Raw genomic sequence first — 49,810 nt, 5'->3', positions numbered from 1 at the left:
CGGGAGGTGAAGTGCCGGCCGCCGCCGGACCGATCCCGGGTCTTCGGCACCTGCACCGGCACATCGCCGATGCCGGTCTGGATCCGGCGCTCCGGCTGGTAGCCATTGCGCACGACCGCCCGGCGCCCGTCCGGCAAGCGGTCCTCCGCGTAGCGCTCCATGAACGTCTGCAACTCTGCCTCCACCGCTTGCTGAATCAGGTCCCGCGCCCCGCGGCGCAGCAGATCGGTCAACGGGTCCTCTGGTCCGTTCGGGATGTCTGTCGTATCGTGAGCCATGGTGGCGTATCTCCTCTGGCTGGCTGGTTGGTCGCACTTCCATTCCAGCCGGATACGCCGCCTTCCTCAATCCCCCGTACACCACTTTCGACAGTAACTCGTGATTGATCGCAGACCGGCACAAGCCGATACTGGAACCCATGGATACCGCAAGCTCAGGCACTCTGGAATCGAGCCTGCGCGATCAGTTCCTGATCGCCATGCCATCACTCAACGACGGGCTGTTCAGCCACGCCGTGGCCTACATGTGCGAACACGACGCGGAGGGCGCGCTGGGGCTGGTGATCAACCAGCCAACGGAACTCACGCTGCGCGACCTGCTGCAGCATGTGGAGCTGGAGCCCGCTGACGATCTGCCGGAGCTGCCGGTGTTCCGCGGCGGGCCGGTACAGCCGGAGCACGGGTTCGTGCTGCATTCCTCGGAACAGCAGTGGCGCGCGACCCAGCCGCTGACCGACCAGGTCAGCCTGACCACGTCGCGTGACATCCTCGAGGCGATCAATGCCGGCAACGGGCCGGCGCGGGTGCTCATCACCCTCGGACATGCCGGCTGGGGGCCGGGGCAGCTGGAGAGCGAGCTGGGCGAAAACGCCTGGCTGACCGCACCTTCCGATACTGGCATCCTGTTCGAGACGCCGCCGGCGGAGCGCTGGTCGCGCGCGGCCGAACTCATCGGCATCGACGTCAACCTGATCAGCTCAGCCTCCGGGCACGCCTGAACCCGTGGCCTTTCTGGCGTTCGACTACGGGCGCCGCCGCATCGGCGTGGCGGTGGGCGAGCCGCTGACCGGTTCGGCGCGCGGTCTGGTCACGCTGGCCGGCGGGTCGCCGCCGCCGTGGCCACGCATCGACGCACTGGTCACGGAATGGCGCCCGGAGGGGTTCGTGGTCGGCTGGCCCACCCAGGCGGATGGCCAGGCGACTCCGCTGGGCCCGGCCATCCGCGAATTCGGCGCGGCGCTCGAAGCGCGCTTCGGCAAGCCGGTATACTGGTCGGACGAGCGCCTGAGCTCGCACCTGGCCCGCGACCGCAGCCGGTCGGGCCGCAACGACCCGGGGCTGGATGCCCATGCCGCGGCCGTCATCCTCGAAGGCTGGTTTCTGGAGAATGCCCATGACGCCTGAAGTCCCCACCCTGCTCGACGACATGGCCGCGCGGACCCGCGAGCTCCTCGAAGCCCGAGGGATCGAGGCCCCGATCGTGGTCGGCATCCATTCCGGCGGTGTGTGGATCGCCGAACATCTGCGCGAGCGCCTGGGCATCCAGCGTCCGCTGGGCAAGCTGGACATCAGCTTCTACCGCGACGATTTCTCGCGCATCGGCATGCATCCGCAGGTGCGCCCCTCGGAACTCCCGGAGGACCTGGACGGCGAACACGTGCTGCTGGTGGATGATGTCCTTTACACCGGCCGCACCATCCGCGCCGCCCTGAACGAGTTGTTCGACTGGGGCCGCCCGGCCTCGGTCTCGCTGGTCGTCCTGGTCGAGCGTGACGGCCGTGAACTGCCGGTGTGTGCCGCGGTGGCCGGGGCCCACATGGAGCTGGGCCTGGCCGAGCAGATCAAGCTGCGCGGTCCCGAGCCGCTGAGCCTCGAACGCGTGGCGGTGGAGCCCCCGGAGGGCACTGACGGATGACGGAGCTGCCTGCCGCGCACACCAGCCGCCTGCCCCAGCCCGGTCCGCTCCCCAACCGCCTGCAGCTGACCGATGAGGGCCAGTTGCGGCACATGCTCACGATCGAGGGGCTGAACCGCACGCTGCTGACGGAGATCCTGGATACCGCCGAATCGTTCGCCAACATGAACGAGAAGGCGGTCAAGAAGGTCCCGCTGCTGCGCGGCAAGACCATCGTGAACCTGTTCTTCGAGGCCAGCACCCGCACCCGCACCACCTTCGAGCTGGCCGCCAAGCGGCTGTCGGCCGATGTGCTCAACATCAATGTCAGCACCTCGTCGGCGGTCAAGGGCGAGAGCCTGCTGGACACCCTGCGCAACCTCGAGGCGATGAACGTGGACATGTTCGTGGTGCGCCACGAGGAGAGCGGGACCGCGCATTTCATCGCCCGACACGCAGCACCGGGGATCAGCGTGCTCAACGCCGGCGACGGCCGTCACGCCCATCCCACCCAGGCCCTGCTGGACATGTTCACCATCCGGCGGCACAAGGGCGATTTCACCAAACTGAAGGTCGCGATCGTCGGCGACATCCTGCATTCGCGGGTGGCGCGCTCACAGATCCACGCCCTCAACATCCTGCAGACCGGCGAGGTGCGGGTGGTTGCCCCGCGCTCCCTGCTGCCGGCGGATGTCGAGCAGCTGGGCGTGCATGTGCACCATGATCTGGACAGCGGGCTGCAGGATGTGGACGTGGTCATCATGCTGCGCCTGCAGCGCGAACGCATGGAGCACGCCCATCTGCCCTCCGAGCACGAGTATTTCCAGCGCTTCGGCCTCACCGCCCGGCGTCTGCAACTGGCCTCGCCCACCTGTCTGGTGATGCACCCCGGCCCCGCCAACCGCGGCGTGGAGATCGAATCCGCGGTCGCCGACGGCCCCCACTCGGTGATCCTGGAACAGGTGACCTACGGGATCTCGGTGCGCATGGCCGTCATGTCCATGGTGATGGGAGCCCACCAGTCATGAGCGTGGTCATCGAAAACGTCCGCATCCTCGACCCCGCCGACGGTTTTGATGCGGTGGGCGACCTGTGCGTGCAGGGCGAGGAGATCCTCGCACGTGGCAGCATCCCGGAGGGCTTCGAGCCACGCCGGCGCATCGACGGCAAGGGCCTGTGGGTGTTTCCCGGACTGGTCGATCTGGCCGCGCGCACCCGCGAACCGGGCGAGGAACACAAGGCCACCATCGCCTCGGAGGCCCGGGCCGCGGCGCGCGGCGGGATCACCACCCTGGTGGTGCCGCCCGACACCCACCCGCCGGTCGCCTCCCCCGCCGTGATCGAGCTGATCACCCGCCGCGCGCGCGAGGCCTGTGGCGTGCGGGTGTACGCCCTGGGCGCGCTGACCCACGGACTGGAAGGCCAGCAGCTGGCGGAGATGGCCGCGCTGATGCGCGCCGGTGCTCCGGGGGTCAGCAACGGGCAGCGCCCGCTCGCCAGCCTCCTGATCCTGCGCCGCGCGCTGGAATACGCCAGCACCTTCGATCTGACCACCGTGCTGTCGGCCCAGGATCCGGCCCTGACCGGCTCCGGCTGCGTGCACGAGGGCCCGGTGTCCACCCGCCTCGGGCTCTCGGGCATCCCCGAGGCCGCGGAGACCGCCGCACTGGGCGCGATCCTGGCGCTGGTGGAACAGACCGGGGCGCGGGTGCATGTCGCGCGGCTGTCCACCCGGCGGGGCACGGAGATGATTGCCAAGGCGCGCAGTGACGGCCTCCCGGTCACCGCGGACGTGGCCGCTCACCAGCTGTTCCTCACCGAGGTTGACGTGGCCGAGTTCAATCCCGACTGCCACGTCATTCCGCCGCTGAGAAGCCAGCGCGATCGGGACGGTCTGCGTGCGGCCGTGGCCGACGGCAGCATTGCAGCCATCTGTTCCGACCACCAGCCGCACGAGGCCGACAGCAAGCTGGGGCCCTTCGCCGACACCCTTCCCGGCATCGCCGCGCTGGAAACCCTGCTGCCCCTGACCCTGCGCCTGGTCGAAGACGGACTGCTGAGTCTCGAACAGGCCCTGTCGCGGATCACGAACGGCCCCGCGGAGGTCCTGGGACTGGAACATGGCCGCCTGGCGCCCGGCTCGCGGGCGGATTTCGTGCTGTTCGACCCGGGTGCCCTCCATGACATCCGGCGGGAGCACTGGCTCAGCGCCGGACACAACACCCCGTTTTTCAACTGGACGTTCGGGGGCGAGGTCCGCGAGACCTGGGTCGCCGGACGCCCGACCTGGACCCGCCCCGGCGAGGACGACGCATGAACCCGCAGCACCCGCCGCATCGCGGCACCCTGTTCGAAGAGTCCGCCCGTATCCTGGCGCATGAAGATGCGGGCAGCGGTCAGTGGATCCTGCGGGTCGAGGCCCCGGAATGCGCGCGGCGCGCGCAGCCCGGGCAGTTCGCCCATATCCAGTGCTCGCCGCGCCTGCCCATGCGGCGGCCGCTGTCGATCCAGCGGGTCGACCCCGATGCCGGCTGGGTGGAATTCCTGTACAAGACGGTGGGCGACGGCACCCGGGCGCTGGCGGAACAGCCGGTGGGCCGCAGCCTGCAGGTGCTGGGACCGATCGGCCGGCCGTTCACGCTGCACCCGGAGCGGCCGCGGCGCCTGCTGCTGGGTGGCGGCGTCGGCATCCCGCCGATGATCTTCCTCGCCGACCGCCTGCGCCAGCAGGGCGAGGCGGGCACAACCCGTGCGATCCTGGGGTCCGAGGTCCCGTTCCCGTTCCGCCCGCGGCCATCGCAAGTGCTGTGGCCGGGGCTGCCGGACGGCGCCATCGGCACGCTGCCGCTGCTGGAAGACTGGGGGATCTCGTGTCGCCTCACCTCGAAGGCCGGGATTCCGGGGGCGTTCGACGGCTTCGTCACCGACCTCGCGCGCGCCTGGCTGGACGGACTGGACCCCGCCGAACGCAGGGAGGTGGAGATCTTTGCCTGCGGGCCGCACCCGATGCTGGAGGCCTGCGCGGAGCTGGCCGCGGAATTCGACCTGCCCTGCCAGGTATCGCTGGAGGAATTCATGGCCTGCGCGGTGGGCGGCTGTGCCGGCTGTACCGTGCCGGTGCGCACCGGGGAAAGCGTGGCGATGAAACGCGTCTGCGTCGACGGCCCGGTGTTCGCGGCCGCCGACGTCTTCCCCGAACCGGCCCCGTAAGCTTCCTCCCCGGCTCGGATCGGGGCCGGAGAGGACACGGGGCCCGCGACAGACTATTCGGGCGGCTTGAGCTCTTCCTCGCCACCTTCCTCGGCGGCCCCCACGCCCCCGCCGAAGTTGAGCTTCCACTCGAGGTTGGCGCGCGAATCGGCCTTGCTCAGGGCCTCGTTCAGCATCACGTTGCCCGACTTGAAGAGCTTGACGATCGCCTGGTCGAAGGTCTGCATGCCGACCGAGGCCGACTTCGCCATGATCTCCTTGATTTCGCCGATCTCCTCCTTGTGAATCAGCTCGGAGATGTACGGCGTATTCACCAGCACCTCCAGTGCCGCCACCCGCGAGCCATCCTTCTTCTGTAGCAGGCGCTGGCCGATAATCGCGCGCAGGTTCAGGGACAGGTCCGACAGGATCTGCGAACGGTGATCCTCGGGGAACAGATTGATGATGCGGTCCAGTGCCTGCGAGGCATTGGTCGCATGCAGGGTGGACAGCACCAGGTGCCCGGTATCGGCGTAGTTCAGGGCCGCCCGCATGGTCTCGCGATTGCGGATCTCCCCGACCATGATCACGTCCGGAGCCTCGCGCATGCCCTCCTGCAGGGCGTGTTCGTAACTGGGCGTGTCGATTCCGACCTCGCGCTGGCCGACGATCGCCCGCTTGTGCTGGAACAGGAATTCGATCGGATCCTCGACGGTCAGGATATGCCCGGTATCGATGGTCAGGCGATGGTCGATCATCGCCGCCAGCGTGGTCGACTTCCCGGTACCCGTCGAGCCGACCACCAGCACCAGGCCGTCGCGGTAGGTCATGAACTCCTTCAGCACCTCCGGCAGCCCCAGCTGGTCGATGGTGGGCACGGAGCTGCTGATAAAGCGGATGACCATCGCCACTTCGCCGCGCTGGCGATAGACGTTCACGCGGAAGCGGCCCAGCCCCTCGCGGGTGAGGCCGAAATTGACCGCGGTCTCTTCGTCGAAGATCCGCTCCTGATGGTCGTTCATCATCTCGCGGGCAATGCCCTCGGTCTGCCCCTGGGCCAGTGCCCGCCGCGCGATGGGCTGCAGCACGCCATCTACCTTGATGGACGCCGGCGCCCCGGTGAGAAAAAACAGGTCCGAGGCCGATTTCTGCGCCATCAGCTTGAGATAGGGCTCGATCTGGAGCTGGCGCTTCGCGGGTTCACCGGCGGCCGTACCGTCGGAACCGGTGTTCTGTGCTTCAGCGGACACGGAATTCCTCCGGATCGTCTTCCACCGCAATGCCCTCGCCGGTGTCGGCCACCGCCGGGGCACCATCGCGCCGTGCGCGCTCGCTGTCGAGCTTGATGCGCAGGCGCAGGTCGTTCACCGAATCGGCGTTGCGCAGGGCCTCATCGTAGCTGATCTCGTGGTTCTCGTAGAGATCGAACAGCGCCTGGTCGAAGGTCTGCATACCCTGCTCGCGCGAGCGCGAGATCAGTTCCTTCATGTCGTGCACGGCACCCTTGAGCATCAGATCCGCCATCAGCGGGGTATTGATCAGGATCTCGACGGCCGGGACGCGCCCCTGGTCGTCCTCGCGGCGCACCAGCCGCTGCGAGACGACGGCCTTGAGGTTCAGGGAAAGATCCATCAGCAGCTGTTCGCGCCGATCCTCGGGAAAGAAGTTGATGATGCGGTCCAGCGCCTGGTTGGTGCTGTTCGCATGCAGCGTGGACAGGCACAGGTGCCCGGTCTCGGCAAAGGCGACCGCGTAATCCATGGTCTCGCGGTCGCGGATCTCGCCGATCAGGATCACGTCCGGCGCCTGGCGCAGCGTGTTCTTGAGCGCGATCTGGTAGTCGTGGGTGTCCACACCGACCTCGCGCTGGGTCACGATGCTCTTGCCGTGCTGATGCACGAATTCGATCGGATCCTCGATGGTCACGATGTGGTCCGAGGCAGACCGGTTGCGGTGACCGATCATCGCGGCCAGCGAGGTGGATTTGCCCGAGCCGGTCCCCCCGACAAAGATCACCAGGCCACGCTTTTCCATGGTGATCTCTTCCAGCTGCGGCGGCATGCGGATGTCCTCGAAACGCGGGATCTCCGAATTGATCACGCGCATCACCATGCCGCTGCTCCCGCGCTGGGTAAAGACGTTCACGCGGAAGCGCGCAATGCTCGCCAGGCCGACCGCGAAGTTGCACTCCTGATTGCGCTCGAATTCAGCCGACTGCTTGTCGTTCATCATCGCCCGCACCAGCGCCTGGGTGTGCGAGGGCGTGAGTTTCTGCTCGGTCAGCGGGACCACCTTCCCGTCAATCTTGGCGGCCGGCGGCATCCCCACGGTAATGAACAGGTCCGACCCGCCCCGGTCCACCAGGGCCTTCATCAGGTCGTGCATGTACTTGATCGCCTTGTCACGATCCATGGGCATCCTCCGATTGGCGTGGCCGCCCCGCCGGGCGACCACGGCGTTGGCTCGGTTTTACAGGGCGTCGGGGTTCACGGCCTTGCGGCGGGCATCCTCACGGCTGACCAGCCCCTGGGCCAGCATGTCCTTCAGGCACTGGTCGAGGGTCTGCATGCCGGTTCCGGCGCTGGTCTGGATGGTGGAATACATCTGCGCGATCTTGTTCTCGCGGATCAGGTTCCGGATGGCCGGCGTCCCCAGCATAATCTCGTGCCCCGCAACGCGCCCGCCCCCGATCTTCTTCATCAGCGTCTGCGAGATCACCGCACGCATGGATTCCGACAGCATCGCGCGCACCATGTCCTTTTCCGCAGCCGGGAAGACGTCGATGATGCGGTCGATGGTCTTGGGCGCCGAACTGGTGTGCAGCGTGCCGAACACCAGGTGCCCGGTCTCGGCCGCGGTCAGCGCCAGACGGATGGTCTCCAGGTCGCGCAGCTCGCCGACCAGGATGGTGTCGGGGTCCTCGCGCAGGGCCGAGCGCAGGGCCTCGGAGAAGCCATGGGTATCGCGGTGCACCTCGCGCTGGTTCATCAGCGACTTCTTCGACTCGTGCACGAATTCGATCGGGTCCTCGATGGTGAGGATGTGCCCGTAGTCGTTCTCGTTGCGGTGGTTGACCATCGCCGCCAGCGTGGTGGACTTACCCGAACCGGTGGGGCCGGTCACCAGCACCAGCCCGCGCGGGTAGTTGGCGATGTCCTCGAAGATCTTCGGCGTGGCCAGGTCTTCCAGGGTCAGGACCTTGGAGGGGATGGTACGGAACACCGCCGCCGCGCCGCGGTCCTGATTGAAGGCGTTGACACGGAAGCGCGCCAGCCCCGAAACCTCGAACGAGAAGTCCGTCTCCAGGAACTCTTCGTAGTCCTTGCGCTGACGGTCGTTCATGATGTCGTAGATCAGGCCCTGCACTTCCTTGTGCTCCATCACCGGGACATTCACCCGGCGCATGTCGCCATCGATGCGCACCATCGGCGGCATGCCCGCGGAGATGTGCAGGTCCGAGGCCCCGTTCTTGACCGAAAACGCCAGCAGCTGCGTGATATCCATTCAATCCCCCGTTGTTCCGGGCCGCCGCGCGCTCCGTCCGTGGCGACCGTGGATGGCGCCGATAAAGACACCACTTCTGATCATGTCTTCAGGACTATATCATAGGCCAATGAGCACGCCAGAAGCCGCCCTCGAACGAGTTCACGCCCGCATCACGCAGGCCTGCCACCGTGCCGGCCGACCGCGGGATTCCGTCCGCCTGCTGGCGGTCTCCAAGACCCGCGATGTCGCGGAAATCCGGGCCCTGCACCGCCTCGGCCAGACCGCTTTCGGGGAGAACTACGTGCAGGAGCTCATCGACAAGCACGACGCCCTGGAGGCACCCCCGGAACCGGCCGGGATCGAATGGCACTTCATCGGCCCGCTGCAGAGCAACAAGACCCGCGCGGTGGCCGAACGCGCGGCCTGGGTCCACACCCTGGAACGCGAGAAGATCGCGCGACGCCTGAGCGAGCAGCGCCCCGAACACCTCGGTCCACTGCAGGTCTGCATCCAGGTCAATGTCTCCGGCGAACCGCAGAAGGCCGGCGTGGAACCGGACGCCCTGCCGGCGCTGGCGGACGCGATCGCCGCCCTGCCGCACCTGCATCTGCGCGGCCTGATGACCCTGCCGGCGGCCGAAACCGACCCGGAACGCCAGCGCATCCCGTTCGCCCGCCTGCGCGAATTGCGCGACGACCTCTGCCGTCGCGGCCACGAACTCGATACCCTGTCCATGGGGATGTCGGGCGACCTCGAAGCCGCCATCCTTGAAGGTGCGTCGCTGGTGCGCATCGGTACCGACCTGTTCGGCCCGCGTCCCGCCTGAATCCACCCCTTCTGCACCGGAGTCCGCATGCCCCAGCATTCCCGCGAAGTCGCCTTCATCGGCGCCGGCAACATGGGCGAGGCCCTGATCCAGGGGCTGGTCGACAGCGGACGCGCCGCCGACCGCCTGGCCATCGCCGACACCCGCCCGGAACGCGTCGAAGCCCTGCAAGGCCGCTTCCCCGGCCTGGGCGCCGGCAGCCCGGAAGAACTCGCCGGCGACACCGGCATCCTGGTCCTGGCGGTCAAGCCGCAGACCCTGCCCGAGGTCGCGCCGACGCTGCGCGACGCAGTGGCCAGCGGCGACCCGCTGGTGGTCTCCGTGGCCGCCGGGGTCACCACCGCCCGGCTGGGCGAATGGCTGGGACCGCAGGCGCGCATCGTACGGGCCATGCCCAACACGCCCGCGCTGGTGGGCGCCGGTGTCACCGGCCTGTTCGCCGGGCCCGGCGTGGGCGAGGAAGACCGCCGGGCCGCAACGGCCCTGATGGAGGCCGTCGGCCGCGCCCTGTGGGTGGAAGACGAAGAACTGATGCACGCCGTGACCGCGACTTCCGGCAGCGGTCCGGCCTATGTCTTCCTGATCATCGAGGCCATGCAGGCCGCCGCCGAGGAGCTGGGGCTGCCGCCGGAGACGGCGCGCGAACTGACCCTGGGCACCCTGGCCGGCGCCACCCGGCTGGCGGCCAACAGCCCCGAGGATGCCGCGGAGCTGCGCCGGCGCGTCACCTCGCCCGGCGGCACCACCGAACAGGCCGTCAACACGCTCGAGCAGGGCGACCTGCGCGGCCTGCTGCGGCGTGCCATGCAGGCGGCGGCGGCGCGCAGCGAGGAACTCGGCCGCGGCTAGGGAAACACTGATCATGTCCCTTGGCTTCCCGACAACCCTGGAGGAAAATACGCGTCTTCATTCGCGCCGCGCAGACCGCCAGGAGCCAGCATGAACCCCGGAGCCATGACCACCGGCCAGGAGATCCTTAACTTCCTTATCGGCGTTGCCTTCGGCATTGCCATCATCCTGCTGATGCTGCGGGTCATCTTCGGGCTGGTGCGGGCCGACTACCGCAACCCGATCTCGCAGACCATCCTGATGCTGACCACGCCGCCGCTGAACCTGCTGCGGCCGATCATCCCCTCCATCGGGCGCGTCGACACGGCAGCCATCGTGCTGATGGTCGTCCTCAAATTCCTGGAACTGTGGCTGCGCGTTGCCGTACTGGGCATGGAAGCCGACCCGGTGATTCTGCTGCTGGTGGCCATACGTGAACTCCTGATCACCGCGATCTGGGTGTTCATCATCGCCCTGATCGTCGAAGTCGTGATGAGCTGGGTGCAGGCCGGCGGCGGGGGCGGATACAACCCTATCGCGCGACTCGCGGCCGACGTGAACCGCCCCATTCTCGGCCCGCTGCGGCGCATGCTCCCGTCCACCGGGGCCATCGACTTCTCGCCGATGATTGCCCTGGTCGGGCTGTATATCCTGACCATCATCGTGCGCGGGATCTTCTGAGACCCGGCTGCGCAAATAGTGCCAGAAGGACTAGACTCGAAATCAGGGGCGGAACCCGCCGCCCGGCTCCGGTATGGATCCCGGGGCATGGTTCAAGCGAATGAGGAGTCCGATATGACAAGAGTGCAGCGTGTTCTCGGTGGCGTCGTCTCGATCGTGGCCGCCCTCGCCCTCGGCAGTTCGGTGGCGAACGCGAACGAGACCGGGTTCGACGATCACGTGGTCTATTACAACGTCATCAACACCACCTTCCTGTCGCCCGAAGTTGCGCGTGCCTATGACGTCCGTCGCAGCAGCAACCGTGCAATGATCAACGTCACCGTCATGGAACGCACCGATGACGGTCTGCAGGCCGTCTCCGCCGATGTCAGCGGCAACGCGGTCAACATGAACCAGCAGTCGCGCAGCCTGCGCTTTCGCGAGATCGAGGACGGCGACGCGATCTACCACCTCTCGGAAATGACGGTGCGCGCGGGCGAAGAAATGACCTTCAACCTGGAGATCACGCCGGCGGGATCGGAAGTCGTCCTGCCGATCGAGTTCGAGCAGAAATTCTACGTCGACTGACGCCCCCGATCCCGGTCATCCCGCCTGCCGCCGGGGCGGTCTCCGCCCCGGCATCGACCCGCGCCCGCCGCTACAGCAGCAGCGCCACCAGCATCCCCGCGCCATAGAGGACGATCGCCGCCCCCGCGAACTGGCGCACCCGGGGCTTGCGCACGAAACCCGCCAGCTTCGCCGCGAACACCCCCATCAGCAGCAGGTTGGGCAGCGTCCCCAGCGCGAACGCCGCCATCAGCGCCGCACCCTCCAGCGCGCCGCCGGCGCTCAGCGACCAGGCCAGCACGCTGTAGACCAGACCGCAGGGCAGCCAGCCCCACAGCCCGCCAACCACCAGCGCCTGCCCCGGATTGCGCACCGGCAGAAAGCGCCGGCCCAGCGGCTCGATGCGCCGCCACAGCACGCCGCCCACCTGCTCCAGCCGCGCCAGCACCGGCCACCACCCGGCGATGTAGAGTCCCAGCAGGATCAGGAAGATCGCGGCCACCACCTGCAGGATGGTCTGCCCCGCGGGCAGCCCCCCGAGCAACGTGGCACCCAGCCACCCCGCCAGCGCCCCGGCGATGACATAACTGGTCATGCGGCCGATGTTGTAACCCAGCAGCAGCGGCCACACCGGGCCACGGCGCCCGGCATGCCCCATGGAAATGGCCCCCACGATGCCGCCGCACATCCCGAGGCAGTGCACACCGCCGAGGATGCCCACCGCGGCGGCCGCCAGCAGCGTACCCGGATCAGCCATGATGTCGTGCGACCGTCATTCCCGGCCGCCCTGTTCTTCCGGTGCCTCGCCGCGCTCCTCCAGCACCGCCAGCTTGGTGCGGATGAACGTGGCATGCGGCACGTACAGCAGGTCCGCCAGCCGCCGGATCACCGCCTCCTGGCGCTTGTGCAGTTCGTCGTTGGCCAGCGCCGAGCGCCACAGGCCTTTCATGATCGCCGCCTTCTGATCGGCATCGAAGGCAGCGTTCACCTCGCGCACCACCGGATGCAGGGAGACCAGCGCATCGCTCTTTTCCCGTGCGATGTCCAGCAGGGCATCGGCCGCCTCGTCGTCCAGTCCGAACATCTCGATCAGGTTGGCGCGCACGGTCTCCAGCTCCGCATCCACCAGCTGGAAGTCGGCACGGCACACCTCCATCATCAGCGCGGCCGCGGCCCGCTGCAGGCGCTCCTGTTCGTCGCCGGTCTCGCTGTCACTGCGTTCGGCGCGCATCAGCTGCTGCCAGCGCGCCCGCAACTGCTCAATCATCGTCTGTCTGCTCCCGGTGAAGTCCCATCAATGAGGCCACGACCATGCCCCCGGGTTCCGCGGCTCCCACCCCGTCCCCGTCCCGGTCTCTGGCGACGTTCCCGCGCGGCGCATAATTTGTAGCCATGAACCCGGAACCCGACCTGCTCCTGCTCTCCGGCGGCGTCGAAAGCGCCGCCCTGCTGCGCCGGTGGTGCGCCGAAAACCGCCCCCTCATCGCCACCTGGGCCGACTATGGCCAGCGCAATGCCGCGCGTGAGCGGGCCGCGGTCCTCGCCCTGGCCGAAGCCGAGGGCGTGCGCCTGGAAACCGTGGAAACCGGGGCCCTGCGCGAGGCGTTCACCCGGCGTTCCGACTGGGTCGGGCATGTCCCGCTGCCGCAGCGCAATCTGCTGATCCTGGCGCTCGCGGTCAATCTGGCCCAGCACCACGGTGCCGGACGGATCCTGCTCGCGCTCAACCGCGAGGACGCCGGGCACGGTCCGGGCAGCCGCGCGGCCTTCCTGCAGGACTTCGGCTCGCTGGCCGCCCGGCTGGTTCCCGGCCTGTCGGTGGCCGCCCCGCTGCAGGAACTCGGCAAGGCCGATATCATCCGCCGGGGCGCACAGGACGGAGTGCCATGGCGCCTGACCTGGAGCTGCCTGCTGGGTCAGGAACGCCATTGCGGCCGCTGCCCCCAGTGCCACGCCCGCCAGGCCGCCTTCGCCGCGGCCGACGTCCCCGACCCGACCGACTACCGCCAGCCACCCGGACCGCAGACACCATGACCGAAGAAACCCCGCGCCACATCCTCGAACGCCTGGAAATCGCCATCCTGACCGGCGAAACCCTGCAGCTGCACTGGGCCGGGCCCGATGCCGGGCCCGATGCCGGCCGCGCCTGGATGGGTCGGGTTACCCCGCACGAGGTCACCGCGGACGACCACGGGCATCACTGGCTGGAAGGCACCTGCGAGGGCGAGGCCGTGCACATCCGTCTGGACCGGATCCGCAACATGCCCACGCCGGTCAAGTGAGCCCGTCCAGCAGATCCGAAAGGTCCTCCAGCAGCGCCCACTCGTCGCTGTTCATCGGGGCACCGCGCTCGTCCGGATAGCGCATCCCGCGCAGCTGGCCAATACCCGCCTCGCGCGCGCTGGCCAGGGCATGCAGGTTGTCATCCACCAACAGGGTCCGGGCCGGATCGTGCGGAGCGACAGCCTGCAGCCGCTCCCAGAAGACCGTCTCCTCCTTGGCACAGAACAGGTCATGGGCGGAGACAATGCGGTCGAGATGGTCCCCGATCCCGGTCAGACGGTGCTTGAAGGCATACACCTCCGGATGGGCGTTGGTCACCAGCACCCGTTCCCGCCCGCTGGCGGCGATCCGGTCCAGGACCTCGACGGCGTGCGGCTTGATGGCCACGTGATGGGCAAGCTCGCGCTTGAGCGCGAGCACGTCGAGACCGGTGAAATGCGTCCAGTGGTCGACGCAGTACCACTCCAGCCGCCCGCGCACCCGCTGCATCTCGTCTTCCAGCCGCCGGCGCGCGCATTCCGGGTCATCGGGCTGGCAGCGCATGTATTCCTGCGGGATCAGCTCCCCCCAGAACCGGTTGTCGAAGTGCAGGTCCAGCAGCGTGCCGTCCATGTCGAACAGCACGGTATCCACCCGCGACCAGTCCACCGGCGCGGCGGGCGTCTCGGGATTTTTCGCGCGGGTCTGCGAGTCCATGAGATGTGGGGAAGCAACGACGGGATTGACGATGCACAGAATAACCGAAACACGAACGGCACGCGGACCCGGCGCGGTTGCGGCGGGACTGATCCTGGCCCTGGGCGGCGCCCTGGCGACGGCACCCGCCATGGCGATGGACCCGGATGACCCGGACTACGACCCGCTGGAGGACGACAGCCTGTGGGAGGACGCCCCCCCGGGCCCCGGTCAGGTGGATCCCGAGGACGCCCAGACCACCAGCCCCGAACTGCGGATCTACGCCGAGCCGCCGGCAGAGCGCGACACACCGCTGCATCACCACGACAACCACCTGACCCTCGACGAAGACAGCCTGAACGACGGATGGGTGCGGCTGCGCCAGTGCCACAGTGGCCTGGCCGAGATCAGCCGCATGTCCATCGTGTACAATGAGCCGAACATCCGGGGCCTGCGAGTGGCCAGCGCCGACGAGGTCGAAGATGCCTGGGCCGAGGACGACCGGGTCGTCGTCATCGGCGTCACCGAGGCCTCGGAGCTGTGTGTCGAAGCCGAGATGCGGGTGGTCGAGAGCCGGGGCAACGGCGAGTACGTACTGGAGAACGGGCCGTTCATGCGCCGCTTCCTGGACGGCTACTTCCCCATGCGCGTGACGCTCACGCTGTCCTGGGGCGATCTGGACCTGACGCTGGAAGACACGGCCCCCGAACGACAGCCCGGCGTGGACGTCCGGGGTTTCGAGCACGGCATGATCCTGGACACCACCTTCGAAGGCGAGCTGGAGACCCGGATCCGGCTGAGCCGCGACGAGTGACCCGCGTCCGGGGAGCAGCCTGTCTGCCCCCGGACGCCCCGACCGATGGACCCGCAATGAGCCGCGACAAGCCCGCCGTCCACGAACGCCGCACGGTGGCCCGAAGCCGCCTGTTCGAAGTGGAGGAGCTGGACCTGGAATTCAGCAACGGGGCCCATGCCTGTTTCGAGCGCCTGGTCAGCCGCGGCAACGGGGCCGTGATCATCGCCCCGGTACGCGACGATGGCCATGTCCTCCTGATCCGCGAATACGCCGCCGGCACCCACCGCTACGAACTCGGCCTGCCCAAGGGGCGCATGGAGTACGGGGAGGAGATCATCGCCGCGGCCAACCGCGAGATCATGGAGGAGGTCGGTTATGCCGGCCGTCGCCTGACGGCGATGGGCAGCCTGACCGTGGCCCCCGGCTACATGAGCCATCAGACCCATCTGGTCCTGGCCGAGGACCTCTACGAGCAGCGCGCCGAGGGTGACGAACCCGAGGCCATCGAGGTGGTGCCCTGGCCCCTGGATGCCCTGGAGGAACTGGTGCAGCGCGAAGACTGCACCGAGGCCCGTTCCATCGCCGCGCTGTACATGATCCGGGAACACCTGAGGAGCCGCCCGTGACCGAAACCGCATCCGTTGCCGTGCCCGAAGGCGCGGCCCTGTCCGCCCTGCTCAACGAGGTCGGCACCGTGGCCGAGGACGCCGGCCGCGCGATCCTCGAGATCTACGAGACCCGCTTTGCCGTCACCGAGAAGGACGACCGCTCGCCGCTCACCGAGGCCGATCTGGCCGCCCATCGCGTGATCAGCGACGGCCTGCGCGAGATCGCCCCGCAGTGGCCGGTGCTGTCGGAGGAAGGCCAGGACATCCCGTTCGCCACCCGCCAGGACTGGGACACCTACTGGCTGATCGACCCGCTGGACGGCACCCGCGAATTCGTGAAGCGCAGCGGCGAGTTCACCGTCAACATCGCGCTGATCCACAACCACGAACCGGTGCTGGGCGTGGTCTGGTGCCCGGTGCTGCAGCGCCTGTATGCCGGGCAGATCGACGGCGAAGCCTTCCGTCGCGACGGCGACGGGCCGCGCACACCCATCCGCGTGACCGCGCCGCGCACCCGGGAGGAGACGGTTCGCGTGGCCGGCAGCCGGTCGCACGGCGCCGAGCGACTGAACGCGGTGCTGGAACGCATCGGACCGCACGAGCTGGTGAGCCTCGGCAGCTCCATGAAGCTGTGCCTGGTGGCGGAAGGCAGCGCCGACATCTACCCGCGTCTGGGACCGACCTCGGAATGGGATACCGCCGCCGCCCACGCGGTGGTGCGCTCGGCCGGCGGCCGCGTCACCGATCTGGAAGGCAACGAGTTGCGCTACAACACCCGCGAGAGCCTGCTCAACCCGGAATTCCTGGTCTGCAATGGCGACCCGGCCGACTGGCTCGCCCGCCTCGGACTGCCGGACGCCGCCTGACTCAGCGCGGCAGCTCCAGCAGGTCGCGCACCCGGGTGGCGATCTCCTCGACCGAGCGTTCGGTAACGTCCAGCTGCGGGAGCTCCCAGACTTCGAGAAAGGTTGCGATCGCCCGGGTCTCGGCCCGGCACTGCTCCAGGCTGGCGTAGCGGCTGCCCGGGCGCCGCGCCTCGCGGATCTGTGCCAGACGGCGCGGATGAATGGTCAGCCCGACCATGCGCCCTTCCAGCCCGCGCAGGGGCTGCGGCATGTGCGGCGTCCCGCCGTGGTCCAGATCCTCCGGCACCAGGGGGTAATTGGCCGAAAACAGTCCGTAGTTCATCGCCAGATACAGACTGGTGGGGGTCTTGCCGGAGCGCGAGGCTCCCAGCAGCACCACGTCGGCCACCGCGAGATCGGTACTGGCCAGGCCGTCGTCATGCGCCAGGGTGTAGTTCAGGGCGTCGATCCGGCGGTCGTAGCGTTCGGCATCGCCGCGCCCGTGGGCACGCCCCGCCACCGCCTCGGCCTGGGCCCCAAGGATCGCCTCCAGGCGTCCCAGGTGTTCCCCGAGCACGTCGATCACCGGCACCGGGCAATGCTCCAGCTGCGCCCGCAGCTGGCCATCGGCCAGGGTCGCCACCACCAGCGCCGGCTGCGGCCCCTCCCCGATGCGCGCGAACGCCGACGACAGCCGCCCCGGCGACTGCACGAAAGGCAGCCGGTGCCAGTCCGGCGCGAGCGCCGGGAACTGGGTGAACAGTGACCGCGCCAGGGTTTCCGCGGTGATCCCCGTGCCGTCGGACACGAGGTACACCTGCGGGCAGCGCGGCTCCTCCGGTTCGCCGCCCGCCATGGACGTCACCCCCGGCCGCCCGCCTGGCGCAGCTGCGCCAGACTCTTCCAGGTGGAGATCAGGGCATCCGGGTTCAGCGACAGCGAATCGATACCCTGTTCCATCAGCCAGCCGGCCAGCTCGGGATAGTCCGAGGGCGCCTGCCCGCAGATCCCCACGTACTTGTTTTGCCGGCGCGCCGCCTGAATGGCCATCGCCAGCAACTGTTTCACGGCCTCGTCACGCTCGTCAAAGGACTCCGCCACCAGCCCCGAGTCGCGATCGACCCCCAGAGTCAGCTGAGTCAGATCGTTGGAACCGATGGAAAACCCGTCGAAGCGCTCGAGGAAGTCATCCGCAAGCAGGGCGTTGGACGGGATCTCGCACATCATCACGACCCTGAGCCCGTTCTCGCCGCGCTTCAGGCCTTCCTCCTCCAGCACCTGCAGAACATCGTCGGCCTCCTTCAGGGTGCGCACGAAGGGAACCATGATCTGCACGTTGTCCAGGCCCATCTCGTCGCGCACGCGGCGCAGGGCCTCGCACTCCATGGCAAACGCCGGACGGAAACTGGAGGCGCGATAGCGCGAAGCGCCACGGAACCCCAGCATCGGGTTTTCTTCCTCCGGCTCGTAACCGCCCCCGCCGATCAGGTGGGCATATTCATTGGACTTGAAGTCCGACAGCCGCACGATCACCGGTTCCGGCGCGAAGGCCGCCGCCAGCGTCGCAATCCCCTCGGACAGCTTGCGCACGAAGAACTCGCGGGGGCCATCGTCAAAGCCGTGCAGACGTTCGGCGATCCGCTCGCGCACCGCCGGCTCCAGGCGCTGCGGATCCTCGGCGTAGTCCAGCAGCGCCAGCGGATGCACGCCGATGGTGCCGTTGATGATGAACTCCAGCCGCGCCAGACCGATGCCCGCGTGCGGCAGCTGCGAGAAGGCGTAGGCGCGCCCGGGGTTGGCGACGTTGAGCATCAGCTTGAGCGGGAGCTCCGGCAACTGTTCCGGAGAGGCCTTCTCCACCTCGAAGGAGATATGCCCCGGATACACGTGGCCGTCGTCCCCCTCGGCGCAGGACACCGTGGCCTCGAAGCCGTCGCTCAGCTTTTCGGTGGCATCGCCGCAGCCGACCACCGCCGGCACGCCCATCTCGCGCGCGATGATCGCCGCGTGACAGGTGCGCCCGCCGCGGTTGGTCACGATGGCCGCGGACCGCTTCATGATCGGCTCCCAGTCGGGATCGGTCATGTCCGCGACCAGGATGTCGCCCTCCTCCATGCGGTGCATCTCGTCGGGCGACTCCAGCACCCGCACCACGCCGCTGCCGATGCGCGAACCGATTGCACGTCCGGTCACCAGTGGCTCGACATCGTGCGCACCCAGCTTGTAGGTCTCGCCGCCGCCTATCTCCACGCGGCTCTCCACCGTCTCCGGACGCGCCTGCACGATGAACAGCTCGCCGGTATCGCCGTCCTGCGCCCACTCGATGTCCATCGGCCGGCCGTAGTGCTGCTCGATCGCCACCGCGAAACGGCCCAGCTGCTCCGCGTCGCCATCCGACAGGCAGAAACGCCGGCGCAGTTCTTCCGGGGTATCCTCGGTCTGCGTGCCGTCCTCGGTCAGCACCATGCGGATCGCCTTGGTGCCCAGCGTGCGCCCGATCACCGCGCGCTTGCCGGCCGCCAGCGCCGGCTTGTACACCTGATATTCGTCGGGGTTCACCGAACCCTGCACCACGGTCTCGCCCAGGCCCCAGGCGCCGGTAATGAACACCGCGTCGCGGAAACCGGTTTCGGTATCCAGGGTAAAGATGACCCCGGAGGCGCCGATGTCCGAGCGCACCATGCGCTGCACCCCGGCGGACAGCGCCACCTCGTCGTGGGCAAAGCCATTATGTACGCGGTAGGCGATGGCACGGTCGTTGTACAGGCTGGCGAAGCACTCGCGCACCCGCTGCAGCAGGGCATCGATGCCGCGCACGTTGAGGAAGGTCTCCTGCTGGCCGGCAAACGAGGCCTCGGGCAGGTCCTCGGCGGTGGCCGACGAGCGCACCGCCACCGGCACGTCCTCGCCCAGCTTCGCGTAATGCTCGCGGATCGCGTCTTCCAGCTCCGCGGGCAGCGGGGCGGCCTCGATCCAGCCGCGCACCTCGCGCCCGGCGGCGCGCAGGGCCTCGATGTCGTTGATGTCCAGCCCGGACAGGCGTTCCTTGATGCGGGTATCCAGTCCGTCACGCGCCAGGAATGTGCGAAACGCCGACGCGGTAGTGGCAAAACCGCCCGGCACCCGCACCCCGGCGGCCCCCAGCTGCCCCAGCAGCTCGCCCAGCGAGGCGTTCTTGCCACCGGTCTCGGCAACGTCATTCATGGTCAGGTCGGCGAGGTCGATCACCCAGCTCATGGCCGGCTCCTTGTTATGTGAATCGTGTTAGGGCGCATCGTCCGGGCATGCAATATCATCCATGGCTTCATCCCGAACCATCGTCGACTGTATGCGCCCGACCGTCAGTGTACCCAAATCGGCCGCGGTTTTTGTGGCCCTGCTCACGGCCGTGGCGCACCCCCCCTCGATCGCGGGAACGCCTTCCTCCCTGACCATTCTCGGCACCGTGGAAGACGCCACTATCCTCGAAGAGGACATCACCCTGGAGGGACGCCTGGATACCGGCGCCACTTCCTCCTCTCTCAACGCGCTACAGCAGGAAACCTTCGAGCGCGATGACGAGAAGTGGATCCGTTTCGAGATCATCGATCCGCACAACGAAGACGCCCGCATCACCCTGGAGCGCCCCATCGAACGCAGCGCCCGCATCCGCCAGCATAGTGGCGAACTCGATGAACGGCACGTCGTGCGCCTCGAACTGTGCCTCGGCGACCGGAAGATCGAAGCCGACACCACCCTGGTGGACCGCACGGAACTCACCTACCAGCTGCTGGTGGGCCGCAGCCACATGGCCGGGCACATCCTGGTGGACTCCGGCAACGAACACCTGCTGCCACCGGACTGCCCGGCGGACGAAGACAGCAGTGACGCCGACGAATGAAACGGTTCCATCTGCCCCTGCTGATCCTGCTCCTGCTGGGGGCGGGGTTCGGCATCTTTCTCTACAAGGCCACCCTGCTCGACATGCCCCTGCAGCCGGGTGCGACGGCCGACACCTGGGTGGTGGAATCGCGCATCCGCTTCCAGCCAACCGGCGGGGCGGCCGAGGTCCGGCTGCGCATCCCCGAACGGCTCCCGAACTTCGCCCGGCTGGACGAGAACTTCATCTCCCGAGGGTACGGCCTGACCACGTCGCACGGCACGGATGACCGCGTCACGCAGTGGACCTCGCGCGACCCGCGCGGAGAGCAGACGCTCTATTACCGCACCACGCTCTATCGCGACGCCAGCGCCGGCCCGCATGCGGAGTACCCCGGACCGGTGGCGCCCCGCGAATGGGACGAACCCTTCGATTCAGCCGCCGAGGCCCTGATCCAGAGCGTGCGCGAACGCTCCTCCGGCATCCAGAGCTTTGCCACGGTGCTGGTCCGGGACCTGGGAGGCGCGGGAGCGGACGGCAACGCGTCGCTGTTCGTGATGGATGACGGCGACCGCGAACTGCGCACGCAGACCCTGATCGACCTGCTCTCCGTCGCCCGCATCCCCGCCCGCGCGGTCACGGTCATCCCGCTGCGCGACGGGCATCGCAATATCGAGCCGGAGACCTGGCTGGAGGTGCACAACACCGAGCGCTGGGTTCCGGTGCATCCGCTGAACGGCAACATCGACTACCCCGACGACGTCGTGGTCTGGAGCCATGGCGACGCGCCGATCCTCGAGGTCCGTAACGGCACCGGAGAAGAACTGCGCTTCGCGGTGACCCGCAGCGTGCAGGACGCACTGGGCACCGCTCAGCGCCTGGGGGAGACCCTGGACACCCGCATCCTCGATTTCTCGCCACTGGAACTTCCGCTGGGCACGCAGAACACCTATCGCGTGCTGCTGATGGTCCCGCTTGGGGCCATGATCATCGTGCTGCTGCGCAACGTGATCGGCATCCAGACCTTCGGCACGTTCATGCCGGTGCTGATCGCCCTGTCCTTTCGCGAGACCCAGCTGCTGGCCGGGGTCATCCTGTTCACCCTGATCGTCTCGCTCGGGCTGGCGGTACGTTTCTACCTGGAACACCTGCGGCTCCTGCTGGTACCCCGCCTGGCCGCCGTGGTCAGCGTGGTCATCATGCTGATGCTGGGGCTGTCCATCCTGGCCCACCACCTGGGGCTGGAACGTGCCCTCGCCCTGTCGCTGTTCCCGATGGTGATCCTGGCCATGACCATCGAGCGCATGTCGGTGGTATGGGAAGAACACGGCCCGGCGGATGCCATCTCCCAGGGGGTCGGCAGCCTGATCGTGGCTGCGGCGGCCTATGGCCTGATGGCCAGTCGCCAGCTCGAGCACCTGCTGTTCGTGTTCCCCGAACTCCTGCTGGTCATCCTCGCCGTGACCCTGCTGCTCGGGCGCTACACCGGCTACCGCCTGACCGAGCTGTTCCGCTTCGGGAAGATGCAGGACGCCCTGAGGAAACCCGACTGATGGCCGGCTGGTGGCCCCGTTTCGTACGCCCGTCGACCCTGCGCCGGCAGGGCATCCTCGGCATGAATGCGCGCAACGGCCTGTACATCGCCGAATACAACGCACGGCGCCACTATCCGCGCGTGGACGACAAGCGGATGACCAAACAGCTGGCCAGCGCCGCCGGCCTGGCCGTGCCGGAGCTCATCGGTGTCATTCACAGTCACCATCAGCTGCGCGGCCTGGAGCGGCAACTGCGCGAACACGCGAACGGCTTCGTCATCAAACCGGCCCATGGCGCGGCCGGCGACGGGATCATGGTGATCTCCGGCTGGCGCGGTGAGCGGCTGCGCCGGGCCGGCGGGCGCATGCACGAGGTCAGCGAGCTGCAGGACCATGTCTCCGGGATCCTGTCCGGGATGTACAGCCTCGGCGGGCGGCCGGACGTCGCACTGATCGAGGAACGGGTGCAATTCTCCGAGATCTTCGCCGAGGTGACCCATACCGGTGTTCCGGATATCCGCACGGTGGTCTATCGCGGCTATCCTGTCATGGCCATGCTGCGCCTGCCGACGCAGGAATCGGACGGCAAGGCCAACCTCCACCAGGGGGCGGTGGGCACCGGCATCGACCTCGCAAGCGGACATACCCTGGGTGGCGTGCAGCACAACCAGCCCGTATGGGTCCACCCGGACACCGAAGCCAGCCTGGTGGACCTGGCGATCCCGGGATGGGACAAACTCATGGAACTCGCCGCGGGCTGCTACGAACTCAGCGGCCTGGGCTATCTGGGCGTCGACGTGGTCATCGACCGCCGCCACGGCCCGCTGATCCTGGAGCTCAACGCGCGGCCGGGACTGGCGATCCAGATCGCCAATGGCGAAGGCCTCCGCCCGCGCCTGCGCGCGGTCGACGAACACATTCGCAAGACCGCCGAAGAACCCCAGGCGGCGCGTGCGGCCTGGGCCGCCGCCCGTTTCGGCTGCCGCCCCGCCGGCTTCGGCGCCGTACCGCACGAACGCCACGCCGACTGACGCTGCCCCCGCCTCGTGCGGGCAGACGCTGCGTGGCAGAATTGGCGGCCCTGTCTCCCGACCGCCGCCCGATCTTCGGCGGGCAACACGCCATGGACCCCGAGAACACGCATTCCGCCTTCTTCGAACACGCCCCGGTCGGCATGGCCGTCGTGGACGCCGACGGGTGTCTGCGCGCCGCCAACCGGCGCCTGTCCGGGCTGCTGGCTCGGGAAGCGGACGTCCTCGTCGGGCAGACGCTGACGGAGTGGGTGGCCTCCGCCGAGGCCGACCGGGTGGCGGCCGCGATCCATTCGCTCATTTACGGCGAGACCGGCGAGTGGCGCGACGAATGCCGCCTGCTCCCCCGGCAGGGACCGCCGCTGTGGGTGGAACTGGCGCTGAGCCGCCTGCCCGACGCCGATGATGGCGCGGCGCGTCTGGCCCTGACCGCCACCGACATCGACGCGCGCAAGGCCAGCGAGGCCGAGCGCGACGAACTCGAACATTTCTACCAGCAGACGTTCACCAACAATGTCGCGGTCAAGCTGCTGATCGACCCGGACGACGGCCGCATCGTCGACGCCAATCCCGCCGCCGAGACCTTCTACGGCTGGTCGATCGAAGAGCTGAAAAAACGCCCCATCCAGGCGATCAACACCCTCTCCGCCGAGGAGGTTCGGACCGAGATGGAACGGGCCGCTGAGGAGGAGCGGCTGTACTTCCGCTTTCGCCACCGCGTCGCGAGCGGTGAGATCCGCGACGTGGAGGTCTATTCCGGCCCGGTGTGGCTGCGCGGCAAGCGCTATCTGCACTCCATCATCCACGATGCCACCGACACCCGCCGCTACCTGCGGGAGCTGGAACGCTACAAGGCGATCTTCGACACCCTGCCGGTCGGGGTCTACCGCAACCTGCCGGGCCACACGGGGCAGTTCGACTACGTCAACCCGGCCATGGCGCGGATCTTCGGCGCCGGCTCCATAGCGGAACTCCTGAGCCGTTCCACCGCCGAGCTATATACCGACCCGGAGGAACGCCGCCGCTTCAGCGACGACCTCCTCGCCCGGGGCGAGGTGCATCGTCGCGAACTGGACCTGCGGACCCTGGACGGCCGTGCGATCCGGTGTGCGATCACGGCACGCGCCCACGAGACCGAACAGGACACCGTGTTCGACGGCGTGGTGGAAGATGTCACCGAACGCCACCAGGCCGAACGCCAGCGCGAAGACCTCCTGCAGATCCTGGAAGCCGCGCCCGATTTCATCGGCATGGCCGACCCCGATGGCCGCATCCTGTACCAGAACCCTTCGTTCAACCGTGCCATGGGGTTCGCAGACTCGGCCGAGGCGAGCCTCCACGATGTCGGCGGTCTCCATCCCGAGTGGGCCCGGCGCCGCCTGCAGGAAGAGGCCCTGCCCGAAGCACGCCACAACGGCGTATGGCAGGGGGAGATGGCCATACTGGCCGGCGACGGCCGCGAGCTGCCGGTGTCACAGACCGTGGTCGCGCATTTCGACGAAACCGGCGCGGTGCGCCGCTATTCGACCATCATCCGCGACATCTCCGAGCGCGTGGCCACCGAGAACGTCCTGCGCCAGCGCGAGGCGGAGCTCAACGAGGCGCAGCGGATCGCGCGCATGGGCAACTGGATCTCCGATTTCCGCACGAACGAGATCCGCTGGTCGGAAGAGGTCCACCGCATCTTCGGCCGTCATCCGGAAGGCGGGCCGGTGACCCACGAGACTTTTATGGATTCGGTCCATCCCCATGACCGCCCGGCAGTACAGGCCGCCCTGGAGGCCTCGTTCGCCGGCGAGCCCTACGACATCGCACACCGCGTGGTCCGGCCGGATGGCGGGATCCGCACGGTGCGCGAGCGCGGCTACACCGAATTCGACAACGCCGGCCAGCCGGCACGCATGCTGGGTACGGTGCAGGACATCACCGAACAACGCCAGCTGGAGGAGAGCCTGCGACGGCTGGTGGCGATCCTCGACAGCACCCCGGACGTGGTGTCGATGCACGGCCCCGACGGATCGATGCTCTACCTCAATGCCGCCGGCCGGCGGCTGATGGGTCTGCCGGAGCCCGAGCTCGCCGACCACTGGGACCCCGAGACCGGCTGGAATCGCGCCGGGCTGCCGCGCGAGATGGACACCGTGGAAGGCACCATCGAGCGCGTGCATCCGCCCTGGGCGCTGGAGCGCGTGCGCGAAGAGGCCCTGCCGGCGGCGATGGAACACGGTCAGTGGCAGGGCGAGACCGCACTGCTGGACGCCGAGGGCCGCGAACGACCGGCGTCGCAGGTATTGCTGATCCATCGCGACACGGATGGAGCGATCGCCCAGACCTCGACCATCATCCGCGACATCTCCGAACGCAAGCGCATCGAGCGGGAACTGGAGCGTTCCAATGCCGAGCTGGAGCAGTTCGCGTACGCAGTCTCGCACGACCTGCAGGAACCGCTGCGTATCATCAACAGCTACCTCGGGCTGCTGAAGCGACGCCATGCCGACGCCCTGGACGACAAGGCCCGGCGCTACATCGACACCGCCACCGACGCGGCCGGGCGCATGCGGCAGATGATCCAGGACCTGCTGGAGTACTCCCGCGTTCAGCGCATGGGCGAAGCCTTCGCACCGGTGGACCTGACGCGCGCACTGGACGACGCCTGCGGCAACCTGCACACGGCGATCCAGGACAGCGGGGCCCGCATTTCCCGCGATCCGCTGCCCACGGTACAGGGCGACGCCGGGCAGCTGATGCGGCTGTTCCAGAACCTGCTGTCGAATGCGATCAAGTACGGGCCACCCGATGCAGCCCCCGAGATTCACGTGGGCTGTGACGAACGGGGCGACGAATGGGAGATCCGCGTAACCGACAACGGGATCGGCATCGACCCGGAACAGAGCGAGCGTATCTTCCAGGTATTCCAGCGCCTGCACGGCCGCGCCGAATACCCGGGCACCGGGGCCGGACTGGCACTGGCGCGGCGCATTACCGAACGCCACGGCGGCCGGATCCGGGCCGAGTCGGACGGCGAGGGCCACGGCACGACGTTCCGCCTCACCCTCCCGCGGCAGCCTGCGGATGCGACCTCTGCCAGCTGAACTCCTGCGCCGAGGGGCGGGGCTATCGTCTCGACCACGCGCCAAGCGCTAGACTAAGATCTATTCCAGACTTGTCACCGCGGAACCGCAACCCGATGAACCCCGTCACCATTCTCCTGGCCGAAGACTCGCCCGAAGACGTCGAGCTGCTGCGCGAGGCCTTCGAGCACCACCGTTTCGCGGCGGAGTTGCACCCGGTGAGCGACGGGGTGGAGGCCATGGCCTATCTGCGCGGCGAGGGCGAACATGCCGGCGCGCCACAGGCCGACATGATGCTGCTGGACCTCAACATGCCGCGCATGGACGGACGCGAGGTACTGGCCGCGGTGAAGAACGACCCGAAGCTGCAGAGCCTGCCGGTAGTGATCCTCACCACCTCGAACGCCCCCGAGGACGTGACCCGGTCGTATGAGCACCGCGCCAGCGCCTTCCTGACCAAGCCCCCGGATTTTGACGCATTCCTGGAGCTCACTCGACGGCTGGGCGAGTTCTGGCTGCATGCCGCCACCCTGCCCTCGCGCGCGGGCGCAAGCGGACACTCGGTGCCATGAGCGAGTACCGACTGCTGCTGATCGAGGATAACCCCGCCGACGCCGAGCTGGTCGAGGATCTGCTGGACGACTGCGCCGAGCGGGGCTACGTGGTGGAACGGGCCGGCCGCCTGCGCGAGGCCCTGGGGCTTCTGGAAGAGCGTCCCTTCGACATCGCCCTGCTCGACCTGGGACTGCCCGACTCACAGGGCCTGGATACCCTGCGCCTGCTGGTGGAGTCCGCGGGCGGCATCCCGGTGGTGGTCATGACCGGCCACCAGGACCGGGGTACCGGGACCGGGGCAATTCGCCTGGGGGCCCAGGACTTCCTGCCCAAGGAAGAACTGCACCCGGCCCTGCTGGCGCGCGCCCTGCACTACGCGATGGAACGCTACCGCAGCCAGCGCGAGGTGCGCCTGATGGCGACCGCCTTCGACAGTGCCCAGGCCATCGTGGTGACCGATCCTCAGGGCCGGATCCTGCGCGCGAACCATGCCTTCACACGCATCACCGGCTATGCCGAGGACGAGGTCCTCGGCAAGAATCCGCGCGTGCTGCAGTCCGGCCGCCAGGATCTGGAGTTCTACCACCGGCTGTGGACCGAACTACTGGAAAACGACCACTGGGAGGGCGAGATCTGGAACCGCCGCCGCGACGGCAGCGTTTACCCGCAATGGGAAAGCATCAGCGCCGTGCGCAATGAAGCCGGCCAGCTCGAATACTTTGTCGCCGTGTTCCACGACATCTCGGAGCAGAAGCGCCTGGAAGCGGAACTGGAACACGAGGCCACCACCGACCGCCTGACCGGGCTGTACAACCGCCAGCGGTTCGATGCCGAGCTGGACCGGGCACTGGCCCGGACCGAGCGTTACGCCAGCGAGGCGGGTGCCATCCTGTTCGACATCGACCACTTCAAGCGCCTCAACGACACCCACGGGCACGACATCGGGGATCGCGTACTGGTCGAGCTGTCCCGTCGTGTCGCCCACTCGCTTCGGCGCGCGGATTTCCTTGCGCGCTGGGGTGGCGAGGAATTCGTGGTGCTGCTTCCGGAGACCGACGCCGAGGGCGCCCGGTACATGGCGGAACGCCTGCGCCGCGAGATCGCCGCGACGCCGTTCGAAGATGCCGGGCCGGTGACCATCAGCCTCGGCGTCACGATCCTGCACCGCGACGACGACCCCGACACCCTGCTCAAGCGCCTGGACAACGCCCTTTACGATGCCAAGCACGCCGGACGCAACTGCACGGCCTACCACCATCGCGCCCCGGGGGAAGACGCCGACGCCGAGGCCCCGCCGCTGTCGCTGTTGCAGTAAACGGTCCGGGCCGTGTTCGCCCCCGCGCGTGCATATGGATTAAGCTTGGCGGCATGACCACGGCCACTCGCCAGCACACCATCGACGACACCGCGATCCAGCAGGCCCTGGACGAGGCCGAGCGGGTCTGCACCCGGCGCGGCGCGCGCCTGACCGAGCAGCGCCGCCGCATCCTCGAACAGATCCTGCGCACCGACGGCGTGATCAAGGCCTACGACCTGATCCACGCGCTGTCGTCCGAGGACCGCAGCATCAAGCCGCCGACGGTCTACCGTACCCTCGCCTTCCTGCTGGAACAGGGCCTGATCCACCGCATCGAGAGCCTTAACGGCTTCGTCGCCTGCAGCCACCCCGGGGAACGCCACGAATCCGCGCTGATGATCTGCGACGGCTGCGGCCGGATCATCGAATTTCACACCCCGGACACCGCCAGCCATGCCCTGGAGGCCGCCGCGGCCGAGACCGGCTTCGCCATCGAGACCCGCACCGTGGAACTCCACGGCCTGTGCCGCGACTGTCAGTCGAGCTGACCCGGCTCCGCGGGGTCCTCTCCGGGACACCGGACCGTCACGCCGAACAGCCGGGCGGCCTGCACCAGCGGGCGATCCAGCGTCACCAGCTCCGCGCCGCAGATCTCGGCAGCCGCCAGGTGCAGGGCGTCCAGCGTGCGCAACGATGAACGGCGCGTAAGCAGCCAGTGGCAGGCGCGCTCGAACACCTCCGGATCCAGCGAAACCCGCACAAAACGACCTGCCCGCAGGTCCTCCAGGAATGGCGACTCGATCCGGTTCGCCTGAGCTTCGGACAACTCGCCCATGCGCACCCAGCGGGCCAGGGCCGAAGCCACCTCCACCCGTGTCAGATGACTGACCAGCACCGGGCGTGTGCTCGCCTGCAACATCTGCTGAACCGGGCGGCTGGCGGCTTCTTCACGATAGTACGGCAGGACCGCGCTGGTATCGAAATAGAGCATCAGAACCGCTCTTCGTCGCGGCCCGCGCGAACCGTCTCCGCCCCTCCCTCACCACAGGGCGGCAGTTCCGCACGCAGGCCACTGCGATCCGGAAACCCCGGGAACGGGCTCGAAGGCCGCACCAGCCTTGCGACCGGCCGCCCCTGACGCTGGATCACCACCTCTTCCCCGGCCTCGACGCGATCCAGAACCCAGGCAAGCCGCTCGCGAGCCTCGCGGGCGCTGACCGTTTCCATCTGCCGTCTCCTGCTCATCGTTTGTGTACACAACTAGTATACACAAGGAACCGGACCGAATCATGCCCGTTCGCGGACGTGTACCCGCGGCGGCATTTGCCTACACTGGAACTTGATGTCTGACGCTCATGCCAGTCCCGAGTTGCGGGCGTTCGAGCCCGTGCTGCGCGCGGATACCCGGGCCGTGGTGCTGGGCAGTTTCCCCGGGGTCGCCTCGCTGGAGGCGGCCGCCTATTACGCCCACCCGCGCAACCAGTTCTGGCCGATCATGGCGCGCATCCTCGGACCGCCGTTCCCGGAACTGCCCTGGCCCGAGCGCTACGCCCGCCTGCTCGACTGCGGGGTCGGGCTGTGGGACATCTACGGCGCCTGCGCGCGCGAGGGCAGTCTGGACAGTGCCATCCGCAACCCGCAGCCCAACGATCTCGGTCGGCTGACACGCGAGGCCCCGGGCCTGCGCCTGATCGTCCACAACGGCGCGGAAAGCGCCCGCCGCATCGGCGAGACCCGCGCCCTGGGCGTCAGCGCGGTGCGCCTGCCCTCCACCAGCCCGGCCAATGCCCGCCTCGATCTCGAGGCCAAGCTCGAACGCTGGGCAGAAGCCTTCCGCCAGGCCGGACTGGGCGGCCCGGCACCCTGAACCCGCGCGACCGGCCGCCCATCGGGTCGATGAAGCGCGCCATTGGAATCGGCCTCATTGACACCCAAACGCGGATGCATATAATTCTCACTTAGATGCGCGATTGTTGTCGGACTCTGGCGTGTCGCCGGGACCGGGGCCTCTTCGCTCCCCTGTCTCTCCAACCTCCGCTACGTTTGGCCGCCCGCTGTAACGGGCGGCTGCTTTTTTTCCGTTCTCCCTCCCGGCATTGCCCCCACCGGGGTGACGGCCCCTTGTACCGCTCTATTGTTACATTATATCGTTCTTACGCTCTTTCGTTACGCTATAACGTATGAATAGCGATGAACGGAGGCAACCAGTGTTCACAAGGGGAGAAAAGACATGCTGAACGCGCGACACCATCGCAACGCCCTGACGGGCCTGACCGTTCTGGCCTGCGCCACACCGGCCCTGGCCGCCGCCCAGGCCCCGGACGACTCGGGTTCGGACTGGGGCATGGACATCTCGCTGATCCTGGAAGGGATCTACTACAACGAGATGAGCGAAGGGGTTCACGAGCCCGCCGGATTCGACGACGGGCACGACCATGGCCACGGCCATGATCACGACCATTCCTTCGACGACGGTTTCAATCTCGGCCACAACGAACTGGTGTTCGAGGCCGACCTGGGCGGCCTGCTGGACGGCACCCTGATGATCGGCTTCGACGACAGCGACATCGAGGTCGAGGAGGCCTATCTGACCACCCGCTCCCTGCCGGCCGGCCTCCAGCTGAAGGCAGGCAAGTTCCTGTCGGAGATCGGCTACATCAACAGCCGCCACGTCCACGACTGGGATTTCGTCGACCGCCCGCTGGTGAACGAATACCTGTTCGGCGACCACGGCCTGCAGGAAATCGGCGTGCAGGGGACCTGGGTCGCACCGACCGAGACCTACACCCAGCTGGGCGTGGAGCTCCTGCAGGGGGATCAGGACGGCGGCATCGCCGCGTTCGATGACGGCCCGGTCTCGGAGAAGAGCGGGCCGCGCATCGCCACCGCTTTCGCCAGGGTCGGGCCCGATTTCGGCCCCGATCATGCCGCCCGGTTCGGCGTCTCCGGCGGCTATGTCACCCAGACCGGGGTGACCGAAATCCATGGTGACCATGGCCACGCCCTTGAAGGCGATGCCTGGTTCGCCGGCCTGGACGCGGTCTACAAATACGACTCCGGCCGTGCCTACGGCCACGGCGACTGGAACGTGAAGGGCGAATATTTCTACGTCCGCCGCAGCCTGGACCAGTTTGACGGCCACGAACACGGCCATGGCCACCACACCCATATGCACTGGGAAGGGACGGACAGCCTGACCGAGAAGCAGGACGGTCTCTATGTCGAGGGCATCTACGGCTTCGCTCCCCGCTGGCAGGCCGGTCTGCGGACCGAAGCCCTCGGTCTGACCAACGACGCGGTCGAGGGCAGCCATCACCACGGGGACGAATACTTCACGATCGAATCGATGGACACCTCGTACCGCCATTCGGCCCAGGTCACCTTCCGTCCGGTGGAGCCGGTGTTCCTGCGCGCGCAGCTCACGCAGAACGACTTCGTCGACGATCATGGCGACCGCGATCGCGGCCTCGAATTCATGTTCCAGGTGAACGTGGCGCTGGGCGCGCACGGCGCGCACCGCTTCTGATCGATCCGTCGGGGCCGGCCAGCGAGTCCCGGCACCCCTCACGGAGCGCGAGGCCCCGCCACGGGCCTCGCGCAAAACCTGCATTTTTCAAGGAGTACCCATGAAAAACCGCAAGACCCCGCAGCAACGTCCGGCCATCGGGCTCTCCGCCCTGAGCGCCGCCGCACTCGCCACCGCCCTGCTCCTGCCCGCTCAGGCCTCCGCAGACGAGCTCAACGTGGTCGCCACGACCTCCAGCCTGGGAGCACTTGCGCGTGAAATCGGCGGCGACGAAACCCGCGTGCGTGTCCTGGCGGCGCCCGACCGCGACGCCCACTATCTGGATGCCCGGCCCAGCTTCATGGCCGCCCTGCGCAACGCCGACCTGCTGCTGGAACTGGGCGCCGGGCTGGAAGAAGGCTGGCTGCCGGCCGCCACCCGCGGTGCGTCCAACCCGGCCATCAACGAGGGCCAGCCCGGCCATTTCTATGCCGCCGGCAAGGTCGATCTGCGCCGCTCCATCACCCAGGACGGGCCCAACATGGGCCACGTCCATGAAGAGGGCAATCCGCATTTCAATGTCGACCCCCTGCGCATGGCGGAAGTCGGCCTGGCCCTGGGCGAGCGGCTCGCGGAGCTCGACTCCGCCAATGCGGACGTCTATCGCGAACGCGCTGAAGAGACCGCGCAGCGGCTGCGCGAGCATGCCGAAGACCTCGCCGGCGAACTGGCCCCCGACCAGAACATCGTGGTCTATCACGAGGACCTCGACTATCTCGAGGAATGGCTGCCCGCCACGGTCGTCGGCTACCTCGAACCGGCACCGGGTATCCCGCCCACCGGTCGCCACCTGCAGAGCCTGGTCGGCGAGCTGGAAGACATGGACGGTCACGTGCTGTACGCCGAGTTCCAGCCGCCGCGCGGGGCCGAGTTCCTCGAGCGCGAACTCGGCTGGGACAGCCACGCCGTACCGCTGGATCCGCCCCAGGACGCCGGCCTGGACGGCTACCTCGAGCTGATGGAAACCTGGGCATCCACCTTCCGCACCCGCTAGGCCGCGCGGATGTCCGACTCCCCCGTCATCGAGGCCCGGGCCGCGCGCCCAGGCTTTGACCGCCCCGTCCTCGGGCCGCTCAGTCTTGCGGTCCCGGGCGGGGCACGCTGGGCGCTCACCGGTCCCAACGGGTCCGGCAAGTCGCTGCTGCTCAAATGCCTGACGGGGCAGGCGCGGGTGCACGGGGGGCGGCTCACTACCGCTCCCGGCACCCGCATCAGCCTGCTGGCCCAGGATCATCCGCGCCCGTACCCATGGCCCCTTTCCGGACACGACTGGTTCCGGGCCATGGGTACGCGCGTGCCCGAACACCCTCGCATCCGGGCGCTGCTGCGCCGGCGTCTGGACCGCCTCAGCGGCGGCCAGTGGCAGCTCCTGCGCCTGGCCTCCGTACTGGCACCCGTTGAGGCCGCGCCCTCTGGCACGCGGCACCTGGTGCTGCTGGACGAACCCGCCAACCACCTCGACACCGAGGTCCGCGCCGACGCGGTGGAACTCATCACCGCCCTGCCCGCGAGTACCACTCTGGTGATGACCAGCCACGACGACGATCTGCTGGGCACCCTCGGCGTCGAACGCCACCCCCTGCAGGACTATCTCGACGCCCATGTCTGATCTGCTGCTGACGCCTTTCGTGGCGGGATTCCTGATCACGCTGGTGCTGGCGCTGGCGGGCAGCGGCCTGTTCCTGCGCGGCTCGGTCTGGCAGGCGCTGGCGCTGGGCCAGTGGGCCGCCGCCGGTGGGGTGCTGGCCTCGGTCCTGCACTGGCCGGTGCTGCCGGTCGCGCTGGCCCTGGGGGCCGGGGTGATGGCCCTGCTGCAACGGGTCCGCGATGCCGAACGCCTGCCGCTGGCGCTGTTCCTGGGCGGACTGGCCGCGGTCACCCTGCTGGCGGCCAATTTCTCGCAGGCGAGCCTGGCCGCCGCCGCGTGGGCCGAGGGGCAGCTGTATTTCGCCGGCCCGAACGAGCTGATCACGGTCGTGGTCGCCGGGGTGGCCAGCGCGGTGCTGTGGCCCTGGCTGCGCCGGGTCTGGCTGCACGCCCAGCTGGCCCCGGACGTCTCCGCCGCGCCGGCACCGCCGGCGGTCGCACGCTGGCTGGAGACCGCATGGCTGGTCGCCGTGATCGTCCTCGGGAGCATGGTGCTGGGCATGCCCGCGGCGCTGGCCACCCTGCTGCTGCCGGCCTGGGGGGCGGCCTTTCTGGCCCGCGGCCTGACCGGGGCGCTCCTGTGGACCCAGGGCCTGGCGATTGCGGGCTTCCTGGTCGCGTGGAGCCTCAGCCTGCCACTGGATCAACCCTTTGCACCCGTGCTGGTGGTCGTGCTGCCGCTTCTGGCTCTGCTGGCCCGGGCGGGCGCCGCTCTGCGGCGCACAAACTGATTCTCCGATCTCCCTCTGCAACCAAGGAATGCAACCATGAGCGAAAAGCCGCAGGGCTCGGGTACGAGCTCGCCAATCTTTCAGGCCGTCGAGCAGATGCAGGGATCGCTGCCCTGGGGCAGCTTTCTCGATGCCGGGACCGGCCGCAAGTCGATCGAGTGGATCACCGCGCTCGACACCGAACGCTGGACCGCCATCACCGCCTCGCAGAACATGGCGCGCACGGTGCAGGAGGCCGCGGGCGACCGGCGCCGGCCACAGGACCGCGTGCTGGTGGGCAACTGGCACTCCGAACACCTGCTGTACGGCGAGCGCTTCGACACCGTGCTGCTGGACTACTTCATCGGTGCCATCGAGGGCTTCTCCCCCTACTGGCAGGAGCAGGCCCTGCACCGCATCCGCCCGCATGTCGGCCAGCGGCTGTACATCATCGGCGTGGAGCCCTACGTGCCCAGCGAACCCGACACCGAGGCCGGACGCCTGGTGCGCGAGATCGGCCGCGTCCGCGATGCCTGCCTGCTGCTGAGCGGCAGCATGCCGTACCGCGAGTATCCCTCGCCCTGGGTGCTTCGCCAGCTGGGCCAGGCGGGCTTCCGGGTGATGGAGACGCGTTACTTCCCGATCCGCTACCGCGAACGCTTCGTGAACGGGCAGCTCGACCTCGCGCTGCGCCAGCTGGATCATTTCACCGATCCGGGCACCGCCGAGTCCATGCGCGGCTACATCGAACAGCTGCGCGCCCGTGCCCTGCCCATGGCCCGGCAGAAGGAAGGGCTCAAGTACGGTGCCGACTATCTGATATCGGCGGAGCCCATGGCCGACCGTCACCGCAGCTTCGAGGACCCGCTGCAGCGCTTCTACGGTCAGGCCGGGGAACAGGACGGAGAACGGGCATAGCCCCGCTGCCCGGCCTCAGGCCCCGCGCGGCGGCCGCTCGACCCGCGCCACCGCATCGTGCGCATGCAGGCTCTCCTCGTGGCGCACGTGGATGCGGTAACCGCGCGCCCCGAACGGGGCCTCCAGGGCCTCGTCGAGTCGCCGCGCGGCATCCTCGCAGAACATCGGGTTGCCGCCGTTGGCCACCGCAAACGCCTGCTCGTCGGCGCGCTTGACCGCGGTCTGCAGCGCGGTGCCCAGCGCCTGCTCGACCCGATCGACCAGAAAGCGGAACGGGAAGGTCTCGGCATCCGGCCGCACGCCCACCTCCACCCACGCCCGGCTGCGCTGGCTGTGCGGTGTCGCCATGATGCCCGCCTCGCTGCCCAGCCATTCACGCAGCCGGTCCGGATCCGGCGGCGCCGTCCCGAAGTCCTGATCATAGCGTTCCTGGATCGCCTGGCGGGCGAGTGCCGCCGAACAGGGACAGGTCGAGGAATACCCGATCTCGATCCCGAGGCGGATCTGCGTACCGCGGTCGTCCTTTTCCGCATCCACGCGAAACGGATACGCCTTCCAGCCCGCCAGGGGGCTGACCATGGCCGGCCGTTCCAGCAGCGCCTCGCCCTCCAGCGAGAGCGCGGCGCGCCCCGAAAGCCCCTCGTGCGACTCGAGGAACGCATCCAGCACGTGGCCCAGCCGCGCGCAGTCCAGTTCGCGGTGGATCAGCATACGCAGGGCCAGATACAGCCGCGACATGTGGATGCCGCGGGCCTCCGGATCGTCGAGACTGACCCCGGCATCGGCGTGCGCGGCGACCGGCTGCCCGGCCACCTGGAGGGGCAGTGCGATGCGCTCCATGCCCACCCAGTCGAGGGTCGAGGCGCGGCGCGATGTCCCGGTCGCCACGTCCGGCAGGTCGGTGCTCCGGTGGTCGCTGGCTGAATCCATCGTATCTCCCGCAAGGGTTCGGGTCACCGGCGCGGGGCCGTTGTGACCGTGTGTCAGTAACGTTATAGTGTAACGCCATGAGCGAGACGATCCATAACATCCCCCGCACCGAAGAGGAGCTCCTCGCGATGCCCGAGGAGGCTTACATGAACCCGCAGCAGCTCGAGTTCTTCCGCGCACGCCTGCAGGCCATGCGCGAACAGGTCCTCGACGATATCGAGCAGGTGCGCACCGATCTGCGCCAGAGCAGTCAGGCCGCGGACGAACTGGACCGGGCCAGCGAAGAGGAAAACCGCCAGCTCGAACTGCGGATTCGGGGACGCGAGAACCGGCTGCTGAAGAAGATCGACGAGGCCCTCTATCGCATCGAGACCGGCGATTACGGTTTCTGCGAGCAGACCGGGGACCCCATCGGCCTGCCCCGACTCCTGGCCCGCCCCACCGCCACGCTGAGCGTGGAGGCCAAGGAGCGCATGGAAGCGACCGAGCACCTGTTCCATGAGTGACATCCAACACAATCCCCGGGAGCCTGCCATGACCGAACGTCTGCCCGTTACCGTCCTCTCCGGATTCCTCGGCGCCGGCAAGACCACCGTCCTCAACCACCTGCTGCACAATCAGGAGGGGCTCAAGATCGCCGTGATCGTCAACGACATGAGCGAGATCAACATCGACGGCGCGCTGGTGCGAGGCGACCACGTCGACCACGGTGATCAGGGCGGCGTGTCGCGCACCGACGCCCGCACCGTGGAGATGAGCAACGGATGCATCTGCTGCACCCTGCGCGACGACCTCCTCGTGGAGGTACGCCGCCTGGCCGAATCCGGCCAGTACGATTACCTGCTGATCGAGTCCACGGGCATCTCCGAACCAATGCCGGTGGCCAGCACCTTCGCCTTCCGCGACGAGAACGATGCCTCGCTGGATGACGTGGCGCGTCTGGACACCATGGTCACGGTGGTGGACACCGCCTCCCTGCTGCAGGACTACGCCTCCCCCGACGACCTGAGCGACCGCGGCGAGTCCCTGGGCGAGGACGACGAACGCACCGTCGTCGACCTGCTGGTCGACCAGATCGAGTTCGCCGACGTCATCCTGCTGAACAAGATCGACCGCGCCACCGACGAACAGCGCCGCCAGGCGCATCGCGTAGTGCGGGCCCTGAACCGGAATGCACACGTAATCGAGATCGACCATGGACGAGTGCAGCCGCGTGAACTGCTCGGCACCGGACGCTTCGATTTCGACCGCGCGGCCCAGGCCCCCGGCTGGGCGCAGGAACTGATGGGCAACCACGCTCCCGAAACCGAGGAGTACGGGATCCACAGCTTCGTCTATCGGGCGACCCGGCCGTTCCACCCCGGGCGTTTCTTCGACCTGCTCCATCAGGAATGGCCCGGCGTGATCCGCAGCAAGGGCTGGTTCTGGCTGGCGTCGCGACCGGACTGGGTGGGCACGCTGTCGCAGGCCGGCGGCGCGCTGACCCATCACGCCGCCGGCTTCTGGTGGGCGTCGGTGCCTCCGGAACGCCGGCCGGTGGACGCCGACTGGTGGCAGGACCACGTCGCGCCGCACTGGGACGAACGCTACGGCGACCGCCGCCAGGAGATCGTGGTGATCGGCATCGACATGGATCCCGACTCCATTCGCCAGCGCCTGGACGCCTGCCTGCTGGACGACCGGGAACTGGCTGCCGGCGCCGAAGCCTGGGCCGACTATCGCGACCCGTTCCCCGAGTGGCGGCTGCAGAACGGCGCGGAAGAGACCGAAGAAGAAACCGAGGTGATCTCGTGAGCACCCGTCCCCGCACCCGCGCGACCGCAGCGTCCCGGCATCGTTTCATTGACCGGGCCGCCGAGCTGCATGGCATTCGGCGCGAGGACGTCAACGCCCTGATCTGGCGTCGTCCGGAAACGGATGAGCTGCGGCTTCAGGCACAGACCCTGGCGGAGCAGAGCCCCGGACTGAAACTCGACCTCCTGGGCCGGCCGGACCAGATCCGCACCGGCCTGCTGGAGGCAGCGGGAACGCGGCCGTTCGACATCCATCACCTGGCCCTCGACATCGAAAACCTGGCCCGCAACTTCGCGGTGGTCACCCGGCGCGTGATCCTGCGCGCCCAGCTGGAAGTGCTGGAGGCCCGGCCCTGCCCGCTGTTCCACGTGGACCAGCTGGAGCTGCGCATGCTGTGCAGCTACACCGGCCCCGGCACCGAATACGTGGACGACCGCCACGTCGACCGCAGCCGCCTGGGCTGCGGCGACAACGACGGCGTCCTCGCCGGCCATGCCCCCCTGCGGATCGCCCGCGGGCACGCGATCCTGATGAAGGGCGAACGCTTTCCCGGCGGCGCCGGACAGGCCGCGGTGCACCGTTCCCCGCAGCCGGCCGCGGGCGACCCGCGGCTCGTCCTGCGCCTGGACGCCTGAAGGAAACGCCGGGCCCCGGAAGACTGCTGCAAACGGCCGCTGGGAAAACCCGCTATCCGGTGCGTACACTCTACCCGGAGGAATCAGCGGGAATTGGAACAGCACCATGAACACGGACGAATTCGAGATCTTCCCCTGGGGCGGTGAATTCCTGACCCATATCCCCGAGGTGGACCACCAGCACCATTACCTGGTGGACCTCATCAACCGCCTGGCGCGCACGGTGCTGGAGGGCACCGACGAGGCCACGGCCGACGGGATCGTCGCAGAACTGCGGGACTACGCGCGTTACCACTTCGAGACCGAGGAAGGTATCTGGGCACGGGCCTTCCGCGACGACGAATGGTTCGCCAGCCATTGCCGCGCCCACGCCGGATTCATCGAGGAACTGGACCGCATCGCTACCCTGCAGGGGCCCGAGGAATACCGCCTGCAGCCACTGCTCGAGTTCCTGGTCCGCTGGCTGACACTGCACATCCTGCGCAGCGACAAACAGATGGCCGCCGCCATCAATGCGCTGGAGGCGGGTCTCGGGGTGGCCGAGGCCCGCGAACGCGCGGCGCGCCACTTCCGCGAACAGTCACCGGCCGGCCTGGAGTCCCTGCTCAACACGTATGTCAGCATCGAACAACAGGTCTCCCGGTTCGCCAAACAACTCGCCGTGCGCGGCCAGGAGGAGGCCGAGAACCGCTTTCGCACCCTGTTCGACTGCTTCATCCACCCCCTGCTGATCCTGGATGCCGAAGACGGCAGCGTGCTCGAGGCCAACCCCTCTGCCTGCACATTGACCGGCCATACGGAAAGCGAGCTGAAGGAACGCAGCATCGCCGATCTCCACCCGGACGACGAACGCGAGCGGGTCGCCGCACTCCTGACGGCACCGCCCGAGGCCCCCGCCGGGAACGACAGCCCGCCGCTGTACAGCCGGGTCCGCAGTGCCACGGGCCGGGATATCCCGGTCCGCATCACCCGCGGCGGCGAGATCCGCGACCATGGCCGCAGCCTGCGGATCGCCTTCTACGAGGACATGACCCGTGAGCTGGAACACCGCCGGGAACTGGAATGGCTTTCGGTCAACGACCCGCTGACCGGCCTCCCCAACCGCGCCGGGATCATGCAGGCGCTGGAGGAAGCCACTACGGAGCACGACGAAACCGCGCTGGCCCTGGTCTCCATCGACGTGGACAACTTTCGAGCCCTCAACGAGCGCCTGGGGATGGCTGCGGGCGACCGGGTGCTCGCCGAGCTGAGCCGCCGCTGGCGCGACCGCCTGAACGGCGACGTCCTGCTGGGGCGCCGCGGCGGGGACGAATTCATCCTCGTGCTGCGCAGCACCGAGACCATCGAACGCCTCGAGGACGTAATGCGGAGGGTGATCGAGGCCGGGCATCACCTGCCGGTCACCGACAAGGGCGCCGGCGGGGCCAGCGAAAACGTCTCCGTCAGTGCCGGGATCTCGATCCGCCCTGCGCGCAGCGGCCTCGACCCGGAGACCGTATTGCGCCAGGCGGACCATGCACTGTACGAAGCAAAGTTGCGTGGTATCCGCGCCTGGGAATATTTCGACCACGGACAGTATCAGCGGGTCGCCAGCCGACACCGCACCATCAATGCATTCCGCCGGGCGATGCAGAATGGCGAACTGAGCGTGGAATACCAGCCCAAGGTGAACATGCGTACCGGTGCGGTGCTCGGCGCGGAGGCGCTGGTGCGCTGGCGACACCCGGACCGCGGCCTGCTGGCGCCGGCGGAGTTCCTGCCGACCATCGAGAACGACCCGGTCTCCATCGATCTCGGCGAATTCATGCTGGAGGAGGCCATGCGCCAGATGGAGGCCTGGCGCCGGAACGGGCACCATCTTCCGGTCAGCGTCAACATCGGTGCCCTGCAGCTCGAGAACGCCGACCTGGCGCAACGTCTGGAAAACATCCTGGATCGCCATCCGGAGATCCCGCGGGCCGATCTCGAGATCGAGGTGCTGGAAAGCACCGCCTTCGACAACGCCGCGGCGGCGGAGGCGAACATGCGTGCGGTCCGCGAACTGGGCGTGTCCATGAGCATCGACGACTTCGGCACCGGCTACTCGTCGCTGACCTACATCAAGCGCGTGCCCGCCAACGCGCTGAAGATGGACCGCAGCTACGTCCGCGACATGCTGGAGGACGCCGATGACCGGGCGATCATTGAGGCGGTGGTGGGCCTGGCCCGGGCATTCGACCGCCTGGTCCTGGCCGAGGGCGTGGAAACGGTCGAACAGGGGCGCATCCTGATCGGCATGGGCTGCGAAAACGGCCAGGGCTATGCCATCGCCCGCCCGCTGCCGCCGGACGCGCTGGAGGGCTGGCTGGAACACTGGACGCCCCCGCCGGAGTGGTCCGCCGTACCCGCCCCGGCCTGAGCCCGGGCACCGTCGCTGTATTCGCCGGCAGGCAGGGGTTATCCTGCCCGACGTGAACCATGCACGGAAGGAGCCGATGCCGCCCCGAGCGTCCGAGATCCCCCGCCCCGAGGACTCCCCTCGCCTCAGCGTTCTGCTGATCGAGGACAACATGGGTGATGCGGCCCTGGTACGGGATCTGCTGGCCATCCCGACCGGGGCCACGCGGTTCGACACCACACACTGCGGCCGGCTGCAGGAGGCCCGGGAGCATCTGGCACGCGACGCCACCGCGTTCGACGCGATCCTGCTGGATCTGAACCTGCCCGATTCGGACCCGGACGAAACCCTGGAACGGGTGCTGTCGACGACCCGCGAGATCCCCGTGGTGGTCCTCACCGGCGACGACCATGCGGCCACCGGGGCGCACGCCATCGAGGCGGGGGCCGAGGACTTCCTCAGCAAGAACCGGCTGGGTGATGAGCTGCTCCAGCGCAGCCTGGTCTACGCCGCGACCCGCCACCGCGCGCGCCGCGAACTGGCGCAGCAGGAGGCGCTTTACCGCAGCCTGGTGGAGGACCATCCGCACCTGGTCACCCGCTACCTCCCGGACACCACGCTGCTGCATGCCAACCGCAGCATGCTTGAGCACCTGGGCCGCACATCGGAAGAACTGCTGGGCCAGCGCTGGCTGGACTGGACCCCGGAGGCGGACGCCGGGCGGGTCCGCGCGCACCTGGAAAGCTTTACGCCGGAGCGTCCCGTGGGACATTTCGAGAACACCCTGCCGCGGGCCGACGGGGAGCTGCGCACCATCATGTGGAGCAACCGCGCGTTCTTCGACGCGGACGGCCGGATCACCGCGTTTCAGGGGGTGGGGATCGACGTCACCGAGCAGCGCGAGGCCGAGCGCGGCCGCGAACGTCTGATCCAGATCCTCGAGGCCACCCCGGATTTCGTGTCCATGGCGGACGCCGAGGGCAACATCCTGTACGTCAACCGCGGGGGCAAGGAGCTGATCGGCCTGCCAGGCGCGGAAGGCGGTGCAGACCCGGAGCAGGATCGCACTTTCTTCTCCGGGGAACGCGCCGGGGAATGGCTGGCGCCGGAGTGGGCGCGCGAACGCCTGGCAGCCGAAGGGCTCCCGACGGCCCGCCGCACCGGTTTCTGGGAAGGCGAGTCCGCACTGATGGATGCGGAAGGACGAGAAATTCCCGTCTCACAGCGCATCATTGCTCATTTCGATTCGCGCGGCGAACCCGAGTACTTCTCCACCATCATCCGCGACATCCGCCCGGAAAAGACGCGCGAGGCCATGGAACAGCGCCGCCAGCAGGCGCTGCAGGACCTGCACCGGATCACCGGCACGCCGGATACCGAAGACGCCGGCAAGCTGCGCACGCTGCTGGAACTCGGCCTGCGCGAATTCGGCATGGACCATGGCCGCCTGGTGCGGGTGGATGACGGCAGCCGGCGCATCCTGGAGGCCGCCGGCGAGTGGCCGGAGGGCCCCGGGGAGCCCGGCGACCGGGATGCCAGCTTCTGCGACAACGCCCTGACGGAAACCGGTCCGGTGGGGTTCCATGCTCCGGAAGCCCGGGAGACCCCGTGCAGCATCTCGGAGAGCCCCGAGGCCCGCGCCTGCTTCGGCATGCCGGTGTACGTAAACGACGAGCTGCGAGCCGTGCTGAGCTTCGTGGCCCGCCGGCCAAGGGAACCCTTCGTCCCCTTCGAACGTGACCTGATCAACCTGATGGCCCAGTGGATCGGGCATGAACTCACCCGGCGCGAACAGCGGCTGGCCCTGGAACGCGAGCGCAACCTGTTCATGGCCGGCCCGACGCTGATCTTCGCCTGGGACAATGCCCCGGGCTGGCCCATCCAGTATGTCTCGCCCAACGTACGCGAGATCCTGGGCTACGACCCGCAGGAACTGGCCGGCGAACGCACGCCGCATAACGATCTGGTGCATCCCGACGACCGCGAACGCGTGGACCGGGAAGTGCAGGCGCATACCGACGACCGCAGCGCCAACTTCCAGCACAGCCCCTACCGCATGCGCCACCGTGACGGCGGGTGGCGCTGGATGCTCGACTTCACCGCCATCGAGCGCGATGAATTCGGGGCCGTTGATCACTATCACGGCTACCTGGTCGACATCACCGAACGCCGCGAGCTGGAGGAAGAACTGGAACTGCTGGCGGCGACCTTCCGTGCCAGCCATGCGATCTTCATCACCGACGCCGACGGGCGGATCCTGCGGGCCAACCCGGCATTCGAGGAGATCACCGGTTACAGCGCGGCGGAGTCGATCGGCGCCAACCCGCGGGAACTGCTGAAGTCGGGCGCGCACGGACGGACTTTCTACCTCGACCTGTTCAACCGACTGGACGAGCAAGGACACTGGGAAGGCGAGATCTGGGACCGGCGCAAGGATGGCGTGCTGATTCCCCTGTACATGTCCATCACCGCGCTGCGATCCGGGGACGACGGGCCGGTGGAACACTACGTGGCGGTGTTCCACGACATCTCGCGACAGAAGCACCTCGAGGCAGAGCTGGAGCGCCAGGCCCTGCACGACCGCCTGACGGGCGTGCCCAACCGGCGTCACCTGGAAAGCCTTCTGGAACAGGAAGCCAGTCGGTCCGACCGCCACGGAGAATCGTTCTCGGTCCTGCTGCTGGACCTGGACCGGTTCAAGGCCGTCAACGACACCTTCGGCCACGACGTGGGGGACGAGGTGCTGCAGACCCTGGTGCGGGTCCTTCAGGAACGCCTGCGCAAGTCCGATGTGGTGGGCCGCTGGGGCGGCGAGGAATTCATGATCCTGCTGCCGGCAACCGATCTGCAGCACGCCCGCAAGGTGGCCGAGACCCTGCGCTCGCGGGTCGGGAAGGCAGTCTTCCCGGGCCCCGGCCATATCACCGTCAGCATCGGGGTATCGGAGTACCAGCCGGGGGAACCGCTGAAGGACACCTTCAAGCGCGCCGATGATGCCCTGTACGAGGCCAAGCGTCGCGGCCGCAACCGCGTGGCCGCGCACGAATAGCGCCGGGGGTTACAGCCCTCCGAGCTCGCGCATGTGGGCCACCGCGCTGCGCCCCAGCGCGTGCAGAGCGTAGCCGCCTTCCAGCATCGAGACCACCCGCCCCTGCGCGTGGCGCTCGGCCAGCTCCACGATGCGCGCGGTAATCCAGGCGTAGTCGTCCTCGCTCAGGGCCAGGCGCGAGAGTTCATCCTCGCGGTGGGCATCGAAACCGGCCGACACCAGTACCAGCTCCGGGGCGAACGCATCCCACCGCTCGAACCAGGCCGCGGCCACCGCCTCGCGCCACTGCCCACCGGACGACCCGCCCGGCACGGGCACGTTGAGGCAATTGTCGCCCAGCGGCGTTACGCCCGACCCGGGGTAGGCCGGATGCTCGAAGGACGACGCGAACAGGATGGACGGATCCCCGGCCACCAGCGACTCGGTGCCATCGCCGTGATGCACGTCGAAGTCCACGATGGCGATGCGCCGGATACCGTGGCGGGCCTGCGCATGGCGGGCGGCGATCACCACATTGTTGAACAGGCAGAAGCCCGCGGCGCGGTCGGCGCGGGCATGGTGCCCCGGCGGACGCACCGCGCAGAACGCACGGCGGTTCTCCGCACCCATCACCCAGTCGACGGCCGTCATGCCCGCGCCCGCCGCCAGCAGGGCCGCCTCGTGACTGCCGCCGGACAGCGCGGTGTCGCCGTCGAGCATGATCCGCTCGCCCGCCGGCACATGCCGCAGCACGCGGTCGATGTGCGCCTCGGCATGCACCCGCCGCAGATCCGTGCGCCCCGCCGGCAGCGCCTCGCGATGCAGGATCCACGGGTCCAGCCCGCCGGCCACCAGCTGGTCGCGGATCGCGGTCAGCCGCTCGGGGCATTCCGGATGTCCGGGCCCGTTGTCGTGTTCCAGCCCGGCATCGGGAGATAAAAAGGCAAGATTCATGTTATGAAGGCCCCTCCGGGCAGCACGAATTCATCGGATCCACCACCGCAGGAAGCATGCATGGGCACCCATATCCTCGACAAGATCTTCAATCCCCGCGGCGTCGCCGTATTCGGCGCCACCGAGCGCGAGGGGGCCGTGGGCCAGACCGTCCTGGCCAACCTGCTGACCGCCGGATACGAAGGCACGCTGGTCCCGGTCAATCCCAAGCATGACACGGTGCAGGGGCTGCCCTGCGTCCCCGAACTGCGCCCCGGCGAGCACCGCGTGGACCTGGCGCTGATCGCCACGCCCGCGCGGGCCGTGCCCGCCATCCTGCGCAACTGTGGCGAGGCGGGGCTGCACGGCGCCGTCATCCTGTCGGCCGGCTTCGGCGAGGCCGGACGCGAGGGCCAGCGCCTGCAGCAGGAGTGCGTGGAGATCGCGCAGCGCTACCGCATGCGCCTGATCGGCCCCAACTGCCTGGGTATCATGCGCCCGCGGATCGGGCTCAACGCCACCTTCAGTCACAACCAGGCACTGCCCGGCAAGCTGGGGCTGGTCTCCAGCTCCGGCGCCCTGGTCACCGCGGTGCTGGACTGGGCCCAGTCCACCGGCATCGGCTTCTCCGGCGTCGCCTCCACCGGCGACGCCGCCGACGTCGACTTCGGCGAGCTGCTGGACTACCTCGCGGTGGATCCCGAGACCCAGGGCATCCTGCTGTACGTCGAGGGCATCCGCCACACCCGGCGTTTCCTCTCCGGGCTGCGCGCGGCCGCTCGCATGAAACCCGTGGTGGTGCTGAAGTCAGCGCGCCACGCGGCCACCGCCCAGGCGGCGGCCACCCACACCGGGGCCATGATGGGCTCCGACGCAGTCTTCGACGCCGCCCTGGAACGCGCCGGCGTGGTCCGGGTGGAGCGCGTATCGCAATGGTTTTCCGCCGCCCACATCCTCGCGCAGGGGATGCGTCTGCGCGGCGAGAACCTGGCGATCCTCACCAACGGCGGCGGGCCCGGCGTGATGGCCGTGGACCGCGCGGCCGACCTCGGCCTGGATCTGGCCAGTCTGGCGGACAAGAGCATGGACGCGCTGAACGGCCTGCTCCCCGGCCACTGGTCGCATGGCAACCCGATCGACATCCTCGGTGACGCCACCGCCGAACGCTACGGCGAGTCACTGCGCATCACGCTGGCCGACCCCGGCGTAGATATGGCGGTGGTACTGCTGACCCCACAGGCCATGACCGATCCCGACGCCTGTGCCGAGGCCGTGATTGAACAGGCCCGCAACAGCCACAAGCCGGTGCTCGCCTGCTGGATGGGCGACCCGCTGGTGGCCAGCGCACGCCGGCGCTTCGACGCGGCAGGCATCCCACAGTACCGCACGCCCGAAGCGGCGATCGAGACCTTCGCCTGGCTGATCCGGCACCGCCACAACCAGCGCATGCTGCTGCAGACCCCGGGCCCGCTGTGCGACGAGACCCCGTCCGACATCGAGGGCGCCCACCTGATCCTGCAGAACGCCCGCAACGATGGCCGCAAGGTCCTCAGCATCCGCGAGTCCAAGGCCGTGCTGGCCGCCTTCCACATCCCCACCAACCCCAGCATCCTCGCGCGCGACCCGGCGGATGCGATGCTGGCCGCCGAAACCCTGGGCTTCCCCGTGGCACTCAAGATCAGCGCCACCGGGATCAGCCACAAGAGCGACTTCGGCGGCGTGCGGCTCAACCTGCGCAGTGTGCAGACGGTGCGTCAGCAGACCCAGGAGATGCTGGACCAGATCCGCGAGCACTTCCCCGACGCCGACGTCGAAGGCGTCACCGTGGAACGCATGTCCGAGGTCGGGCATGCGCGCGAACTCCTCGTCGGGATCTCGCGCGACCCGGTGTTCGGCCCGGTGATCGCCTTCGGCCTGGGCGGCACCGCGGTGGAAGTCATCGGCGACCAGGCCATCGCCCTGCCGCCGCTGAACCAGTCACTGACCGAACGCCTCATCGACCAGACGCGCGCCGCGCGCACCCTGGGCGAGTTCCGCGGCGCCCCGCCGGTACCGCGCGAGGCGCTGGAACAGGTGCTGTTGCGGGTTTCGGAGATGGCCTGCGAACTGCCGGAACTGGCCTCGCTGGACATCAACCCGCTGCAGGCCGGCGAGCACGGTGTCATGGCCGTGGACGCCCGCATCGAACTGGCGGACCCCGGGCACGACACCCGCCACTACGCCCACATGGCCATCCATCCGTATCCCGGGCACGTGGCGCACACCGTCACCACCCGCGACGGCCACGAGCTGGAACTGCGGCCGATCCGCCCCGAAGACGCCGCCATCGAACAGGCCTTCGTGCGCAGCCTGTCGGAAAAGACCCGCTACCTGCGGTTCATGCGCTCGCTGGAGGAACTCACACCCGAAATGCTGGTGCGCTTCACCCAGATCGACTACGACCGCGAGATGGCCTTCATCGCCGTGGATCACGCCGACGGCCAGGAAGTCCAGGTGGGCGTGGCCCGCTATACCACCGAGCCCGACGGCGAGAGCGCCGAATTCGCCGTGGTCGTCAGCGACGCCTGGCAGGGCCGCGGCGTGGGCTCCCTGCTGATGGAGGCCATCGTCGACTCCGCCCGGCGCAACGGCCTGCGCGAACTGTTCGGCGAGGTCCTGCGCCACAACGACGGCATGCTCGCCCTCGCCCGCCGCCACGGCTTCCAGCGCGAGATCCTCACCTCCGACGACGAGATCATCCGCGTCAGCCGCCGGCTGCACTGATCCGCCGCCCGATCCGCCCCATGAACCGCGCCGAACGCATCTTCCACCTGCATCGCCGGCTCAAGGAAAGCCGCCAGCCGCCCTCGCTGGCGCAGCTGGTGGAACAGCTCGGGGTGTCGCGCGCCACCCTCAAGCGCGACATCGAATACATGCGTGACTTCATGCAGGCGCCCATCGAATACGACGCACAGGCCAACGGCTACCGCTACGCCCCCGACGCCCCGGCCTTCGAGCTGCCGGGGCTGTGGTTCAACGAATCCGAACTGCTCGCCCTGCTGACCATGGAACAGCTGCTGGAAGACATGCAGCCGGGCCTGCTCGCCCCCGTCATCGGACCGATGAAGACCCGCATCCGCCGCCTGCTGGAGAGCGGCGGCCAGGACTCCACCGAACTTCGCCGGCGCATCCAGATCCAGCCCCAGGCCCACCGCACCAGCGCTGCCGACACCTTCCGCGTCGCCGCCGAAGCCACCCTCGCCGGCCACCCGCTGGACATCGACTACCACGGCCGCGCCCGCGACAGCGCCACCCGGCGCCGCATCCACCCGCAGCGCCTGCTCTACTACCGCGACAACTGGTACCTGATCGCCTGGTGCGAAAACGCCCAAGCCCTGCGCACCTTCGCGCTGGAACGCATCCGCGCCGCCACCCCCGTGCAGGACGCCCCCCTGCGCGAAGAAGCCGATGCCGACCTCGACCGCCACATCGGCGCCGCCTTCGGTATTTTCACCGGCCCCGCCAGCGAATGGGCCGTACTGCGCTTCACCCCCGAACACGCCCGCTGGGTCGCCGACGAAACCTGGCACCCCGACCAGATCGGCCAGTACCGCGGCGACACCTGGGAACTGCAGATCCCCTACTCCGACCCCACCGAACTGATCCAGGAAATCCTGCGCCACGGCCCCGGCGTGGAAGTCATCGCCCCCGAATCCCTGCGCCAGCGCGTGGCCGACACCCTGCGCGAAGCCGCCGCCCGCTACACCTGAACCTTCCGCTACGCGCATCCCCACAGGCCCGTTGCGGGCCATGTTCACGCGTGAAAATAACGACGGCCACTATTATCACTTCGGCCAGTTTTCGTTAATAGCGCACTGAATCGTCGCCTCAACGTGCGAAGGTGGCTCACTGTGTGAGCCACCCCCCGTGCTTCAATGGTGGCGTAGCACCGATAACCCGACCCCCAGCCATGGAATATGCCGCGCAGAGATGGCAGGGTGGCCAGACAACGGATGATGGAGCGAGGCCCATGGAACAGAGGCCAGATACAGCGGAACCGGCGGGAGAGATTCCACTGTACTTTCGCTACTGGGGCAAAGCCGACGGAGAGCGCTCGACCAACGCCCCCTGTCACCTGCTCCCGTTCCATGCCCTTGATGTGGCAGCCGTTGGTCAGGTGCTGCTGGAGGGTGCCCCCACCCGAACGAGGCAACTGGCGGACAGCCTGCACATGGATGCGGAGACGCTGGTTTCCTTCTTCGTCTACTCCCTCGCCCTTCACGACCTGGGAAAGTTCGCCCGCTCCTTTCAGGGACTCGCCCGCCCTCAGACCCCGTTCCTCGTCCAGCCCGCCGCGCTGCCTTACAGCGAAAGGCACGACAGTCTCGGGGCACGGGTTTGGAACGAACACCTGCTGCCCCTCAGGCGGGAACAGCGCCTGCAAGCCGGAGCATCGAGGCTGGACCTGATGGACGAGGACGATGCTTTGTGCCTGTGGATGGGCTGCTTCTTCGGGCACCACGGCAAGCCGGTCCAGGGTCACGGCGCACCGCTGAGCGCGGCCTTCCTGGAGGAGGATCTGCGCGCCCTCGAAGCCTTCGACCGTGCGGCGGAAGGCCTGCTGCAGCCCGCGTGGCCCCGCGAACTGCTCGGCGACGAGGCGTGGCGCAAGGAGGCCCTGGCGCCCGCAAGCTGGCAGGTCGCCGGCCTGGCCGTGCTCGCCGACTGGCTGGGTTCGAATGCCGGTATCTTTGCCTATCAGGCCGAACCGGTCCCGCTGGAGCAGTACTGGAATGAAACGGCCCTGCCACGAGCCCACCGGGCCCTGGCGGAAACGGGCCTCCTTCATCGCCCACACCCGGTTTCCTACCCCGGCTTTACGTCGGCTTTCGGATTCCAGCCCACTCCCCTCCAGGCCTGGGCCGAGACGGTACCGCTGGCCGAAGGCCCCCAGTTGTTTCTGCTGGAGGACATCACCGGCGCCGGCAAGACCGAAGCCGCCCTGACCCTGGCCCACCGGCTGCTCGCAGAACGTCAGCACGAAGGCCTGTACTTCGGCCTGCCCACCATGGCGACTTCCAACGCCATGTACCGCCGCCTGGGCGGCTACTATCGGCGCCTCTATCCGTCCGACACCGAACCCTCGCTGATCCTGGCCCACGGCGCACGGGACCTGAACGAAACCTTCCGGCAATCGTGTTCCCCGCACCCGCGGGGATGAACCGCCGGTACGATACCCGGCACCGGAAAGAATGTCGTGTTCCCCGCACCCGCGGGGATGAACCGCGCA

Annotated in this window: 49 protein-coding genes; 36 read left to right on the top strand and 13 right to left on the bottom strand. The window is 68.3% G+C overall.

Annotation, left to right across the window (positions count from 1 at the left end; translation table 11 throughout):
* The coding region (locus G020_RS0111360) for a transposase (RefSeq protein ID WP_196800318.1) at window positions 1-278 on the bottom strand (278 nt) is incomplete at its 3' end.
* Window positions 279-418: 140 nt separating this feature from the next.
* Here G020_RS0111360 and G020_RS0111355 point away from each other — a divergent pair.
* Genes G020_RS0111355 through G020_RS0111330 form a run of 6 tightly spaced genes read left to right on the top strand, consistent with a single transcriptional unit; the run spans window position 419 to window position 5,103 of the window.
* Window positions 419-997, top strand: a complete 579-nt coding sequence (locus G020_RS0111355) for a YqgE/AlgH family protein (protein ID WP_024329651.1) — start codon at window positions 419-421, stop codon at window positions 995-997.
* Window positions 998-1,001: 4 nt separating this feature from the next.
* Window positions 1,002-1,403, top strand: coding sequence for a Holliday junction resolvase RuvX (gene ruvX, locus G020_RS0111350; RefSeq protein ID WP_018869680.1), 402 nt, complete (start codon window positions 1,002-1,004; stop codon window positions 1,401-1,403).
* The gene (gene pyrR / locus G020_RS0111345) at window positions 1,393-1,914 is read left to right on the top strand and encodes a bifunctional pyr operon transcriptional regulator/uracil phosphoribosyltransferase PyrR (protein WP_024329650.1); all 522 of its coding nucleotides are present in this window, start codon (window positions 1,393-1,395) and stop codon (window positions 1,912-1,914) included. The genes ruvX and pyrR overlap by 11 nt, the downstream gene beginning before the upstream one ends.
* The gene (locus tag G020_RS0111340) at window positions 1,911-2,921 is read left to right on the top strand and encodes an aspartate carbamoyltransferase catalytic subunit (protein ID WP_018869678.1); all 1,011 of its coding nucleotides are present in this window, start codon (window positions 1,911-1,913) and stop codon (window positions 2,919-2,921) included. Before pyrR ends, G020_RS0111340 begins: the two co-directional genes overlap by 4 nt.
* Window positions 2,918-4,210 carry a dihydroorotase gene (locus G020_RS0111335; protein WP_024329649.1) on the top strand — a complete coding sequence of 431 codons (1,293 nt, stop codon included), beginning with the start codon at window positions 2,918-2,920 and terminating at the stop codon, window positions 4,208-4,210. Before G020_RS0111340 ends, G020_RS0111335 begins: the two co-directional genes overlap by 4 nt.
* Window positions 4,207-5,103, top strand: coding sequence for a dihydroorotate dehydrogenase electron transfer subunit (locus tag G020_RS0111330; RefSeq protein WP_024329648.1), 897 nt, complete (start codon window positions 4,207-4,209; stop codon window positions 5,101-5,103). Before G020_RS0111335 ends, G020_RS0111330 begins: the two co-directional genes overlap by 4 nt.
* 53 nt (window positions 5,104-5,156) lie before the next feature.
* Here the strand turns inward: G020_RS0111330 and G020_RS0111325 are convergent, their stop codons facing one another.
* The 3 genes from G020_RS0111325 to G020_RS0111315 all read right to left on the bottom strand — a co-directional run bounded on the left by G020_RS0111325 (window position 5,157) and on the right by G020_RS0111315 (window position 8,586).
* Window positions 5,157-6,260, bottom strand: a complete 1,104-nt coding sequence (locus tag G020_RS0111325; RefSeq protein WP_029681298.1) for a PilT/PilU family type 4a pilus ATPase — start codon at window positions 6,258-6,260, stop codon at window positions 5,157-5,159.
* Between the two features lie 61 nt (window positions 6,261-6,321).
* Window positions 6,322-7,494, bottom strand: coding sequence for a PilT/PilU family type 4a pilus ATPase (locus G020_RS0111320; protein WP_024329646.1), 1,173 nt, complete (start codon window positions 7,492-7,494; stop codon window positions 6,322-6,324).
* A 57-nt stretch (window positions 7,495-7,551) separates the two neighbouring features.
* Complete coding sequence (locus tag G020_RS0111315) at window positions 7,552-8,586, bottom strand: type IV pilus twitching motility protein PilT (RefSeq protein WP_018947579.1); 1,035 nt, start codon at window positions 8,584-8,586, stop codon at window positions 7,552-7,554.
* A gap of 109 nt (window positions 8,587-8,695) precedes the next feature.
* On the opposite strand from G020_RS0111315, the gene G020_RS0111310 reads away from it, so the two are divergent.
* From G020_RS0111310 to G020_RS0111295, 4 genes are all read left to right on the top strand, one after another.
* On the top strand, window positions 8,696-9,394 hold the full coding sequence (locus G020_RS0111310; protein ID WP_024329645.1) for a YggS family pyridoxal phosphate-dependent enzyme: 699 nt from the start codon (window positions 8,696-8,698) through the stop codon (window positions 9,392-9,394).
* A 27-nt stretch (window positions 9,395-9,421) separates the two neighbouring features.
* Window positions 9,422-10,243, top strand: a complete 822-nt coding sequence (proC, locus tag G020_RS0111305; protein WP_024329644.1) for a pyrroline-5-carboxylate reductase — start codon at window positions 9,422-9,424, stop codon at window positions 10,241-10,243.
* A gap of 90 nt (window positions 10,244-10,333) precedes the next feature.
* A complete protein-coding gene (locus G020_RS0111300; RefSeq protein ID WP_018947582.1) occupies window positions 10,334-10,903 on the top strand; it encodes a YggT family protein in 570 nt (189 codons plus the stop codon).
* Window positions 10,904-11,017: 114 nt separating this feature from the next.
* Entirely contained in the window at window positions 11,018-11,470 is a 453-nt protein-coding gene (locus G020_RS0111295; protein ID WP_024329643.1) for a DUF4426 domain-containing protein, read from the top strand.
* 70 nt (window positions 11,471-11,540) lie between these two features.
* On the opposite strand, the gene G020_RS0111290 is transcribed toward G020_RS0111295, so the two are convergent.
* Together G020_RS0111290 and G020_RS0111285 are read right to left on the bottom strand one after the other, a co-directional pair.
* Window positions 11,541-12,206, bottom strand: coding sequence for a sulfite exporter TauE/SafE family protein (locus tag G020_RS0111290; RefSeq protein ID WP_019022669.1), 666 nt, complete (start codon window positions 12,204-12,206; stop codon window positions 11,541-11,543).
* Between the two features lie 15 nt (window positions 12,207-12,221).
* Window positions 12,222-12,716 (bottom strand): TerB family tellurite resistance protein, encoded by a 495-nt coding sequence (locus tag G020_RS0111285; protein WP_024329642.1) that lies wholly within the window; start codon window positions 12,714-12,716, stop codon window positions 12,222-12,224.
* Between the two features lie 125 nt (window positions 12,717-12,841).
* Between G020_RS0111285 and G020_RS0111280 the strand changes: the two genes are divergently transcribed.
* Together G020_RS0111280 and G020_RS0111275 are read left to right on the top strand one after the other, a co-directional pair.
* Window positions 12,842-13,483, top strand: coding sequence for a 7-cyano-7-deazaguanine synthase (locus G020_RS0111280; protein ID WP_024329641.1), 642 nt, complete (start codon window positions 12,842-12,844; stop codon window positions 13,481-13,483).
* A complete protein-coding gene (locus tag G020_RS0111275; RefSeq protein WP_024329640.1) occupies window positions 13,480-13,731 on the top strand; it encodes a hypothetical protein in 252 nt (83 codons plus the stop codon). The genes G020_RS0111280 and G020_RS0111275 overlap by 4 nt, the downstream gene beginning before the upstream one ends.
* On the opposite strand, the gene G020_RS0111270 is transcribed toward G020_RS0111275, so the two are convergent.
* Window positions 13,724-14,428, bottom strand: coding sequence for an HAD family hydrolase (locus tag G020_RS0111270; protein WP_043689232.1), 705 nt, complete (start codon window positions 14,426-14,428; stop codon window positions 13,724-13,726). The two genes, G020_RS0111275 and G020_RS0111270, sit on opposite strands and share 8 nt — an antisense overlap.
* A gap of 31 nt (window positions 14,429-14,459) precedes the next feature.
* Here G020_RS0111270 and G020_RS0111265 point away from each other — a divergent pair, with 31 nt between their 5' ends.
* Genes G020_RS0111265 through cysQ form a run of 3 tightly spaced genes read left to right on the top strand, consistent with a single transcriptional unit; the run spans window position 14,460 to window position 16,677 of the window.
* Window positions 14,460-15,221, top strand: a complete 762-nt coding sequence (locus tag G020_RS0111265; RefSeq protein ID WP_024329638.1) for a hypothetical protein — start codon at window positions 14,460-14,462, stop codon at window positions 15,219-15,221.
* Window positions 15,222-15,277: 56 nt separating this feature from the next.
* Entirely contained in the window at window positions 15,278-15,829 is a 552-nt protein-coding gene (gene nudE, locus G020_RS0111260) for an ADP compounds hydrolase NudE (protein ID WP_024329637.1), read from the top strand.
* A complete protein-coding gene (gene cysQ / locus G020_RS0111255) occupies window positions 15,826-16,677 on the top strand; it encodes a 3'(2'),5'-bisphosphate nucleotidase CysQ (protein ID WP_024329636.1) in 852 nt (283 codons plus the stop codon). The genes nudE and cysQ overlap by 4 nt, the downstream gene beginning before the upstream one ends.
* A 1-nt stretch (window position 16,678) precedes the next feature.
* Here the strand turns inward: cysQ and ppsR are convergent, their stop codons facing one another.
* Entirely contained in the window at window positions 16,679-17,512 is an 834-nt protein-coding gene (gene ppsR / locus G020_RS0111250) for a pyruvate, phosphate dikinase/phosphoenolpyruvate synthase regulator (RefSeq protein WP_024329635.1), read from the bottom strand.
* Window positions 17,513-17,517: 5 nt separating this feature from the next.
* On the bottom strand, window positions 17,518-19,893 hold the full coding sequence (ppsA, locus tag G020_RS0111245) for a phosphoenolpyruvate synthase (protein ID WP_024329634.1): 2,376 nt from the start codon (window positions 19,891-19,893) through the stop codon (window positions 17,518-17,520).
* A gap of 91 nt (window positions 19,894-19,984) precedes the next feature.
* Between ppsA and G020_RS0111240 the strand changes: the two genes are divergently transcribed.
* From G020_RS0111240 to G020_RS0111210, 7 genes are all read left to right on the top strand, one after another.
* Window positions 19,985-20,536 (top strand): ATP-dependent zinc protease, encoded by a 552-nt coding sequence (locus tag G020_RS0111240; protein ID WP_024329633.1) that lies wholly within the window; start codon window positions 19,985-19,987, stop codon window positions 20,534-20,536.
* The gene (locus G020_RS0111235) at window positions 20,533-22,068 is read left to right on the top strand and encodes an inactive transglutaminase family protein (RefSeq protein ID WP_024329632.1); all 1,536 of its coding nucleotides are present in this window, start codon (window positions 20,533-20,535) and stop codon (window positions 22,066-22,068) included. The genes G020_RS0111240 and G020_RS0111235 overlap by 4 nt, the downstream gene beginning before the upstream one ends.
* Window positions 22,068-23,081, top strand: a complete 1,014-nt coding sequence (locus tag G020_RS0111230) for an alpha-L-glutamate ligase-like protein (RefSeq protein WP_024329631.1) — start codon at window positions 22,068-22,070, stop codon at window positions 23,079-23,081. Before G020_RS0111235 ends, G020_RS0111230 begins: the two co-directional genes overlap by 1 nt.
* Before the next feature lie 32 nt (window positions 23,082-23,113).
* Complete coding sequence (locus G020_RS0111225) at window positions 23,114-26,173, top strand: PAS domain S-box protein (protein ID WP_231363080.1); 3,060 nt, start codon at window positions 23,114-23,116, stop codon at window positions 26,171-26,173.
* Between the two features lie 95 nt (window positions 26,174-26,268).
* On the top strand, window positions 26,269-26,724 hold the full coding sequence (locus G020_RS0111220) for a response regulator (protein ID WP_018947597.1): 456 nt from the start codon (window positions 26,269-26,271) through the stop codon (window positions 26,722-26,724).
* Window positions 26,721-28,022, top strand: coding sequence for a diguanylate cyclase (locus G020_RS0111215; protein ID WP_024329629.1), 1,302 nt, complete (start codon window positions 26,721-26,723; stop codon window positions 28,020-28,022). The genes G020_RS0111220 and G020_RS0111215 overlap by 4 nt, the downstream gene beginning before the upstream one ends.
* Window positions 28,023-28,075: 53 nt before the next feature.
* Complete coding sequence (locus G020_RS0111210) at window positions 28,076-28,552, top strand: Fur family transcriptional regulator (protein ID WP_018947599.1); 477 nt, start codon at window positions 28,076-28,078, stop codon at window positions 28,550-28,552.
* On the opposite strand, the gene G020_RS0111205 is transcribed toward G020_RS0111210, so the two are convergent.
* Together G020_RS0111205 and G020_RS0111200 are read right to left on the bottom strand one after the other, a co-directional pair.
* Window positions 28,540-28,995, bottom strand: a complete 456-nt coding sequence (locus G020_RS0111205) for a type II toxin-antitoxin system VapC family toxin (RefSeq protein WP_024329628.1) — start codon at window positions 28,993-28,995, stop codon at window positions 28,540-28,542. The two genes, G020_RS0111210 and G020_RS0111205, sit on opposite strands and share 13 nt — an antisense overlap.
* Window positions 28,995-29,231 carry a type II toxin-antitoxin system Phd/YefM family antitoxin gene (locus G020_RS0111200; RefSeq protein WP_024329627.1) on the bottom strand — a complete coding sequence of 79 codons (237 nt, stop codon included), beginning with the start codon at window positions 29,229-29,231 and terminating at the stop codon, window positions 28,995-28,997. Before G020_RS0111200 ends, G020_RS0111205 begins: the two co-directional genes overlap by 1 nt.
* 115 nt (window positions 29,232-29,346) lie before the next feature.
* Between G020_RS0111200 and G020_RS0111195 the strand changes: the two genes are divergently transcribed.
* From G020_RS0111195 to G020_RS0111170, 6 genes are all read left to right on the top strand, one after another.
* The gene (locus G020_RS0111195; RefSeq protein ID WP_024329626.1) at window positions 29,347-29,871 is read left to right on the top strand and encodes a DNA-deoxyinosine glycosylase; all 525 of its coding nucleotides are present in this window, start codon (window positions 29,347-29,349) and stop codon (window positions 29,869-29,871) included.
* Between the two features lie 363 nt (window positions 29,872-30,234).
* Window positions 30,235-31,530 carry a hypothetical protein gene (locus tag G020_RS0111190; protein ID WP_024329625.1) on the top strand — a complete coding sequence of 432 codons (1,296 nt, stop codon included), beginning with the start codon at window positions 30,235-30,237 and terminating at the stop codon, window positions 31,528-31,530.
* A 100-nt stretch (window positions 31,531-31,630) separates the two neighbouring features.
* Window positions 31,631-32,563 carry a metal ABC transporter substrate-binding protein gene (locus G020_RS0111185; protein WP_024329624.1) on the top strand — a complete coding sequence of 311 codons (933 nt, stop codon included), beginning with the start codon at window positions 31,631-31,633 and terminating at the stop codon, window positions 32,561-32,563.
* Between the two features lie 9 nt (window positions 32,564-32,572).
* Window positions 32,573-33,178 (top strand): ABC transporter ATP-binding protein, encoded by a 606-nt coding sequence (locus tag G020_RS0111180; RefSeq protein ID WP_024329623.1) that lies wholly within the window; start codon window positions 32,573-32,575, stop codon window positions 33,176-33,178.
* Complete coding sequence (locus G020_RS0111175) at window positions 33,171-33,947, top strand: hypothetical protein (protein ID WP_024329622.1); 777 nt, start codon at window positions 33,171-33,173, stop codon at window positions 33,945-33,947. The genes G020_RS0111180 and G020_RS0111175 overlap by 8 nt, the downstream gene beginning before the upstream one ends.
* 36 nt (window positions 33,948-33,983) lie before the next feature.
* A complete protein-coding gene (locus G020_RS0111170) occupies window positions 33,984-34,844 on the top strand; it encodes a class I SAM-dependent methyltransferase (protein ID WP_024329621.1) in 861 nt (286 codons plus the stop codon).
* A gap of 15 nt (window positions 34,845-34,859) precedes the next feature.
* Here the strand turns inward: G020_RS0111170 and folE2 are convergent, their stop codons facing one another.
* Window positions 34,860-35,774 carry a GTP cyclohydrolase FolE2 gene (gene folE2, locus G020_RS0111165; protein ID WP_024329620.1) on the bottom strand — a complete coding sequence of 305 codons (915 nt, stop codon included), beginning with the start codon at window positions 35,772-35,774 and terminating at the stop codon, window positions 34,860-34,862.
* Window positions 35,775-35,851: 77 nt separating this feature from the next.
* On the opposite strand from folE2, the gene dksA reads away from it, so the two are divergent.
* The 5 genes from dksA to G020_RS0111140 all read left to right on the top strand — a co-directional run bounded on the left by dksA (window position 35,852) and on the right by G020_RS0111140 (window position 43,629).
* Window positions 35,852-36,280 carry an RNA polymerase-binding protein DksA gene (gene dksA, locus G020_RS0111160; protein ID WP_024329619.1) on the top strand — a complete coding sequence of 143 codons (429 nt, stop codon included), beginning with the start codon at window positions 35,852-35,854 and terminating at the stop codon, window positions 36,278-36,280.
* A 28-nt stretch (window positions 36,281-36,308) separates the two neighbouring features.
* Entirely contained in the window at window positions 36,309-37,568 is a 1,260-nt protein-coding gene (zigA, locus tag G020_RS0111155; RefSeq protein WP_024329618.1) for a zinc metallochaperone GTPase ZigA, read from the top strand.
* Window positions 37,565-38,203 carry a DUF1826 domain-containing protein gene (locus tag G020_RS0111150; protein ID WP_018947611.1) on the top strand — a complete coding sequence of 213 codons (639 nt, stop codon included), beginning with the start codon at window positions 37,565-37,567 and terminating at the stop codon, window positions 38,201-38,203. Before zigA ends, G020_RS0111150 begins: the two co-directional genes overlap by 4 nt.
* A 106-nt stretch (window positions 38,204-38,309) precedes the next feature.
* Window positions 38,310-40,601 carry an EAL domain-containing protein gene (locus G020_RS0111145; protein WP_024329617.1) on the top strand — a complete coding sequence of 764 codons (2,292 nt, stop codon included), beginning with the start codon at window positions 38,310-38,312 and terminating at the stop codon, window positions 40,599-40,601.
* A 76-nt stretch (window positions 40,602-40,677) separates the two neighbouring features.
* Window positions 40,678-43,629 (top strand): PAS domain S-box protein, encoded by a 2,952-nt coding sequence (locus G020_RS0111140; RefSeq protein WP_024329616.1) that lies wholly within the window; start codon window positions 40,678-40,680, stop codon window positions 43,627-43,629.
* 9 nt (window positions 43,630-43,638) lie between these two features.
* On the opposite strand, the gene G020_RS0111135 is transcribed toward G020_RS0111140, so the two are convergent.
* Complete coding sequence (locus G020_RS0111135; RefSeq protein WP_024329615.1) at window positions 43,639-44,562, bottom strand: histone deacetylase family protein; 924 nt, start codon at window positions 44,560-44,562, stop codon at window positions 43,639-43,641.
* Window positions 44,563-44,622: 60 nt separating this feature from the next.
* Between G020_RS0111135 and G020_RS0111130 the strand changes: the two genes are divergently transcribed.
* The 3 genes from G020_RS0111130 to G020_RS14680 all read left to right on the top strand — a co-directional run bounded on the left by G020_RS0111130 (window position 44,623) and on the right by G020_RS14680 (window position 49,741).
* Entirely contained in the window at window positions 44,623-47,304 is a 2,682-nt protein-coding gene (locus tag G020_RS0111130) for a bifunctional acetate--CoA ligase family protein/GNAT family N-acetyltransferase (RefSeq protein WP_018947615.1), read from the top strand.
* A 20-nt stretch (window positions 47,305-47,324) separates the two neighbouring features.
* Window positions 47,325-48,290 carry a YafY family protein gene (locus tag G020_RS0111125; protein WP_024329614.1) on the top strand — a complete coding sequence of 322 codons (966 nt, stop codon included), beginning with the start codon at window positions 47,325-47,327 and terminating at the stop codon, window positions 48,288-48,290.
* 260 nt (window positions 48,291-48,550) lie between these two features.
* The gene (locus tag G020_RS14680; protein ID WP_024329613.1) at window positions 48,551-49,741 is read left to right on the top strand and encodes a CRISPR-associated endonuclease Cas3''; all 1,191 of its coding nucleotides are present in this window, start codon (window positions 48,551-48,553) and stop codon (window positions 49,739-49,741) included.
* Window positions 49,742-49,810: the final 69 nt, after the last annotated feature.

This window comes from Thioalkalivibrio sp. ALR17-21, from assembly GCF_000420185.1.
GTDB classification, from domain to species: Bacteria; Pseudomonadota; Gammaproteobacteria; order Ectothiorhodospirales; family Ectothiorhodospiraceae; genus Thioalkalivibrio; species Thioalkalivibrio halophilus.
Note: the sequence above shows the minus strand (reverse complement) of the source record. Positions and strands in the feature narration are given on the sequence as shown.

Excerpts from the sequence above, each read along its gene's own strand:
- G020_RS0111355 (WP_024329651.1), top strand. The coding sequence starts at position 419 with ATGGATACCGCAAGCTCAGGCACTCTGGAATCGAGCCTGCGCGATCAG.
- pyrR (WP_024329650.1), top strand. The coding sequence starts at position 1,393 with ATGACGCCTGAAGTCCCCACCCTGCTCGACGACATGGCCGCGCGGACC.
- G020_RS0111340 (WP_018869678.1), top strand. The coding sequence starts at position 1,911 with ATGACGGAGCTGCCTGCCGCGCACACCAGCCGCCTGCCCCAGCCCGGT.
- G020_RS0111335 (WP_024329649.1), top strand. The coding sequence starts at position 2,918 with ATGAGCGTGGTCATCGAAAACGTCCGCATCCTCGACCCCGCCGACGGT.
- G020_RS0111330 (WP_024329648.1), top strand. The coding sequence starts at position 4,207 with ATGAACCCGCAGCACCCGCCGCATCGCGGCACCCTGTTCGAAGAGTCC.
- G020_RS0111320 (WP_024329646.1), bottom strand. The coding sequence starts at position 7,494 with ATGGATCGTGACAAGGCGATCAAGTACATGCACGACCTGATGAAGGCC.
- G020_RS0111315 (WP_018947579.1), bottom strand. The coding sequence starts at position 8,586 with ATGGATATCACGCAGCTGCTGGCGTTTTCGGTCAAGAACGGGGCCTCG.
- G020_RS0111310 (WP_024329645.1), top strand. The coding sequence starts at position 8,696 with ATGAGCACGCCAGAAGCCGCCCTCGAACGAGTTCACGCCCGCATCACG.
- proC (WP_024329644.1), top strand. The coding sequence starts at position 9,422 with ATGCCCCAGCATTCCCGCGAAGTCGCCTTCATCGGCGCCGGCAACATG.
- G020_RS0111300 (WP_018947582.1), top strand. The coding sequence starts at position 10,334 with ATGAACCCCGGAGCCATGACCACCGGCCAGGAGATCCTTAACTTCCTT.
- G020_RS0111295 (WP_024329643.1), top strand. The coding sequence starts at position 11,018 with ATGACAAGAGTGCAGCGTGTTCTCGGTGGCGTCGTCTCGATCGTGGCC.
- G020_RS0111290 (WP_019022669.1), bottom strand. The coding sequence starts at position 12,206 with ATGGCTGATCCGGGTACGCTGCTGGCGGCCGCCGCGGTGGGCATCCTC.
- G020_RS0111285 (WP_024329642.1), bottom strand. The coding sequence starts at position 12,716 with ATGATTGAGCAGTTGCGGGCGCGCTGGCAGCAGCTGATGCGCGCCGAA.
- G020_RS0111280 (WP_024329641.1), top strand. The coding sequence starts at position 12,842 with ATGAACCCGGAACCCGACCTGCTCCTGCTCTCCGGCGGCGTCGAAAGC.
- G020_RS0111275 (WP_024329640.1), top strand. The coding sequence starts at position 13,480 with ATGACCGAAGAAACCCCGCGCCACATCCTCGAACGCCTGGAAATCGCC.
- G020_RS0111270 (WP_043689232.1), bottom strand. The coding sequence starts at position 14,428 with ATGGACTCGCAGACCCGCGCGAAAAATCCCGAGACGCCCGCCGCGCCG.
- G020_RS0111265 (WP_024329638.1), top strand. The coding sequence starts at position 14,460 with ATGCACAGAATAACCGAAACACGAACGGCACGCGGACCCGGCGCGGTT.
- nudE (WP_024329637.1), top strand. The coding sequence starts at position 15,278 with ATGAGCCGCGACAAGCCCGCCGTCCACGAACGCCGCACGGTGGCCCGA.
- ppsR (WP_024329635.1), bottom strand. The coding sequence starts at position 17,512 with ATGGCGGGCGGCGAACCGGAGGAGCCGCGCTGCCCGCAGGTGTACCTC.
- ppsA (WP_024329634.1), bottom strand. The coding sequence starts at position 19,893 with ATGAGCTGGGTGATCGACCTCGCCGACCTGACCATGAATGACGTTGCC.
- G020_RS0111240 (WP_024329633.1), top strand. The coding sequence starts at position 19,985 with ATGCGCCCGACCGTCAGTGTACCCAAATCGGCCGCGGTTTTTGTGGCC.
- G020_RS0111235 (WP_024329632.1), top strand. The coding sequence starts at position 20,533 with ATGAAACGGTTCCATCTGCCCCTGCTGATCCTGCTCCTGCTGGGGGCG.
- G020_RS0111230 (WP_024329631.1), top strand. The coding sequence starts at position 22,068 with ATGGCCGGCTGGTGGCCCCGTTTCGTACGCCCGTCGACCCTGCGCCGG.
- G020_RS0111220 (WP_018947597.1), top strand. The coding sequence starts at position 26,269 with ATGAACCCCGTCACCATTCTCCTGGCCGAAGACTCGCCCGAAGACGTC.
- G020_RS0111215 (WP_024329629.1), top strand. The coding sequence starts at position 26,721 with ATGAGCGAGTACCGACTGCTGCTGATCGAGGATAACCCCGCCGACGCC.
- G020_RS0111210 (WP_018947599.1), top strand. The coding sequence starts at position 28,076 with ATGACCACGGCCACTCGCCAGCACACCATCGACGACACCGCGATCCAG.
- G020_RS0111205 (WP_024329628.1), bottom strand. The coding sequence starts at position 28,995 with ATGCTCTATTTCGATACCAGCGCGGTCCTGCCGTACTATCGTGAAGAA.
- G020_RS0111200 (WP_024329627.1), bottom strand. The coding sequence starts at position 29,231 with ATGGAAACGGTCAGCGCCCGCGAGGCTCGCGAGCGGCTTGCCTGGGTT.
- G020_RS0111195 (WP_024329626.1), top strand. The coding sequence starts at position 29,347 with ATGTCTGACGCTCATGCCAGTCCCGAGTTGCGGGCGTTCGAGCCCGTG.
- G020_RS0111190 (WP_024329625.1), top strand. The coding sequence starts at position 30,235 with ATGCTGAACGCGCGACACCATCGCAACGCCCTGACGGGCCTGACCGTT.
- G020_RS0111185 (WP_024329624.1), top strand. The coding sequence starts at position 31,631 with ATGAAAAACCGCAAGACCCCGCAGCAACGTCCGGCCATCGGGCTCTCC.
- G020_RS0111180 (WP_024329623.1), top strand. The coding sequence starts at position 32,573 with ATGTCCGACTCCCCCGTCATCGAGGCCCGGGCCGCGCGCCCAGGCTTT.
- G020_RS0111175 (WP_024329622.1), top strand. The coding sequence starts at position 33,171 with ATGTCTGATCTGCTGCTGACGCCTTTCGTGGCGGGATTCCTGATCACG.
- G020_RS0111170 (WP_024329621.1), top strand. The coding sequence starts at position 33,984 with ATGAGCGAAAAGCCGCAGGGCTCGGGTACGAGCTCGCCAATCTTTCAG.
- folE2 (WP_024329620.1), bottom strand. The coding sequence starts at position 35,774 with ATGGATTCAGCCAGCGACCACCGGAGCACCGACCTGCCGGACGTGGCG.
- dksA (WP_024329619.1), top strand. The coding sequence starts at position 35,852 with ATGAGCGAGACGATCCATAACATCCCCCGCACCGAAGAGGAGCTCCTC.
- zigA (WP_024329618.1), top strand. The coding sequence starts at position 36,309 with ATGACCGAACGTCTGCCCGTTACCGTCCTCTCCGGATTCCTCGGCGCC.
- G020_RS0111145 (WP_024329617.1), top strand. The coding sequence starts at position 38,310 with ATGAACACGGACGAATTCGAGATCTTCCCCTGGGGCGGTGAATTCCTG.
- G020_RS0111140 (WP_024329616.1), top strand. The coding sequence starts at position 40,678 with ATGCCGCCCCGAGCGTCCGAGATCCCCCGCCCCGAGGACTCCCCTCGC.
- G020_RS0111135 (WP_024329615.1), bottom strand. The coding sequence starts at position 44,562 with ATGAATCTTGCCTTTTTATCTCCCGATGCCGGGCTGGAACACGACAAC.
- G020_RS0111130 (WP_018947615.1), top strand. The coding sequence starts at position 44,623 with ATGGGCACCCATATCCTCGACAAGATCTTCAATCCCCGCGGCGTCGCC.
- G020_RS0111125 (WP_024329614.1), top strand. The coding sequence starts at position 47,325 with ATGAACCGCGCCGAACGCATCTTCCACCTGCATCGCCGGCTCAAGGAA.
- G020_RS14680 (WP_024329613.1), top strand. The coding sequence starts at position 48,551 with ATGGAACAGAGGCCAGATACAGCGGAACCGGCGGGAGAGATTCCACTG.